This is a genomic window from Pseudomonas sp. SWRI81 (genome assembly GCF_014268545.1).
GTDB lineage: Bacteria > Pseudomonadota > Gammaproteobacteria > Pseudomonadales > Pseudomonadaceae > Aquipseudomonas > Aquipseudomonas hamedanensis.
The window spans coordinates 171,699-228,398 of record NZ_JABWQS010000002.1 but is presented as its reverse complement, the minus strand read 5'-3'; the positions used below and the strand labels follow the sequence as shown (position 1 = coordinate 228,398).

54 protein-coding genes (2 of these 54 running past the window's edge) are annotated in these 56,700 nt (G+C 60.3%); 29 read left to right on the top strand and 25 right to left on the bottom strand.

Annotation, left to right across the window (positions count from 1 at the left end; all coding sequences use genetic code 11):
• Both HU765_RS02520 and HU765_RS02515 read left to right on the top strand, forming a co-directional pair.
• Positions 1-697 carry the end of a GMC family oxidoreductase gene (locus tag HU765_RS02520; protein ID WP_186546306.1) on the top strand. It extends 1,088 nt beyond the left edge of the window, so only the last 697 of its 1,785 coding nucleotides appear in the window; the start codon falls outside the window, past its left edge; it ends in the stop codon at positions 695-697.
• A gap of 12 nt (positions 698-709) precedes the next feature.
• Positions 710-2,011 (top strand): cytochrome c, encoded by a 1,302-nt coding sequence (locus HU765_RS02515; RefSeq protein WP_186618906.1) that lies wholly within the window; start codon positions 710-712, stop codon positions 2,009-2,011.
• A gap of 72 nt (positions 2,012-2,083) precedes the next feature.
• Here HU765_RS02515 and HU765_RS02510 read toward each other — a convergent pair whose 3' ends face one another.
• A complete protein-coding gene (locus HU765_RS02510; protein ID WP_186546304.1) occupies positions 2,084-2,386 on the bottom strand; it encodes a hypothetical protein in 303 nt (100 codons plus the stop codon).
• Positions 2,387-2,615: 229 nt separating this feature from the next.
• On the opposite strand from HU765_RS02510, the gene HU765_RS02505 reads away from it, so the two are divergent.
• The 3 genes from HU765_RS02505 to HU765_RS02495 all read left to right on the top strand — a co-directional run bounded on the left by HU765_RS02505 (position 2,616) and on the right by HU765_RS02495 (position 6,257).
• Positions 2,616-3,674 (top strand): PA0069 family radical SAM protein, encoded by a 1,059-nt coding sequence (locus HU765_RS02505; protein ID WP_186546303.1) that lies wholly within the window; start codon positions 2,616-2,618, stop codon positions 3,672-3,674.
• Between the two features lie 237 nt (positions 3,675-3,911).
• Entirely contained in the window at positions 3,912-4,640 is a 729-nt protein-coding gene (locus tag HU765_RS02500) for a carbonic anhydrase (protein WP_186546302.1), read from the top strand.
• Positions 4,641-4,730: 90 nt separating this feature from the next.
• On the top strand, positions 4,731-6,257 hold the full coding sequence (locus HU765_RS02495) for a SulP family inorganic anion transporter (protein WP_186546301.1): 1,527 nt from the start codon (positions 4,731-4,733) through the stop codon (positions 6,255-6,257).
• A gap of 139 nt (positions 6,258-6,396) precedes the next feature.
• On the opposite strand, the gene HU765_RS02490 is transcribed toward HU765_RS02495, so the two are convergent.
• On the bottom strand, positions 6,397-7,047 hold the full coding sequence (locus HU765_RS02490; RefSeq protein ID WP_186546300.1) for a hypothetical protein: 651 nt from the start codon (positions 7,045-7,047) through the stop codon (positions 6,397-6,399).
• A 370-nt stretch (positions 7,048-7,417) separates the two neighbouring features.
• Here HU765_RS02490 and coxB point away from each other — a divergent pair, with 370 nt between their 5' ends.
• The 4 genes from coxB (at position 7,418) to HU765_RS02470 (ending at position 11,808) form a co-directional block, all read left to right on the top strand.
• Positions 7,418-8,545 carry a cytochrome c oxidase subunit II gene (coxB, locus tag HU765_RS02485; RefSeq protein WP_186618905.1) on the top strand — a complete coding sequence of 376 codons (1,128 nt, stop codon included), beginning with the start codon at positions 7,418-7,420 and terminating at the stop codon, positions 8,543-8,545.
• Positions 8,546-8,627: 82 nt separating this feature from the next.
• The gene (gene ctaD / locus HU765_RS02480) at positions 8,628-10,214 is read left to right on the top strand and encodes a cytochrome c oxidase subunit I (protein WP_042609004.1); all 1,587 of its coding nucleotides are present in this window, start codon (positions 8,628-8,630) and stop codon (positions 10,212-10,214) included.
• 129 nt (positions 10,215-10,343) lie between these two features.
• Positions 10,344-10,895, top strand: coding sequence for a cytochrome c oxidase assembly protein (locus HU765_RS02475; protein WP_186618904.1), 552 nt, complete (start codon positions 10,344-10,346; stop codon positions 10,893-10,895).
• 25 nt (positions 10,896-10,920) lie between these two features.
• The gene (locus tag HU765_RS02470; RefSeq protein ID WP_186618903.1) at positions 10,921-11,808 is read left to right on the top strand and encodes a cytochrome c oxidase subunit 3; all 888 of its coding nucleotides are present in this window, start codon (positions 10,921-10,923) and stop codon (positions 11,806-11,808) included.
• A gap of 93 nt (positions 11,809-11,901) precedes the next feature.
• Here HU765_RS02470 and HU765_RS02465 read toward each other — a convergent pair whose 3' ends face one another.
• Positions 11,902-12,105, bottom strand: coding sequence for a twin transmembrane helix small protein (locus tag HU765_RS02465; RefSeq protein ID WP_186618902.1), 204 nt, complete (start codon positions 12,103-12,105; stop codon positions 11,902-11,904).
• Positions 12,106-12,174: 69 nt separating this feature from the next.
• Here HU765_RS02465 and HU765_RS02460 point away from each other — a divergent pair, with 69 nt between their 5' ends.
• Genes HU765_RS02460 through HU765_RS02440 form a run of 5 tightly spaced genes read left to right on the top strand, consistent with a single transcriptional unit; the run spans position 12,175 to position 16,083 of the window.
• Positions 12,175-12,915, top strand: coding sequence for an SURF1 family protein (locus HU765_RS02460; RefSeq protein ID WP_186618901.1), 741 nt, complete (start codon positions 12,175-12,177; stop codon positions 12,913-12,915).
• Positions 12,881-13,474, top strand: coding sequence for a hypothetical protein (locus HU765_RS02455; RefSeq protein WP_186618900.1), 594 nt, complete (start codon positions 12,881-12,883; stop codon positions 13,472-13,474). Before HU765_RS02460 ends, HU765_RS02455 begins: the two co-directional genes overlap by 35 nt.
• 10 nt (positions 13,475-13,484) lie before the next feature.
• Entirely contained in the window at positions 13,485-14,564 is a 1,080-nt protein-coding gene (locus HU765_RS02450) for a COX15/CtaA family protein (RefSeq protein ID WP_186618899.1), read from the top strand.
• Complete coding sequence (gene cyoE, locus HU765_RS02445; protein ID WP_186618898.1) at positions 14,552-15,451, top strand: heme o synthase; 900 nt, start codon at positions 14,552-14,554, stop codon at positions 15,449-15,451. The genes HU765_RS02450 and cyoE overlap by 13 nt, the downstream gene beginning before the upstream one ends.
• Positions 15,448-16,083 (top strand): SCO family protein, encoded by a 636-nt coding sequence (locus HU765_RS02440; RefSeq protein WP_186618897.1) that lies wholly within the window; start codon positions 15,448-15,450, stop codon positions 16,081-16,083. The genes cyoE and HU765_RS02440 overlap by 4 nt, the downstream gene beginning before the upstream one ends.
• A 222-nt stretch (positions 16,084-16,305) precedes the next feature.
• Here the strand turns inward: HU765_RS02440 and HU765_RS02435 are convergent, their stop codons facing one another.
• From HU765_RS02435 to HU765_RS02425, 3 genes are all read right to left on the bottom strand, one after another.
• On the bottom strand, positions 16,306-17,076 hold the full coding sequence (locus tag HU765_RS02435) for a MetQ/NlpA family ABC transporter substrate-binding protein (RefSeq protein ID WP_186618896.1): 771 nt from the start codon (positions 17,074-17,076) through the stop codon (positions 16,306-16,308).
• A 64-nt stretch (positions 17,077-17,140) separates the two neighbouring features.
• On the bottom strand, positions 17,141-17,851 hold the full coding sequence (locus HU765_RS02430; protein WP_186618936.1) for a methionine ABC transporter permease: 711 nt from the start codon (positions 17,849-17,851) through the stop codon (positions 17,141-17,143).
• A 5-nt stretch (positions 17,852-17,856) separates the two neighbouring features.
• Complete coding sequence (locus tag HU765_RS02425) at positions 17,857-18,864, bottom strand: ATP-binding cassette domain-containing protein (RefSeq protein ID WP_186618895.1); 1,008 nt, start codon at positions 18,862-18,864, stop codon at positions 17,857-17,859.
• Positions 18,865-19,126: 262 nt separating this feature from the next.
• On the opposite strand from HU765_RS02425, the gene katE reads away from it, so the two are divergent.
• Positions 19,127-21,268: a catalase HPII gene (gene katE / locus HU765_RS02420; RefSeq protein ID WP_186618894.1), complete on the top strand. Its 2,142-nt coding sequence runs from the start codon at positions 19,127-19,129 to the stop codon at positions 21,266-21,268.
• Positions 21,269-21,384: 116 nt separating this feature from the next.
• Here katE and HU765_RS02415 read toward each other — a convergent pair whose 3' ends face one another.
• Genes HU765_RS02415 through HU765_RS02400 form a run of 4 tightly spaced genes read right to left on the bottom strand, consistent with a single transcriptional unit; the run spans position 21,385 to position 24,184 of the window.
• Complete coding sequence (locus HU765_RS02415) at positions 21,385-22,098, bottom strand: PA5502 family lipoprotein (protein WP_186618893.1); 714 nt, start codon at positions 22,096-22,098, stop codon at positions 21,385-21,387.
• Positions 22,099-22,135: 37 nt separating this feature from the next.
• Positions 22,136-22,924 (bottom strand): zinc ABC transporter permease subunit ZnuB, encoded by a 789-nt coding sequence (gene znuB, locus HU765_RS02410; RefSeq protein ID WP_186618892.1) that lies wholly within the window; start codon positions 22,922-22,924, stop codon positions 22,136-22,138.
• A complete protein-coding gene (gene znuC, locus HU765_RS02405) occupies positions 22,917-23,702 on the bottom strand; it encodes a zinc ABC transporter ATP-binding protein ZnuC (RefSeq protein ID WP_186546285.1) in 786 nt (261 codons plus the stop codon). The genes znuB and znuC overlap by 8 nt, the downstream gene beginning before the upstream one ends.
• Positions 23,702-24,184 carry a Fur family transcriptional regulator gene (locus tag HU765_RS02400; RefSeq protein ID WP_186546284.1) on the bottom strand — a complete coding sequence of 161 codons (483 nt, stop codon included), beginning with the start codon at positions 24,182-24,184 and terminating at the stop codon, positions 23,702-23,704. The genes znuC and HU765_RS02400 overlap by 1 nt, the downstream gene beginning before the upstream one ends.
• Positions 24,185-24,250: 66 nt before the next feature.
• Here HU765_RS02400 and znuA point away from each other — a divergent pair, with 66 nt between their 5' ends.
• Positions 24,251-25,180: a zinc ABC transporter substrate-binding protein ZnuA gene (znuA, locus tag HU765_RS02395; RefSeq protein ID WP_186618891.1), complete on the top strand. Its 930-nt coding sequence runs from the start codon at positions 24,251-24,253 to the stop codon at positions 25,178-25,180.
• A gap of 101 nt (positions 25,181-25,281) precedes the next feature.
• Here znuA and HU765_RS02390 read toward each other — a convergent pair whose 3' ends face one another.
• Complete coding sequence (locus HU765_RS02390) at positions 25,282-26,235, bottom strand: homoserine kinase (RefSeq protein WP_186618890.1); 954 nt, start codon at positions 26,233-26,235, stop codon at positions 25,282-25,284.
• 54 nt (positions 26,236-26,289) lie between these two features.
• A complete protein-coding gene (locus HU765_RS02385) occupies positions 26,290-26,580 on the bottom strand; it encodes a DUF2782 domain-containing protein (protein ID WP_039757137.1) in 291 nt (96 codons plus the stop codon).
• 74 nt (positions 26,581-26,654) lie between these two features.
• Here HU765_RS02385 and polA point away from each other — a divergent pair, with 74 nt between their 5' ends.
• Positions 26,655-29,456, top strand: a complete 2,802-nt coding sequence (polA, locus tag HU765_RS02380) for a DNA polymerase I (protein WP_186618889.1) — start codon at positions 26,655-26,657, stop codon at positions 29,454-29,456.
• A 409-nt stretch (positions 29,457-29,865) separates the two neighbouring features.
• On the opposite strand, the gene yihA is transcribed toward polA, so the two are convergent.
• The gene (gene yihA / locus HU765_RS02375; RefSeq protein ID WP_186618888.1) at positions 29,866-30,510 is read right to left on the bottom strand and encodes a ribosome biogenesis GTP-binding protein YihA/YsxC; all 645 of its coding nucleotides are present in this window, start codon (positions 30,508-30,510) and stop codon (positions 29,866-29,868) included.
• A gap of 191 nt (positions 30,511-30,701) precedes the next feature.
• Here yihA and HU765_RS02370 point away from each other — a divergent pair, with 191 nt between their 5' ends.
• From HU765_RS02370 to HU765_RS02340, 7 genes are all read left to right on the top strand, one after another.
• On the top strand, positions 30,702-31,007 hold the full coding sequence (locus HU765_RS02370; protein ID WP_186618887.1) for a c-type cytochrome: 306 nt from the start codon (positions 30,702-30,704) through the stop codon (positions 31,005-31,007).
• 30 nt (positions 31,008-31,037) lie between these two features.
• Positions 31,038-31,649 (top strand): c-type cytochrome, encoded by a 612-nt coding sequence (locus tag HU765_RS02365; protein ID WP_186546278.1) that lies wholly within the window; start codon positions 31,038-31,040, stop codon positions 31,647-31,649.
• A 198-nt stretch (positions 31,650-31,847) separates the two neighbouring features.
• Positions 31,848-32,489 (top strand): thiol:disulfide interchange protein DsbA/DsbL, encoded by a 642-nt coding sequence (locus HU765_RS02360; protein ID WP_186618886.1) that lies wholly within the window; start codon positions 31,848-31,850, stop codon positions 32,487-32,489.
• Between the two features lie 14 nt (positions 32,490-32,503).
• Complete coding sequence (locus HU765_RS02355) at positions 32,504-33,382, top strand: endonuclease/exonuclease/phosphatase family protein (RefSeq protein ID WP_186546276.1); 879 nt, start codon at positions 32,504-32,506, stop codon at positions 33,380-33,382.
• The gene (locus tag HU765_RS02350) at positions 33,379-35,433 is read left to right on the top strand and encodes a diguanylate cyclase (RefSeq protein WP_186618885.1); all 2,055 of its coding nucleotides are present in this window, start codon (positions 33,379-33,381) and stop codon (positions 35,431-35,433) included. Before HU765_RS02355 ends, HU765_RS02350 begins: the two co-directional genes overlap by 4 nt.
• 101 nt (positions 35,434-35,534) lie before the next feature.
• Positions 35,535-36,317, top strand: a complete 783-nt coding sequence (locus tag HU765_RS02345) for an N-acetylmuramoyl-L-alanine amidase (RefSeq protein ID WP_186618884.1) — start codon at positions 35,535-35,537, stop codon at positions 36,315-36,317.
• Between the two features lie 73 nt (positions 36,318-36,390).
• Positions 36,391-38,007: an EAL domain-containing protein gene (locus HU765_RS02340; RefSeq protein ID WP_186618883.1), complete on the top strand. Its 1,617-nt coding sequence runs from the start codon at positions 36,391-36,393 to the stop codon at positions 38,005-38,007.
• Here the strand turns inward: HU765_RS02340 and HU765_RS02335 are convergent.
• Both HU765_RS02335 and algB read right to left on the bottom strand, forming a co-directional pair.
• Positions 38,004-39,791 carry an ATP-binding protein gene (locus tag HU765_RS02335; protein WP_186546272.1) on the bottom strand — a complete coding sequence of 596 codons (1,788 nt, stop codon included), beginning with the start codon at positions 39,789-39,791 and terminating at the stop codon, positions 38,004-38,006. The genes HU765_RS02340 and HU765_RS02335 overlap by 4 nt on opposite strands.
• Positions 39,792-39,801: 10 nt before the next feature.
• On the bottom strand, positions 39,802-41,148 hold the full coding sequence (gene algB, locus HU765_RS02330) for a sigma-54-dependent response regulator transcription factor AlgB (RefSeq protein WP_186546271.1): 1,347 nt from the start codon (positions 41,146-41,148) through the stop codon (positions 39,802-39,804).
• A gap of 427 nt (positions 41,149-41,575) precedes the next feature.
• Between algB and HU765_RS02325 the strand changes: the two genes are divergently transcribed.
• From HU765_RS02325 to HU765_RS02305, 5 genes are all read left to right on the top strand, one after another.
• Positions 41,576-41,860: a hypothetical protein gene (locus HU765_RS02325; RefSeq protein ID WP_186618882.1), complete on the top strand. Its 285-nt coding sequence runs from the start codon at positions 41,576-41,578 to the stop codon at positions 41,858-41,860.
• A 75-nt stretch (positions 41,861-41,935) separates the two neighbouring features.
• Entirely contained in the window at positions 41,936-42,100 is a 165-nt protein-coding gene (locus HU765_RS02320) for a DUF1328 domain-containing protein (protein ID WP_003177151.1), read from the top strand.
• Positions 42,101-42,102: 2 nt separating this feature from the next.
• The gene (locus HU765_RS02315) at positions 42,103-42,567 is read left to right on the top strand and encodes an inhibitor of vertebrate lysozyme family protein (protein WP_186618881.1); all 465 of its coding nucleotides are present in this window, start codon (positions 42,103-42,105) and stop codon (positions 42,565-42,567) included.
• 711 nt (positions 42,568-43,278) lie between these two features.
• A complete protein-coding gene (gene gltP / locus HU765_RS02310; RefSeq protein ID WP_186618880.1) occupies positions 43,279-44,610 on the top strand; it encodes a glutamate/aspartate:proton symporter GltP in 1,332 nt (443 codons plus the stop codon).
• A 198-nt stretch (positions 44,611-44,808) separates the two neighbouring features.
• The gene (locus tag HU765_RS02305; protein WP_186618879.1) at positions 44,809-46,038 is read left to right on the top strand and encodes a spore maturation protein; all 1,230 of its coding nucleotides are present in this window, start codon (positions 44,809-44,811) and stop codon (positions 46,036-46,038) included.
• 116 nt (positions 46,039-46,154) lie between these two features.
• Here the strand turns inward: HU765_RS02305 and HU765_RS02300 are convergent, their stop codons facing one another.
• The 10 genes from HU765_RS02300 to HU765_RS02255 form a co-directional block, all read right to left on the bottom strand.
• A complete protein-coding gene (locus HU765_RS02300) occupies positions 46,155-46,781 on the bottom strand; it encodes an ABC-type transport auxiliary lipoprotein family protein (protein WP_186618878.1) in 627 nt (208 codons plus the stop codon).
• Positions 46,778-47,716: an MlaD family protein gene (locus tag HU765_RS02295; protein ID WP_186546265.1), complete on the bottom strand. Its 939-nt coding sequence runs from the start codon at positions 47,714-47,716 to the stop codon at positions 46,778-46,780. Before HU765_RS02295 ends, HU765_RS02300 begins: the two co-directional genes overlap by 4 nt.
• 1 nt (position 47,717) lies before the next feature.
• Complete coding sequence (locus HU765_RS02290; RefSeq protein WP_186618877.1) at positions 47,718-48,521, bottom strand: ATP-binding cassette domain-containing protein; 804 nt, start codon at positions 48,519-48,521, stop codon at positions 47,718-47,720.
• The gene (locus HU765_RS02285) at positions 48,518-49,666 is read right to left on the bottom strand and encodes an ABC transporter permease (protein ID WP_186618876.1); all 1,149 of its coding nucleotides are present in this window, start codon (positions 49,664-49,666) and stop codon (positions 48,518-48,520) included. The genes HU765_RS02290 and HU765_RS02285 overlap by 4 nt, the downstream gene beginning before the upstream one ends.
• A 54-nt stretch (positions 49,667-49,720) precedes the next feature.
• Positions 49,721-50,749 carry a DUF5924 family protein gene (locus HU765_RS02280; RefSeq protein WP_186618875.1) on the bottom strand — a complete coding sequence of 343 codons (1,029 nt, stop codon included), beginning with the start codon at positions 50,747-50,749 and terminating at the stop codon, positions 49,721-49,723.
• A 191-nt stretch (positions 50,750-50,940) separates the two neighbouring features.
• Entirely contained in the window at positions 50,941-52,329 is a 1,389-nt protein-coding gene (locus tag HU765_RS02275; RefSeq protein ID WP_186618874.1) for an insulinase family protein, read from the bottom strand.
• A gap of 169 nt (positions 52,330-52,498) precedes the next feature.
• On the bottom strand, positions 52,499-54,157 hold the full coding sequence (locus HU765_RS02270; RefSeq protein WP_186618873.1) for a Na/Pi cotransporter family protein: 1,659 nt from the start codon (positions 54,155-54,157) through the stop codon (positions 52,499-52,501).
• Between the two features lie 297 nt (positions 54,158-54,454).
• On the bottom strand, positions 54,455-54,706 hold the full coding sequence (locus tag HU765_RS02265; protein WP_186618872.1) for a hypothetical protein: 252 nt from the start codon (positions 54,704-54,706) through the stop codon (positions 54,455-54,457).
• Positions 54,707-55,129: 423 nt separating this feature from the next.
• The gene (locus HU765_RS02260) at positions 55,130-55,765 is read right to left on the bottom strand and encodes a hypothetical protein (RefSeq protein WP_346727507.1); all 636 of its coding nucleotides are present in this window, start codon (positions 55,763-55,765) and stop codon (positions 55,130-55,132) included.
• Positions 55,762-56,700: the 3' portion of a hypothetical protein gene (locus HU765_RS02255; RefSeq protein WP_186618871.1), read on the bottom strand. 219 nt of this gene lie beyond the right edge of the window; only the last 939 of its 1,158 coding nucleotides appear in the window; its start codon lies beyond the right edge, outside the window; its stop codon occupies positions 55,762-55,764. Before HU765_RS02255 ends, HU765_RS02260 begins: the two co-directional genes overlap by 4 nt.

The following is a 56,700-nucleotide window of genomic DNA, read 5'->3' as shown; positions in this document are numbered from 1 at the left end:
CCACACCAACAACTTCATCGGCGCCGGCGGTAACGGCGTGGCGGTGGACGACTTCAACGCGGACAACTTCGACCACGGCCCGCACGGCTTCGTCGGCGGCTCACCGATGTGGGTCAACCAGGCCGGCAGCCGACCGATCGCCGGTACGTCGAACCCGCCAGGCACTCCGGCCTGGGGTAGCGCGTGGAAACGTGCGACTGCCGATTACTACACCCATCAGGTGTCGATGGACGCCCACGGCGCGCATCAGTCTTACCGTGGCAACTACCTCGATCTCGATCCGGTGTACCGCGATGCCTACGGCCTTCCGTTGCTGCGGATGACGTTTGACTGGCAGGAAAACGACATCAAGATGAACCGCTTCATGGTCGAAAAAATGGGCAAGATCGCCGAGGCCATGGGCCCGAAAGCCATCGCGGTGATTGGCAAGAAAGTCGGCGACCATTTCAACACCGCGTCGTACCAGACCACCCACCTCAACGGTGGCGCGATCATGGGCACCGATCCGAAGACCAGCGCGCTGAACCGCTATCTGCAGAGCTGGGACGTGCACAACGTGTTCGTTCCGGGGGCATCGGCGTTCCCGCAGGGGCTGGGTTACAACCCGACCGGTCTGGTCGCGGCATTGACCTACTGGTCGGCGAAAGCCATCCGCGAGCAGTACCTGAAAAACCCCGGCCCGCTGGTTCAGGCTTAAGGAGCGATGACCATGAAAAACTTCGTTATCGCGACCCTGGTCCTGCTCGGCAGCGCCTCCGTTCTTGCAGCTGAAGCTGATCAAAATCTGATCAAACAAGGCGAATACCTGGCCCGCGCTGGTGACTGCGTGGCCTGCCATACGGCCAAGGGCGGCAAACCGTTCGCCGGCGGGCTGCCGATGGAAACGCCGATCGGCACGATTTACTCAACCAACATCACTCCGGATAAAACCGGGGTGGGTGATTACAGCTTCGAGGATTTTGACCAGGCGGTGCGCCATGGTGTCGCCAAAAACGGTAGTACGTTGTACCCGGCGATGCCGTATCCGTCCTATGCCCGTGTCAGCGAAAGCGACATGAAAGCGCTGTATGCGTATTTCATGCGCGGCGTCGAACCGGTGGCGCAGGACAACAAGGCCAGCGACATTCCGTGGCCGCTGAGCATGCGCTGGCCGCTGATGGGCTGGCGCTGGCTGTTTGCGCCAAAGGTCGAGGACTACAAGGCGACAAGTGACGATGCGGTGATCAATCGCGGCGCTTATCTGGTCGAAGGCCTCGGCCATTGCGGCGCCTGCCATACCCCGCGCGCACTGACCATGCAGGAAAAATCCCTGAGTGCGGCGGACGGCAGCGAATTCCTCGCCGGCAGTGCGCCGCTCGAAGGCTGGATCGCCAAAAGCCTGCGCGGTGATCACAAGGATGGCCTCGGCAGCTGGAGCGAGGAGCAACTGGTGCAGTTTCTCAAAACCGGACGCAGTGACCGCAGCGCGGTGTTCGGCGGCATGAGCGATGTGGTCACTCACAGCATGCAGTACATGACCGATGCCGACCTGACCGCGATTGCTCGTTATCTCAAATCGCTGCCGGCCAGTGATCCAGCGGATCAGCCGCATCAGTACGATGCGAAAGCGGCGAACGCTTTGTGGAACGGGGATGACAGCCAACCCGGCGCCTCGGTGTACATCGACAACTGCGCGGCCTGCCACCGCACCGACGGCCATGGCTACACCCGGGTGTTCCCGGCGTTGGCGGGCAACCCGGTGCTGCAAACGGAAGACCCGACTTCGCTGATCCACATTGTGCTCAAGGGCGGAACCTTGCCGGCGACACACGCCGCGCCATCGACCTTCACCATGCCCGGTTTCGCCTGGCGCCTGTCGGACCAGGAAGTGGCGGATGTGGTGAGTTTTATACGGGGCAGCTGGGGTAACAAGGGAGCGTCGGTAAGCGCTGATGAAGTCAGCCATTTACGCGCCAGCGATATGAGCAGCACGTCCAACGATGATCTTGGTCAAGTGACCCAGAGCAAATAAAAAACTGCCCGCCTATATAAGGCGGGCAGTTTTTCATGCATTTCAAATTTCAACTTTGAGCATTTAACAATGTCATGGATTCATGATATTGACGTAAGCCTTGGCCAATGCCAGCAACTTGTTCTTGTCATCCGCATCAATATCACCGTCGCCATCGATATCCTTGTCATTACGCACATCGAAAGTTTTTCCTCCATCATAAGAGGCGGCAATAATAATTCGCGAATCCAGCAGGGACTCGGTCGGAACCGCATTGCGCGCGTCCCAGCCGGCTTGCTTCAGCGCGAATTGTATCGACACCAGTACTTCGTCTGGGTCGACCGGAGTTGGGCCGAGTTTTTGCAGAAAGATGCCACGCTGGTTGAAGCTGGACATTATTAATTCCTTTTAAATAGAGTTATAAGAGTTGCAACACGGCGAATACTAACGGGATAAACAGCACGCCTGATACTTAAAAGGTGTGTCTTCGGATTGCGATAATAGTTGGAATAGTTGGCAACTTTCGCGTTAATAATTTTATGGATAGACCTGAGCGCCCAACGGCAGTAGCTATCATTTGAAGCACAGGATACTGTATGCACATACAGCCAACAGGATGCCTGCGATGTCAATCTCCCCGCCCCTTCGTGGTCGCGGCACCGCGACCAACCCGCACAACCGCTTCGCCCCCAGCCGTTCGGTGGCCGAGGACGATGGCTGGTATCAGGAAGTGCCGGACACGCAAAACACCGAGGTGATCATCGAAAAGGCCAAATCGATCATCACCCGCAACACCTCGCCAGACCTGCCCTTCGACCGCTCGATCAATCCCTACCGCGGCTGCGAGCACGGCTGCATCTATTGCTACGCGCGACCCAGCCATGCCTATTGGGACATGTCGCCAGGCCTCGACTTCGAAACGAAGCTGATCGCCAAAACCAACGCGGCCCAAGTGCTGGAAGAGCAGTTGGGCAAAAAAGGCTATCAATGCGCGCCGATCAACCTCGGCTCCAACACCGATCCTTATCAGCCGATCGAGCGCGAGCACAAAATCACTCGCCAGACCCTGGAGGTGCTGCTGCGCTATCGCCACCCGGTGACCATCGTCACCAAGGGCTCGCTGATTCTGCGCGATCTCGACTTGCTGACTGAACTGGCGCAACAACGGCTGGTGGCGGTGATGATCAGCCTGACCACCCTGGACGACGAGCTCAAGCGCATCCTCGAACCGCGCGCTGCTGCGCCCAAGGCGCGCTTGCGCGCAATCCGGGTGATGCGCGAAGCGGGCATTCCCGTCGGGGTGCTGTGTTCGCCGATGATTCCGATGATCAACGACAGCGAGATCGAAAGCCTGCTGACCGAGGCCCACGCGGCGGGCGCGCAGAGTGCCGCCTACATGATGTTGCGCCTACCCCTGGAGGTGGCGCCGCTTTTCGAAGAGTGGTTGCAGGCGCACTATCCGCAACGCGCCGCGCATGTGCTGAGTCTGATTCGCCAGAGTCGTGGCGGCGAGCTCTACGACAGCCGTTTCGGTGCACGAATGCGCGGTGAAGGGCCATTTGCCGACCTGCTCGCCCAGCGCTTTGCCAAGGCAATAAAAAAGCTCGGCTTGAACAAGCGTGATGGCTATAACCTCGATTGCACAGCCTTTTGTCCGCCGGGTCGCCAGATGTCGTTGATTTAGCGACAATTGACGCAGGGTCGAAGGGTTGGAATCCTTCCGTCGAAACGCCCGGTCACGCTTTTTGTGACCTGGAACACACGTTCTAGAGCGTTTGATTCAGTTTCAGTTAAGTTTCGGCGGCTACCTTGTTCATCGAGTGACTGACGGGTCGGGATGACCCGGATGGTTTAAACAGCCACTGGCTTCATACCGGAATACCGGGGCAAGACTCCCTGAATCCGCACAAGAGGATGAATCATGAGTGACAAGGATAAACAGTCGTTGGCTGCGTCGGGGCAAACCCCGGAAGCGGAATCCGCCGATGCAGCGCTGCGACAGATCGTTGACGGCTTTTTGCGTTTTCACCACGAAGTTTTTCCGCAACAGGAAGAACTCTTCAAAAAGCTCGCCACCGCCCAGGCACCCAAGGCCATGTTCATCACCTGCGCCGACTCGCGCATCGTTCCCGAGCTGATCACCCAGAGCTCGCCGGGCGACCTGTTCGTGACCCGCAACGTCGGTAACGTCGTACCGCCTTACGGTCAGATGAACGGCGGCGTTTCCACCGCCATCGAGTACGCGGTCCTGGCGCTGGGCGTGCAGCACATCATCATCTGCGGCCACTCCGATTGCGGCGCGATGCGTGCGGTACTCAATCCGGACAGCCTGGAAAAGATGCCCACGGTCAAAGCCTGGCTGCGCCACGCCGAAGTCGCGAAAACCATGGTGCACGACAACTGTCACTGCGCCGACGAAAAAGAAAGCATGCCGATCCTCACCGAGGAAAACGTCATCGCCCAATTGCAGCACTTGCGTACCCATCCTTCGGTAGCCTCGCGCATGGCGAACGGTCATCTGTTCATCCATGGCTGGGTCTACAACATCGAAACCAGCGAAATCAAAGCTTACGACGCGGACCAGGGACGTTTCCTGCCACTCGACGGCAGTCATCCGATTCCTGTGGCGACGCCCAAAGCGCGCTTCTAAATCTTCCCAACAATCTGTGTGGTATGACGCCGGCCGCTGACTCAGCGGCCCGGCATCCCCACGCCTGAAGAAAACTTCGGGAGAATCGCCATGCGTGCGGCTCAATTGAAAGCTGTGTTGCCACGGGAGCTGCTTGCTTCCGTGGTTGTGTTTCTGGTCGCCCTGCCGCTGTGCATGGGCATCGCCATTGCCTCGGGGCTGCCGCCGGCCAAGGGTTTGATCACCGGCATCATCGGCGGTCTGGTGGTGGGCTGGCTGGCCGGCTCGCCGCTGCAGGTCAGCGGGCCGGCGGCAGGGCTGGCGGTGTTGGTCTTTGAGCTGGTACGCCAGCACGGTATCGAAATGCTCGGGCCGATTTTGCTGCTCGCCGGCTTCCTGCAACTGGTCGCCGGACGCCTGAAGCTCGGCTGCTGGTTCCGGGTCACGGCGCCAGCGGTGGTCTACGGCATGCTGGCGGGGATCGGCGTGTTGATTGTGCTTTCCCAAGTCCATGTGATGCTCGACGCCTCGCCGAAGCCTTCCGGACTGGATAACCTCACGGCGTTCCCAGGCGCGGTGGCGCAGGCCTTGCCGTCATTTGGCTGGCAGGCCGGTTTGCTCGGTCTGTCGACGATTGCGGTGATGTGGCTGTGGGAAAAATTCCGCCCGCATAAGCTGCGCTTCATTCCCGGCGCGTTGCTGGGTGTAGGCCTGGCGACGGGAGCCAGTCTGATGCTGGCGTTGCAGGTCAAGCGCGTCGAGGTGCCGGCGAATCTGGCCGAAGCGATTGATTGGCTGAAGCCGGCCGATTTGCTCAGCCTCGCCGACCCGACGCTGCTGATCGCGGCGTTTGCCGTAGCGTTTATCGCCAGCGCCGAAACCCTGTTATCGGCTGCGGCTGTGGACCGTATGCACAGCGGCGTGCGTTCGGATTTCGACCGCGAACTGTCGGCCCAGGGTGTCGGCAACATGCTCTGCGGCCTGGTCGGTGCGCTGCCGATGACCGGGGTGATCGTGCGCAGCTCGGCCAACGTTCAGGCCGGTGCGACCACGCGTTACTCGACAATTTTCCATGGCCTGTGGCTGCTGGCGTTCGTGCTGTTGCTGTCGAGCGTGCTGCAAAGCATTCCGGTGGCGAGCCTGGCGGGTGTGCTGGTGTATACCGGGTTCAAACTGGTCGACCTGAAAGCCTTCCGCGGCCTGAGTCGTTACGGACGCATGCCGATGTTCACCTACGCCGCCACGGCGCTGGCGATCATCTTCACCGACCTGCTGACCGGCGTGCTGATCGGTTTCGGCCTGACCTTGGTGAAGCTGGCGTTCAAGGCCTCGCGCCTGAAGATCAGCCTGATCGACCTGCCGCAGGACGGCGAGATGGAATTGCGTCTGGTCGGCGCGGGGACATTCCTTAAAGTGCCAGCGCTGACTCAGGTGCTGAACTCGATTCCACACGGCACGACGGTGCATGTGCCGCTCAACAACTTGAGCTACATCGACCATTCGTGTCTGGAGTTGCTGGAAGAGTGGGGCCGGGCGAATGCGGCGAAGGGTTCGAAGCTGTTGATCGAATCCCGCGGGTTGAAGCGCAGGCTTGAGGGCAGAGTGCGGACCAATACCGGGATTGGTGCGGCCGGCTAGAAATTCTGGCTACGCGCAAAACCCTGTGGGAGGGGGCTTGCTCCCGAAAGCGGTGGTTCAGTCAACATTGATAGTGACTGAGACATCGCCTTCGGGAGCAAGCCCCCTCCCACATTGGCTTCCCGCAAAGTCCCGGGGGTCAGGCGGCTGGCTGATCCAGCTCCAGTCCCACACCCAAGCGGCGACTCATGCACGGCCAGCGCTTCCACGCCGCGCCAGTGTCCGGGCTGCTGAGTTTCTCGCGGTAGGCTTCTACCGATTCCAGAGCAAAACTTTCGTCGTTGAGCATCTCGTCGAAGGCGTGATGCACGACTTCATCCAGCTGGTTGGCAAATTCTTCACCGATCAATTGGTGAGCAATCAGGTTGGCGACCGTCATGTCCAGCGGGATCAGCGGCTGGCCGAAATGCTTGATGTACAGGTCGTTGACCTCTTCGACAAACCGGTGCGCCAGATAGGCTTCGTCCAGCAGGCTGTCCAGACCGACATGCCCGGCCATGATTGCCGGCGGCTGGAGAAAATACTGCTCGGCGATTTTCAGTACCGGTTTGATCTGCGATTCGATTCCCGCTTCCCTGGCCACTTCATTGGCTGCGTCCAGCAGGTCTGGCACTTCATCGATGTAGGCGGCGACAAATCGCGTCAGCACGCCTTGGGCGTCGGCTTCCGGCAACTGGATCGCCGGGTGTAGATGGGGCAGCTTGCTTTCCAGCTGACGGGTCAGCAGGCCGGTGTCTTTTTCGTGCTGTTGGGCTTTTTGGATCTGCTCGCGCAATGCGGCGGTGTTCATGAAAACTCCAGGAAACAAGGCAATGAAATAGGGAAGACATAACTTAGCTGGCTTACGAAAAACGCTAAGACGCATTTGTCATAATTATTTCATCCTTGATGCACCTGCGTTATATCCATTTGCCACCACTCGTCTGCATCCTTCTCCATTCGTGCCCTTGAATGCAAGTCCCGGCTGTTTCCGATCATTTACGTCTTCGGGTTGCAATTCCCGGTCGCTGTCTATACTCGCCAATGAATGGAGTTAGCTGATGACGCCCGACTGCACCTGCAGCAAGGCCCGGCGATTCAAGTTCGTAGTCTGATGCAGCCGCTCCCTTGCCGCAGGCGATACGCCGGCGGGATAACAAGAACGATAAGGGGAACCCGCAATGATGCGACATCCACATGTCTGGATGGGCCTCCTGTTGTGGTCGATTTTCAGCCAGGCCAATGCGGCCTGGACTGTGAATATGGCGCCTGGAGCGACTGAAATCAGTCACGCAGTATTCGACCTGCACATGACCATTTTCTGGATCTGTGTGGTGATCGGGATCATCGTCTTCGGCGCCATGTTCTGGTCGATGATGGTGCACCGCCGTTCCACCGGGCAGGTCGCGGCAAAATTCCACGAAAGCACCGGCGTCGAGATCATGTGGACCGTGGTGCCGCTGCTGATTCTGGTGGCCATGGCCGTTCCCGCCACCGCCACGCTGATCAAGATGTACGACACCAGCGAAGCGGACATCGATATCCAGATCACCGGTTATCAGTGGAAGTGGCATTACAAATACCTGGGTCAGGACGTCGAGTTCTTCAGCAACCTGGCCACCCCCGCCGATCAGATTCACAACAAGGAAGCCAAGGGCGAGCATTACCTGCTCGAAGTCGACAAGCCATTGGTGCTGCCGATCGGCGCCAAGGTGCGCTTCCTCGTCACCTCCGCAGACGTCATCCACTCATGGTGGGTGCCGGCGTTCGCAGTCAAACGCGATGCGATTCCCGGATTCGTCAACGAAGCCTGGACGCGCATCGACAAACCCGGTCTTTACCGCGGCCAGTGCGCCGAGTTGTGCGGCAAGGACCATGGCTTCATGCCGATCGTGGTCGAGGTCAAGGAGCAGGCCGACTACGAAGCCTGGCTCGCCGAGCGCAAGGCCGAGGCGGCGCAGCTCAAAGAGCTGACCAGCAAGGAATGGACCCTCGACGAGCTCAAGGAGCGCGGCGACAAGGTCTATCACACCGCTTGCGTGGCCTGTCACCAGGCCGAAGGCCAGGGCCTGCCGCCGATGTTCCCGGCACTCAAGGGCTCGAAAATCGCCACCGGCCCGGTCAAGGATCACCTGAGTATCGTCTTCCACGGCAAGCCCGGCACCGCCATGGCGGCGTTCGGCAAGCAATTGTCGGAAGTCGATATCGCCGCGGTCGTGACGTACGAACGTAACGCCTGGGGCAACAACAAGGGCGACATGGTCACGCCAAAACAAGTGCTGGAGCTGAAACAGGCGGAAAGCCAATGAGCCGGTCAATTGCGTACTGCGTGAACCCGTCGGGGCCAGACGCCCCGGCCCACCCCGTCCACTCATTTGAAGGAGACCGGCCATGAGTGCTGTCATCGATGACCACGGTCACGCCGACCACGCCCACGGCCCTGCCAAAGGCCTGATGCGCTGGGTGTTGACCACCAACCACAAGGACATCGGCACCCTGTACCTGTGGTTTGCGTTCTGCATGTTCCTGCTCGGCGGCTCGTTCGCCATGGTCATTCGTGCCGAGTTGTTCCAGCCCGGCCTGCAGATCGTGCAACCGGAATTCTTCAACCAGATGACCACCATGCACGGCTTGGTGATGGTCTTCGGCGCGGTCATGCCGGCGTTCGTCGGCCTCGCCAACTGGATGATTCCGCTGATGGTCGGCGCGCCGGACATGGCCCTGCCGCGGATGAACAACTTCAGTTTCTGGCTGCTGCCGGCGGCGTTTCTGCTGCTGGTGTCGACCCTGTTCACGCCGGGTGGCGGGCCGAATTTCGGCTGGACCTTCTACGCACCACTGTCGACAACTTACGCACCCGAGAGCGTGACGTTTTTCATCTTTGCCATTCACCTGATGGGCATCAGTTCGATCATGGGCGCGATCAACGTGGTCGCGACCATCCTCAACCTGCGCGCGCCCGGCATGACCCTGATGAAAATGCCGCTGTTCGTCTGGACCTGGCTGATCACCGCATTCCTGCTGATCGCGGTGATGCCGGTGCTGGCCGGGTGCGTGACGATGATGCTGATGGACATTCACTTCGGCACCAGTTTCTTCAGCGCGGCCGGCGGTGGTGATCCGGTGCTGTTCCAGCATGTGTTCTGGTTCTTCGGCCACCCCGAGGTGTACATCATGATCCTGCCGGCGTTCGGCGCGGTGAGCCAGATCATCCCGACCTTCGCGCGCAAGCCGCTGTTCGGCTACACCTCGATGGTCTACGCCACGGCGAGCATCGCCTTCCTGTCGTTCATCGTCTGGGCGCACCACATGTTTGTGGTCGGCATTCCGCTGGTGGGCGAGTTGTTCTTCATGTACGCGACCATGCTCATCGCGGTGCCGACCGGGGTGAAAGTGTTCAACTGGGCCAGCACCATGTGGCAAGGCTCGATGACCTTCGAGACGCCGATGCTGTTTGCCGTCGCGTTCGTCATCTTGTTTTCCATCGGAGGCTTCTCCGGATTGATGCTGGCGATCGCCCCGGCGGATTTCCAGTATCAGGACACCTACTTCGTCGTCGCGCACTTCCATTACGTGCTGGTGCCGGGGGCGATCTTCGGAATTTTCGCCTCGGCGTACTACTGGCTGCCGAAATGGACCGGGCACATGTACGACGAAACCCTCGGCAAACTGCATTTCTGGCTGTCGTTCGTCGGCATGAACCTGACCTTCTTCCCGATGCACTTCGTGGGTCTTGCGGGGATGCCGCGGCGGATTCCGGACTACAACCTGCAGTTCGCCGACTTCAACATGGTCTCGTCGATCGGCGCGTTCATGTTCGGCGCCACGCAGATTTTCTTCCTGTTTATCGTGATCAAGACCATCCGCGGCGGCGAGCCGGCCCCGGCCAAGCCGTGGGATGGCGCCGAAGGCCTGGAGTGGAGCGTGCCGTCGCCGGCGCCGTATCACACCTTCACCACGCCGCCGGAAGTGAAATGAAACGCCTGGCCTCTGTGGGAGGGGGCTTGCTCCCGAATGCCATTTTTCATTCAACAGTTGAGTTGACTGATCCGACGCATTCGCGAGCAAGCCCGCTCCCACAGGGGTTCTCGATTGGGGATTGGAACCATGGCTGACTCGATCTCGCTGAAGAAACTGGTCACGCGCCTGCTGCTCGTCGTGGTGGCGATGTTTGTCTTCGGTTTCGCCCTGGTGCCGATCTACGACGTGATGTGCAAAGCCTTCGGCATTAACGGCAAGACCGGTGGCCAGTACGCCGGTGAGCAAGTGGTCGACACCTCGCGCCAGGTGCGCGTGCAGTTTTTGTCGACCAACACCGCCGACATGCCGTGGGATTTCTATCCCAAGCACGACGAACTGACCGCCAATCCCGGTGCCATCAACGAGATGGTGTTTATCGCGCGCAACCCCACCGACAAACCGATGAGCGCACAAGCGGTGCCAAGTATCGCGCCGAGCAACGCGGCGGCGTATTTCCACAAGACCGAATGTTTCTGCTTTACCCAGCAGGTGCTGCAGCCCGGTGAACAGATCGAAATGCCCGTGCGTTTCATCGTTGACCGCGACATGCCCAAGGAAGTGAAGCACCTGACGCTGTCCTACACGCTGTTCGATATCACCGCCCGACATCCGCCGGTGGCCGTTAGCACTGGCGGTTGAGCGTGCCCGATAAGGAGAACAATAAATGGCAACTCATGAGCACTATTACGTCCCGGCCCAGAGCAAATGGCCGATCATCGCCACGGTCGGAATGTTCGTCACCGTGTACGGCCTCGCGACCTGGTTCAACGATCTGAAGGCGGCGCGTCCGGATTCCCACGGCCCGCTGATCTTTTTCGTCGGTGGGCTGCTGCTGGCGTACATGCTGTTCGGCTGGTTCGGTGCGGTGATCAAGGAAAGTCGCGCGGGGCTGTATAGCCCGCAACTGGATCGCTCGTTCCGTTGGGGCATGAGCTGGTTCATCTTTTCCGAAGTGATGTTCTTCGTCGCCTTCTTCGGCGCGCTGTTCTATATCCGCGTCGTTTCCGCGCCTGGGCTGGCCGGCGAAGGCAGCAAGGGCCTTTCGGAGATGCTCTGGCCGAACTTCGAATATGTCTGGCCGCTGCTGAACAACCCGGACCCGAAACTGTTTCCGCCGCCCAAGGACGTCATCAGCCCGTGGGGCTTGCCGCTGCTCAACACCATTTTGCTGGTCAGCTCCAGCGTGACCATCACCATCGCCCACCATGCGCTGAAGAAAGGTCATCGCGGCGCACTGAAACTCTGGCTGGCGATCACCGTGCTGCTGGGCGTCGCGTTTCTTGGCTTCCAGGCTGAGGAATACATCCACGCCTACAAGGAACTTGGACTGACCCTCGGCTCGGGCATCTACGGCGCAACGTTCTTCATGCTCACCGGGTTTCACGGCGCCCACGTGACCATCGGCACGATCATTTTGTTCGTGATGCTGATGCGCATCATGAAAGGCCATTTCGACAACGAGCACCAGTTCGGTTTCGAAGCGGCGAGCTGGTATTGGCACTTCGTCGACGTGGTGTGGATCGGCTTGTTCTTCTTCGTCTACATACTCTGAAGCGGCAAGCCTCTAGCTGCAAGCTACAAGCTTTAAGTCAAAGCAGTACGGCTTCTAACTTGCAGCTTGCCGCTTGAAGCTTGCCGCTCGCGTCTACCACGGCACGTGGGAGACCAACTGGCCGCTGTAGAAACCCCAGGCCATCAGGCCGACGGTGACGGCGGCCAGTGCCACCCGAACACTCAAGGCGATGACCAGGCGATTTGAACTGCTGTCGTCCTTGACCAGGAAAAACAGGCCGCTGAACAGGCTGATCACCGTGGCAATCAGCATCAGGACGATCGCTGCTTTGAACATGCAAGACTCCGGGGGACAGGCGATGCATTTGAGTATAGCGATCGCGACGACTGACTTTGTGGCGCAGCCATGAAGCACTTTCGCCCGGGCGTAATACCGACGGTGGTGGTCGCGTTGTTGCTGCCGCTGATGGTTGCGCTGGGCTTCTGGCAACTGGGCCGGGGCGCAGAGAAAACCGCGCTGCTCGCCAGCTACGCCGAACGTCGCGTGGCCGAACCGATGGCCAGCAGCGAATTGCCGGGCAGTGCTGACCCGGCTTATCGCCGCGTGCAGCTACATGGCCAGTTCGATGCTGCTCATACCCTGCTGCTCGACAACCGCCAGCGTGGCGGCAAGGTTGGCGTCGAGTTGCTGCAACCGTTCCAGGATCAGCACACGGGGTTGTGGCTGCTGGTCAATCGCGGCTGGTTGCCTTGGCCGGACCGGCGCGTACCGCCGCAATTCAGCACACCCGCCGAGACACTGACGCTCGACGCCTGGGTCTACGTCGCCCCGGGCGCGACGTTCCAGTTACACGCCGACCCGGTCAGCCGTGTCTGGCCGCAAACCATTACCGCCGTCGAGCCGGCCAGACTCTGGCGAACCCTAGAACGCGACGGTTTCGCCTACGAACTGCGCGCCGAGCCCGGCCCGGTCAGCTATCAGACGGATTGGCCGGTGGTCGCGATGGGCCCGGAAAAACACCTCGGCTATGCCGTGCAATGGTTCGCCATGGCCACGGCCCTGCTCGGTCTCTACCTCTATCTTGGCTGGCACAACGCAAAGGAGAAACGCCATGGGAAGCGCCATGAATCCACCCAGCATGTCTGAAGCCAAACCCGCCCTCAGCCGTCGGCGCGGGCGCATTCAATTGCTGCTGATCGTGCTCGGCGTGGTCGGACCGATGCTGCTCGCCACCGGCATGTACAAGTTGCAGTTCTGGGTGCCGGAAGGACGCAGTTATCACGGCGAACTGATCGGCAACGGCCAGACCCGCGCCGACCTCGGCGTGCAGGCCGATGAGCAGCGCTGGCAGATTCTGGTGACAGCGCCGAAGGATTGCGCAGTCGACTGCCAGCAACTGGTGTATCTGGCGCGGCAGATCCAGATCAGCCTGGGCCGCGAAGCCGGACGCGCCAGCCACGCTCTGGCCGCCGCGCAACCGCTGAGCGCCGACTACGCCGCCAGACTCGACCGCGAATACCCGCAGTTGCAACGCTATCCGCTGGATGCCGGCGTGTTCGCCAGGACCACCGGCGACAAGGCGGCGCCGCAGCTATGGATCGTCGACCCACACGGCAATCTGGTGCTGCGCTACGAGCCGAATGTGAAAGGCAAGGATTTGCTCAACGACCTGCGTCACCTGCTGAAACTGTCGAACATCGGATAAGGGCATCGTCATGGCCAAACCTGGATTTCGCCTCGCGCTGTTTGCCACCCTGCTGGCGCTGATTGTGGTGCTGCTCGGCGCTTACACGCGCCTGACCCACGCCGGCCTCGGCTGCCCGGACTGGCCGGGCTGCTACGGTTTTATCAGCGTGCCGAAAAGCGAGGCGCAGCTGGCCCATGCCGAACTGCATTTTCCCGACGCGCCGGTAGAAGCGCACAAGGGCTGGAACGAGATGATCCACCGCTACTTCGCCGGCAGCCTTGGCTTGTTGATTTCGGTGCTGGCCGGACGCGCCTGGGTCAACCGCCGCCACCCGGGGCAACCGGTGAAGCTGCCTCTGTTTGTGCTGGCGGTGGTCATCGCCCAGGCGATGTTCGGCATGTGGACGGTGACGCTCAAGCTCTGGCCGCAAGTGGTTACCGGGCATTTGCTGGGCGGTTTTGCCACGTTGAGTCTGCTGTTTTTGCTGACGCTGAGGTTGTCCGGCGTGCTGCCGGCACTGAGCGTGCCCAAGCGCTTGCAGTATTGGGCGACTGCGGGGCTGTTATTGGTGATCGGCCAGATTGCGCTGGGTGGCTGGGTCAGTTCCAACTACGCAGCGGTGGCCTGCATCGATTTTCCAACCTGTCACGGACAATGGCTGCCGCCCGCAGACTTCGCCAACGGCTTTCACCTGACTCAGCACATCGGCCCGAATTATCTCGGCGGACAGCTGGATAGCGATGCGCGCACGGCGATTCATCTGACCCATCGGATCGGCGCATTGCTGGTGACGTTGGTGCTGCTCGGTCTGGCCTGGCAGTTAAAAGTCGTCGGCATGACCCGTCTGGCCGCTCTACTGTTGATCGCCCTCGCCGCGCAGATCACCCTCGGAATCAGCAACGTGTTGTTTCATCTGCCGCTGCCGATAGCCGTTGCCCATAACGCAGGCGGCGCGGCGTTGTTACTGACGCTGGTGCTGGTCAACTATCATGCGCGCACCAGTCTGCTCCAGGTGGCGCAACCGACGCTGGCGCGCTGGCGCTTCAGCCCGAATAAACCTGCCGTCGCGCCCATTGCATTAAAAGGAGAAACGCCATGGCGAGTCTGATCGGCGAACGTCCCGCGCAAGCGCTGTGGCGCGATTATCTGGAACTGACCAAGCCCAAAGTCGTGGTGCTGATGCTGATCACCTCGCTGGTCGGCATGTTCCTCGCGACCCGCGCCGGAGTGCCCTGGACGGTGCTGATGTTCGGCAACCTGGGAATCGCGTTGTGTGCCGGCGGTGCGGCGGCGGTGAATCACGTAGTGGACCGGCGCATTGACGCGGTGATGGCGCGCACCCACAAGCGACCGTTGGCCGAGGGCCGGGTGTCGCCAGCGGCGGCGCTGACTTTCGCCCTGGTGCTGGCGCTGCTCGGCCAGGCCTTGCTGCTGACCTTCACCAATCAGCTGACCGCGTGGCTGACCCTCGCTTCGCTGCTGGGCTACGCGGTGATCTACACCGGTTTCCTCAAACGCGCGACGCCACAGAATATTGTCATAGGCGGTCTCGCCGGTGCCGCCCCGCCGCTGCTCGGCTGGACCGCCGCCACCGGTCACGTCAGCGCCGAACCGCTGTTGCTGGTGCTGATCATCTTCGCCTGGACCCCGCCGCACTTCTGGGCGCTGGCGATTCATCGCAAGGAGGAATACGCCAAGGCCGACATCCCGATGCTGCCGGTCACCCACGGCGAGCACTACACCAAAGTGCACATTCTGCTGTACACCTTCACGCTGCTGGCGGTGAGCATGTTGCCCTACGTGATTCACATGAGCGGCGTGCTGTATCTGATCTGCGCGCTCGCCCTGGGCGCAAGGTTTCTGCAATGGGCCGTGGTGCTGTACCGTGGCACTCGGCCGCACGCGGCGATCAACACCTTCAAGTACTCTATTTATTACTTGTTCCTGTTGTTCATCGCCCTGCTCGTAGACCACTACTTACTGTTGAACCTATGACTCGAACCCAGAAAACCGTCTTCATCCTCGTGGCCGTGATCGCGCTGATCCTGGGCCTGACCGTCAACAAAGTGCTGAGCGGCAAAGGCCAGGGCGACCCCACCGCGCTGATCGATGCCGGGATCATCCTGCTGCCGCAAAGCCGCAACCTGCCGGACGTGACGATGACCGACCAGGACGGCAAACCGGTGGCCATCGATGAGCTGAAAGGCAAATGGAGTCTGTTGTTCTTTGGCTATACCTTCTGCCCGGACATCTGCCCGACCACTCTCGCGCAACTGCGCCAGATCAAGAGTGAGCTGCCCAAGGACGCGGTGGACAAATTACAGGTCGTGCTGGTCAGCGTGGACCCGAACCGCGATACGCCAAAACAGTTGAAGCAGTATCTGGGCTATTTCGATCCGCAGTTCATCGGCCTGACGCCGGCCTCGATTGAAGAACTGCAAAAAGTCGCCAATGCGGTGAGCATCCCGTTTATTCCGGCCGATACCAGCAAACCGAATTACACAGTCGATCACAGCGGCAACCTTGCGGTGATCGGCCCGGACGGCACGCAGCGCGGGTTTATTCGCGCGCCGCTGAACAATGCCAAACTGGTTGCGCAGCTTCCCGTCATGCTTAACCGTAAGTAAGAACACCGCAGATTCATTGTAGGAGTGAGCCTGCTCGCGATGGCGTCGGTATATCCAATATTGATGAGACGGGCACACCGCGATCGCGAGCAGGCTCACTCCTACAGGGGGCTATATTCGAGGCATCGTGATCGTTCCCACGCTCTGCGTGGGAACGATCAACGTAGACACAAAAAAGGGGGTCGCTCATGGCGTCCCCCTTTTTCATTGCAGCAAGCCGAATCAAAACGCCGGCAACACCGCGCCTTTGTACTTCTCGGTGATGAATTGCTTCACTTCCGGGCTGTGCAGTGCAGCAGCCAGCTTCTTCATCGCATCGCTGTCCTTGTTGTCCGCGCGGGACACCAGGATGTTGACGTAAGGCGAGTCGTTGCCTTCGATCACCAGCGCATCCTTGGACGGATCGAGCTTGGCTTCCAACGCGTAGTTGGTGTTGATCAGCGCCAGATCGACCTGGGTCAGCACGCGCGGGATGGTCGCGGCTTCCAGTTCACGGAATTTCAAGTCTTTCGGGTTGGTCGCGATGTCTTTGATGGTCGACAGAATGTTGGTCGGGTCCTTCAGGGTGATCACGCCAGCCTTGGCCAGCAGCAACAGCGCACGGCCGCCGTTGGTGGCATCGTTGGGAATGACCACGTTGGCGCCGCTTGGCAGCTCTTCGATTTTCTTGACCTTGCTCGAGTAGGCGCCCAGCGGCTCCAGATGCACGCCGGTCACAGCGACGAGGCTGGTGCCCTTGGCCTTGTTGAATTCATCCAGGTACGGCTGGTGCTGGAAGAAGTTGGCGTCCAGGCGCTTTTCGGCGACCTGTACGTTCGGCTGAATGTAATCGGTGAAGACCTTGACCTTCAGATCCACGCCTTCCTTGGCCAGGGCTGGCTTGACGAATTCGAGGATTTCCGCGTGCGGCACCGGGGTGGCGGCAACGGTCAGGGTTTCGGCATGGGCCGAAAACGCAGCAACGGCAGCGAAAGCAGCAATCAGTTTTTTCATTCAGCTAACTCCTTTTGATGGCGCCCGCCAGCGAAGGCCGGCGCCTCTTGATGACAACAAACCGTTATTTGCGCGAGAAATGCACGACCAGTCGGTCGCCAACCATTTGCAACACCTGCACCAGAACCAACAGTAGCACCACGGTGACAATCATCACGTCGGTCTGGAAACGCTGGTAACCGAAACGGATCGCCAGGTCACCCAGACCACCGGCACCCACCACACCGGCCATCGCCGTGTAGGACACCAGTGTAATCGCCGTCACCGTAATCGCTGCGAAAATGCCCGGACGTGCTTCCGGCAGCAAGGCGTTCATGATGATCTGCCGCGTGGTCGCGCCCATCGACTGGGTCGCTTCGATGATGCCGCGATCGACTTCACGCAACGCGGTTTCCACCAGCCGCGCGAAGAACGGGGTCGCCCCCACTACCAGCGGCGGAATCGCACCGGCCACGCCCAGCGACGTACCGGTGATCAGCACGGTGAACGGAATCATCACGATCAGCAGAATAATGAACGGCAGCGAACGCAGAATGTTCACCGCCAGCGACATGAACGCGTAGAGGACACGGTTTTCCAGCAACTGACGCGGGCTGCAAAGGAACAGCAGCACACCCAGCGGCAGGCCGAGCAACACGGTGAACAGCAGCGAACCGCCGAGCATCAGCATCGTGTCGTTAGTGGCCAGGCCGATTTCGAGCCAGTCGATGTTCTGGAAGAACAGTTTGATCGCCGCGACTGCGGCGTCGTAATGCTTGATTGCAGCGTCGAACATTTCCATTAACGCAGGACCTCCATGTGAACGTCAGCGGCGGTGAAGCGGGCGAACGCCGCTTCCATGTCGCCACCGGTGACGGCGAGGGTCAATTGCCCGTACGGAATGTCTTTGATGCGGTCGATGCGACCGGCGAGGATGCTGTAGTCGACGCCGGTTTCCCGGGCAACAGTGCCGAGCAACGGCGCGTAGGTTGCGTCGCCCTGGAAGGTCAGGCGCACGATGCGCCCGGGCACGTGAGCGAAATCGTCGCGTTGCTCGTCCTCGTCGATCTGCTCGCTTTCCTGGACGAAACGCTTGGTGGTCGGGTGTTGTGGATGCAGGAACACATCGGCCACCGGCCCCTGCTCGACGATCACGCCGGCATCCATCACAGCCACCTGATCGCAGACGCGACGGATCACGTCCATCTCGTGGGTGATCAGGACGATGGTCAGTTTCAGCTCACGGTTAATCTCGGCCAGCAATTGCAGGACCGACGCGGTGGTCTGCGGGTCAAGGGCGCTGGTGGCTTCGTCGCACAGCAGAATCTTCGGCTTGGTCGCCAGGGCGCGGGCGATGCCGACGCGCTGCTTCTGGCCGCCGGACAATTGCGCCGGGTACTTCTTCGCGTGGTCAGACAGACCGACCCGCGCCAGCAACTCGTCGACGCGCTGAAAGATTTCAGTGCTCGACAGCTCACCGGCCAGGGTCAGCGGCAACGCCACGTTGTCGGCAACGGTCTTGGAGGCGAGCAGGTTGAAGTGCTGGAAGATCATCCCGACCTGCTGGCGGAAACGGCGCAAGCCGTTGGCGTCCAGCGCGGTGACTTCTTCGCCGTCGACGATGATCTTGCCGCCGCTGGCGTTTTCCAGGCGATTGATCAGACGCAGCAGGGTACTTTTGCCCGCACCGGAATGGCCGATCAGGCCGAACACCTGGCCGTTCTCGATAGAGAGACTGGTCGGGTGCAGCGCGGGAATATCCTTACCGGCGACGCGGTAAGTCTTGTGGACGTTTTGAAACTCGATCACGTAGCGAACCTTGTGGGGCGCGTTAGAAAAGGATCAGCGGTTAGCCGGGCGCGCATTTTAGCCTGTCCGTATAGAGGTTCTTAGCATTTATTTCGCAATTAACCTTCGATTTGGCAATAACGCGATCAAAGGTCATATAAACGGAACGGCTGAAACGCTCATCAGTCACTAAGTAAGCGACTTGAAACCCTGGGTGCCGTGCCCGGGAATCACTCAAGGGTCTGCGGAAGGCATCCGGGGCCAAACGAGGAGTTTACGTCTGATGAGCATCAAAAAGCCTGCACCTGATAAAAGCGAGATGGCCGGGACCGATACCCCGGATCGCGCCAACACCAACGCCAAACTCGACAGCCTGGAAAAATTCCGCTCCGACGCTACAGGCCAGGCGCTGCGTACCAATCAGGGCGTGAAGATCGCGGACAACCAGAACACCCTCAAGGCCGGTCCGCGCGGGCCATCGCTGCTCGAAGATTTCATCATGCGCGAGAAAATCACGCACTTTGACCATGAGCGGATTCCAGAGCGCATCGTCCATGCGCGCGGCACTGGCGCGCACGGCTTCTTTCAGAGCTACGAGAACCATGCAGCACTGACCAAGGCGGGCTTCCTACAGGACCCGGGCAAGAAAACCCCGGTCTTCGTGCGTTTTTCCACGGTGCAGGGGCCACGCGGTTCCGGCGATACCGTGCGTGACGTACGCGGTTTTGCGGTGAAATTCTTCACCGACGAGGGCAACTTCGACCTGGTCGGCAACAACATGCCGGTGTTCTTCATTCAGGACGCGATCAAGTTTCCTGACTTCGTACACGCGGTGAAGCCCGAGCCGCACAACGAAATCCCGACCGGCGGCTCGGCTCACGACACCTTCTGGGACTTCGTCTCGCTGGTGCCGGAATCGGCGCACATGGTGATCTGGGCGATGTCCGACCGGGCCATCCCGAAAAGCCTGCGCAGCATGCAGGGTTTCGGCGTCCACACCTTCCGCCTGATCAACGCCGAGGGCAAATCGCGCTTCGTCAAATTCCACTGGCGCCCGACGGCGGGTACTTGCTCGCTGGTATGGGACGAAGCGCAAAAGCTCGCCGGTAAAGACACCGATTACCACCGTCGCGACCTGTGGGAAGCGATCGAGATGGGCGACTACCCGGAGTGGGAACTGGGCGTGCAGATCGTTGAAGAGGAAAACGAACACGACTTCGATTTCGACATTCTCGACCCGACCAAGATCATTCCCGAAGAAATCGTACCGATTACGCCACTGGGCAAAATGACCCTCAACCGCAACCCGGACAATTTCTTTGCCGAAGTCGAGCAGGTCGCTTTCTGCCCGGGCCACATCGTACCCGGCATCGACTTCTCCAACGACCCGTTGCTGCAAGGCCGGCTATTTTCCTACACCGACACGCAAATCAGCCGACTCGGCGGGCCGAATTTTCATGAATTGCCGATCAACCGTCCGGTGGCGCCGTTCCATAACGGCCAGCGCGATGCGCAACATCGCACGACGATCGACAAGGGCCGCGCCTCTTATGAGCCCAACTCGATTGACGGCGGCTGGCCGAAAGAAACCCCACCGGCGGCACAGGACGGTGGCTTCGAGAGCTACCCGGAGCGCATCGACGCGGCGAAGATCCGCCAGCGCAGCGAGTCGTTCAGCGATCACTTCTCCCAGGCCCGGCTGTTCTTCAACAGCATGAGCGAGCATGAGAAAGAACACATCATCGCCGCTTACAGCTTCGAGCTGGGCAAGGTCGAGCGTGAATTTATCCGCGCGCGCGAAGTGAACGAAATCCTCGCCAACATCGACCTGACCCTGGCCAAGCGTGTTGCGCAAAACCTCGGTTTGCCGGCGCCGGTCAAAGGCACGGTCGAGGTGCGCAAGACTGCGCTGGAACGCTCTCCGGCGTTGAGTCAGGCCAACCTGCTGCCCGGCAATATCAAGACGCGCAAAGTGGCGATTCTCGCCGCCAATGGCGTGGACGGTGCGGCCATCGATGCGATGAAGAAAGCGCTGGAAGCCGAAGGTGCCCACGCAAAACTGCTCGGCCCGACCTCGGCGCCGGTAAAAACCGCAGACGGCAAGGCATTGGCGGTGGATGCATCGATGGAAGGCATGCCCTCAATCGCGTTTGACGCGGTGTTCGTGCCGGGGGGCGCGGCGTCGATCACCGCATTGAGCGGTGATGGTGTGGCGTTGCATTACCTGCTCGAGGCGTACAAACACCTGAAAGCGATTGCGCTGCACGGTGAGGCCAAGCAATTGCAGGACTTGCTGAAGCTGGACGCGGATGCGGGGTTGCTGCAGGGCAAGGATGTGGGTGCGCTGACCAAGCCGTTCTTTGCCGCGATTGGCGAGCATCGGGTGTGGGCGCGGGAGCCGAAGGCCAAAGCGATTCCGGCTTGATTATCGGCTGACAGGAAGGACGCTATCGCGAGCAGGCTCACTCCTACAATGGATCTCGGTTTGACACACAACCCCTGAGACCCCCTGTAGGAGTGAGCCTGCTCGCGATGCTTTTTTCAGGGTTTACGCGGACTCAGAACCATCTGCGCCGGCACTGTGCGCAAAATCTGCTTCTCGATCTGCAGATCAAAATCCGGATCAAGCTTTTTCACGCGCTTGCTCAGCAACGTTGCCAACCACGGATAATCCGCCGTGCGCGGTGCCTGGATGCTGACAGCGCACTCGTAGTTCACGACATCGGCGGCGATCGCATCGAGTTGGCGCTGAAGCTTGTGAATATCACCGATGTTCAAGGCAACCGTGGTGCTTTCGGCAGTCGGGTCGATCACCTTGGCTTTTGGCTTGGCTTCGGCGGCCAGCAAGGCAGCTTCGGCCTTCTCCAGCTCGGCTTTGCGCGCCTCGGTGATGGCGCCGTTGACGCCGCCGGTCAGTGCCGGAGCCGTGGGCATCAAGGCACGGGCACGGCTCAGCGCGGTCGCGGCAGCGTTGACATCGCCTTTTTGCAGGACGATCTGGCTGCGACGCAAATACGCCTCGGCCAGTTGTCGCTGGTATTGCTCCAGGGACTGGTCGTTGGGGGCTGCGGCCTGCAACGCGGCCAACTGGTCTTCGGCGGTGGCCAGTTCGCTGCTGGCCAGGCTTTGCTCCAGCTGTGCGATGGCCGTAGCTCGCGCATCGGGGACTTCAGCCACCGGCGGCGTGCTTTGGCAGGCGCCCAGCAGCACTGAAAATGCGACAAGGAGCAGATAACGGGAGGCGAACGGCTTCATTCCTGCGACTCTCTAATTGCGCAAAAAGCGAGCAAGTCTACACCCCTCGACGGGGCAGAACAAAACTCAGCAGAAACAATGCGGCCGCTGTCACAACGATTGACGGTCCGGCCGGGGTGTCCTTGAACCACGACAATGCCAGCCCGCCACACACCGCGAGCATGCCCAGCAGGCTGGCGCCCAGCGCCATCTGCTCCGGGGAGCGGGCGTGACGCTGTGCCGCAGCGGCCGGGATGATCAGCAACGAGGTGATCAGCAACACACCGACGATTTTCATCGCCACCGCGATCACCACCGCAATCAACAGCATCAGCGCCAGGCGCAAAGCCGCCACCGGCAGGCCTTCGACCCTGGCCAGTTCTTCGTGCACGGTGACCGCCAGCAGCGGCCGCCACAGGGTCACCAGCAACACCAGCACTGCCGCCGTGCCGCCGAGAATCCACATGAGATCGGTCGGACTGATCGCCAGCAGGTCGCCGAACAGATAGGCCATCAGGTCGATCCGCACTTCATGCATGAAGCTTAGTACCACCAGGCCAAGAGAGAGCGTGCTCGGCGCAAGAATTCCCAACAGCGTGTCGGAGGCCAGTGGCTGGCGTTGTTGCAGGGTCACCAATAGCACCGCCAGCAGCAGGCAACCGACCGTCACCGCGACGGTGGGACTGACATCGAGCAAGAAGCCCAGCGCCACGCCAAGCAATGCGGCATGGGACAAGGTGTCGCCGAAGTAGGCCATGCGCCGCCAGACCACAAACGAACCCAACGGCCCGGCCACCATTGCCAGCGCCAGACCTGCAAGCAGGGCGTACAACAGAAAATCAGCCATGCTTGCAGTGGTCTCCATGAACGTGAGGCTGCCCGGCAACCGGGCCTTTGACCACCGAACCGTGCAGGTCATGGGCGTGGTCGTGATGGTGGTGATAGATCGCCAGGCTCGGCGCGTTCTTGCCGAACAACTCGACAAACGCAGGGTCGCCGCTGACTTGCTCGGGGTGCCCGGAGCAGCAGACATGGCGATTGAGGCAGACCACCTGATCGGTGGTGCTCATCACCAGATGCAAATCGTGCGAGACCATCAGCACGCCGCAACCGTGGCGATCGCGCAGACGGGTGATCAAGCTGTACAGTTCGGCCTGGCCGGCGACATCAACGCCCTGCACCGGCTCGTCGAGCACCAGCAGTTCCGGCTCGCGCAGCAGCGCCCGGGCCAGCAGCACGCGCTGCATTTCGCCGCCGGACACACTCTGCACCGGACTGTCGATAACGTGTTCGGCGCCGACTTCCTTCAGCGCAGCCAATGCACGCGTACGGTCAACGCCCGGCACCAGACGCAGGAAACGCAGGACCGAGAGCGGCAAGGTCGGATCGACATGCAGCTTTTGCGGCATGTAGCCGACGCGCAGCTTCGGCTTGCGCCAGACGCTGCCGCTGTCCGGTTTCAACAGCCCGAGTACAGCGCGCACCAGGGTGGTTTTGCCGGCGCCGTTGGGGCCGATCAGGGTGACGATCTGCCCCGGCTCGACGCTCAGCTCGATGTTGTCCAGCACGGTCTGTCCGGCAAACGTGACGGCGACCTGGTCCAGACGAATCAACGCGTTGCTCATCAAGCCCCCTGGCACCCGGAGCACAGGCCGACGACTTCGACGGTCTGTGCCTCGACAATGAACCCGACCTCTTTGGCGCTATTGATGATCGCGTCGCTGATCACTTTTTGCTCAAGCTCAATGGCCGCATGGCACTCGCGGCAGATCAGGAACTGACCCTGATGCGCGTGTTCCGGGTGGACACAGCCAACAAAGGCGTTCAGCGACGAGATGCGGTGGACCAGGCCATTTTCCAGCAGGAAGTCCAGCGCGCGGTACACGGTTGGCGGCGCGGCGCGGCGGCCATCCTGCTCGCTGAGTACGGCAAGAATGTCATAGGCGCCCAGCGGCTTGTGACTCTGCCACACCAATTCCAGCACCCGGCGGCGCAACGCGGTCAGGCGCAAGCCTTTCTGGGCGCACAAAGCATCGGCCTCGGACAAAGCGCTATGTACGCAATGTGAGTGGTCGTGGGGACGGCTGGCGATCGGTGTAATAGGCATGGGCGGCGACGAGATTTGATAGAGACGTTATTATGTTACCCGTTCTCGCCTCCTTGAGTGGTCATCGTGTCCCGACTTTTTTCTGTTTTTGTAGCTTTTGTTGCCAGTTTTCTGCTGATCGGCTCGGCTCAGGCCGAGGTCAAAGTCCTCACCAGCATCAAGCCGTTGCAGTTGATTGCCGCTGCCGTGCAGGACGGCGTGGCGATTCCCGAGGTGCTGCTGCCGCCAGGTGCCTCGCCGCATAATTACGCGCTGCGCCCATCCGACGTACGGAAAGTGCAGTCAGTCGATCTGCTTTACTGGATCGGTCCGGACATGGAGGGCTTCCTGCCGCGCGTGCTCAGCGGTCGCACCTTGCCGAGCATCGCCGTGCAGGATCTGCCAGGGCTCAAACTGCGTCATTTCGGCGAGGACAACCACTCTCACGCCGAAGAGGCCGACGAGGCCGACGAACATGATCACGACCATCGCCCCGGCTCGCTGGACGCGCACTTGTGGCTGTCACCGATCAACGCTCGGGTGATTGCCGACAGGATGGCCGCCGACCTGAGCGCCGCCGACCCGGCCAACGCCGAGCGCTATCAGCGCAATGCCAAGGCTTTCGATGAGCGCCTGGATGCGCTGGATCAGCGTTTGAAGAAGCGCCTGGCCAACGTTGAAGGCAAGCCGTACTTCGTTTTCCACGAAGCCTTCGACTACTTTGAAGACGCTTATGGGTTGAACCACGCCGGGGTATTCGCCGTGGCCGCCGAGGTGCAGCCAGGGGCGCAGCACGTCGCGGCGATGCGCAAGCGCTTGCAGGAAGTGGGCAAGACGTGTGTATTCAGCGAACCGCCGTTGCGCCCGCGTTTGGCGGAAACGCTGGTGGCCGGTTTGCCGGTGAAACTGGCCGAGCTGGATGCGTTGGGTGGCTATACACCGGCGACGGCTCAGGGTTATGAGCAGGTGCTGGAGAAACTCGGCAACGATCTGGCCGGGTGCCTGGAGTCGCTGTAATCCCAGCATCGGCGTTGACCCATTCGCGAGCAAGCCCGCTCCCACATTGGATTTGTGAACGACACAGACCTAATGTGGGAGCGGGCTTGCTCGCGAAGCTTTTAAAGGGCGAAGGGCAACGGTGTATCGACCCTCTGCCGTTGCGCCAACCGCTGTTCGAATTCCCTCGGATCGTGAATCAACACGTCCTGCCCGGCGAACTGCTCAGCCGCGATCAAGCGTGACAGCCAGAACCGCACACACGCGACGCGCAACATCGTCGGCCACAACTCAGCCTCCGCCGCCGTAAACGGCCGCAGCGCCGCGTAAGCTCCGAGGAACGCCCGCGCGCGCGGGCCATCGATCACGCCCTCCTCATCCGAGCACCAGTCGTTCAAGGCGATCGCCACGTCATACAGCATCGGCCCCGAGCAAGCGTTGTAGAAGTCGATCAGCCCGGTCAGGTGCGTGCCTTCAAACATTGCGTTGTCACGGAACAGATCGGCGTGAATATTGGCCCGTGGCAGCGCGAGAATCCTGTCCTTTTGTGCGGTAATTTCATCCAAAGCCTTTTGCAGCAAGGCCTGCGGCTCATCGCTCAGGTGTGACAGGAACTCGCCACCCTCCTCCAGCATCCAGTCCAGGCCACGATCGGTCTTGCGCTTGATCATGCGCTCGCCCTGGGTCGCCAGGTGCAGGTGCGCCTGCAATTCACCGACCTGCGCGCAATGCTGGGCATTGGCGATCTTGATGTGTTTGCCGGACAGCCGCGGCTGCAGCAGCGCCGGTTTGCCTTTGAGTTCACGCAGCGCCACGCCGTCAGTGGTGCGCAGGGCGTAAGGCACCGGCAGATCGGCTTGGTGCAGCACGTCGAGCAGGTCGATGAAGAACGGCATCTCCTGCACCGGGCCGCGTTCGACCAGTGTCAGGACAAATTCGCCCTGCTCCAGGCTGATAAAGAAATTGGTGTTTTCGCTGCCGGCGGCGATCCCCTGGAAATCAAGCAGGCGGCCGAGCCCGTAAGGGGCGAGAAAGGTTTCCAGCTCGGGCCGAGCCAGGGGAGTGAACACAGACATGTCTTAACTGCCAGTACGGGCGCCGCAACATGCGGCGCCGAGTGAATTAAAAACTTACTTCCATTCGAAAATCTTCCATGACGGGATCAGCATATCCGGCTGATCCGAGCGGATGAAGTTGGCATCCGTCCCATCGGCGCGCACCAGAAAGTACGGCGGCGCGCCCTTGGGCGTGACTTTGATCGCATACAGGAAACCGTTCTGGCGGTACTCCTGAATGGTCTTGTCGCCTTCCGTGCGGATGGTGACCTCGGGGTCGCCGCCCGGCGCATCATCCGCCGCCATCGCGGCCAGTGGTGAGACAGCGATCAACCCGACCAGCAGCAAGCGATTTAACGTACGCATGATAACCTTGTCCCTTTGTCGTCAACGGTCCCGCTATTCTAGCGCCGGACCCGCCGAAAAGGTTGATCCTGCTCATGAGCCAAGCCCCCCTCGTCCTGGTGGACGGTTCGTCTTACCTGTACCGCGCCTTTCACGCGCTGCCACCGCTGACCACGTCCAAAGGCCTGCCGACCGGCGCGGTCAAAGGTGTGTTGAACATGCTCAAGAGTCTGCGCAAGCAGTACCCGGACAGCCCGTTTGCCGTGGTGTTCGACGCCAAGGGCGGGACGTTTCGCGATGAGATGTACGCCGAATACAAAGCCAACCGCCCGAGCATGCCCGATGACATGCGTGTGCAGATCGAGCCGCTGCACCAGAGCGTGATCGCCCTCGGCTTCCCGCTGCTGTGCGTGGACGGCGTCGAGGCCGACGACGTGATCGGCACCCTCGCCCGCAGCAGCGCGGCGGCGGATCGCCCGGTGATCATCTCCACCGGCGACAAGGACATGGCGCAACTGGTCGACGGCCACATTACCTTGGTCAACACCATGTCCGGTAGCTCGATGGATGTGGAGGGCGTGAAGGAGAAATTCGGCGTCGCACCGGAGCAGATCATCGATTATCTGGCGCTGATGGGCGATTCCTCCGACAACATTCCGGGCGTGCCGGGCATTGGCCCGAAGACCGCATCCGGCCTGCTGGTTGGCGTCAATGGTGGTCTGACCGAGCTGTACGCCAACCTCGACATCGTGCCGAGCCTGCCGATTCGCGGCGCTAAAACCCTGCCGGCCAAGCTCGAAGAGCACAAAGAGATGGCTTTCCTCTCCTATCAACTGGCAACCATCAAAATCGACGTGCCGCTGGACATCGGTCTCGATGATTTGCAGATGGGTCCGGAAGATCCGGCCAAACTCTACGAGCTGTACTCCCTGCTGGAATTCAAGAGCTGGTTGAACGACCTTGATCGTGACGCCAAGCGCCTGGAACTGAGCGCGGCTGCCGAGCCTGCGCCGGCCGCCGATCTGTTCAGCACGCCAGAAGCCGAAGCGCCTGCCCCCGCTCAAGCCGCGTACGAAACCATCCTCGATCAGGCACGCTTCGACGCCTGGCTGGAAAAACTGCGTAACGCCAGACTCTTCGCCTTCGACACCGAAACCACCGGCATCGACGCACAGCAGGCGCAACTGGTCGGTCTGTCGTTCGCCGTGCAGGCCAACGAAGCCGCCTACATCCCGCTGACCCACTCCTACATTGGTGTGCCTGAGCAACTGGATCGCGACACCGTGCTGCGCGCGCTCAAACCGATTCTCGAAGACCGGAACAAACTCAAGGTCGGCCAGCACGCCAAGTTCGACATGAATATTCTGGCCAACTGCGCCATCGGCGGCGATCAGAACGACGGCATCACCGTGCGCGGCATCGCCTTCGATACGATGCTTGAATCCTATGTGCTCAACTCCACCGCGACCCGTCACGACATGGACAGCCTCGCGCAGAAATACCTCGACCACACCACGGTGAGTTTCCAGGACATCGCCGGCAAAGGCGCCAAGCAGCTCACGTTCGACCAGATAGCCCTGGAACAGGCCGGGCCGTATGCCGCCGAAGACGCCGATATCACCCTGCGTCTGCACCAGACCCTGTTTGACAAGCTCAGCGCCATCCCGAGCCTGGCCAGCGTGCTGACCGACATCGAGATTCCGCTGGTGCCGGTGCTGGCTCGTATTGAACGCCAGGGCGCGCTCGTCGATGCCGAACTGCTGGGCATCCAGAGCATCGAGCTGGGCAACAAGATGGTCGCGCTGGAGCGTGAAGCGTTCGAGATCGCCGGAGAAGAATTCAACCTCGGCTCGCCCAAGCAACTGGGGGTGATTCTCTACGAAAAGCTCGGCCTGCCGGTGCTGAAGAAAACCGCCAAGGGCCAGCCATCCACCGCCGAAGAAGTGCTGGCGAAGCTTGCCGAGGACGATCACCGCTTGCCGAAGGTGCTGATGGAGCACCGCTCGATGAGCAAGTTGAAAAGCACCTACACCGACCGCCTGCCGGAGCAGATCAACCCGCGCACCGGGCGCATCCACACCTCGTATCATCAAGCCGTCGCCTCGACCGGGCGCCTGTCCTCCAGCGATCCGAACCTGCAGAACATTCCGGTGCGCACCGCTGAAGGCCGACGTATTCGTCAGGCTTTCATCGCCCCCAAGGGCTACAAACTGCTGGCGGCGGACTATTCGCAGATCGAACTGCGGATCATGGCGCATCTGTCCAAAGACGAAGGTTTGATGAACGCCTTCCGCCACAACCTCGACGTGCACACCGCCACCGCGGCGGAAGTGTTCAAGGTCGAGCTCGACCAAGTGACCTCCGACCAGCGCCGCAGCGCCAAGGCGATCAACTTCGGGCTGATCTACGGCATGGGTGCGCAGAAGCTCGGCAAGGACATCGGCGTCGACACCAAGACCGCCAAGGCTTACATCGACACTTATTTCGCCCGTTATCCGGGGGTTCGCGAGTACATGGACCGCACCCGCGCGCAAGCGGCGGATCAGGGTTACGTCGAGACGTTCTTCGGTCGCCGCCTGTACTTGCCGGAGATCAATTCGAACAAGCCACAGGAACGCGCCGCTGCTGAACGCACAGCGATCAATGCGCCGATGCAGGGCACGGCGGCCGACATCATCAAGAAAGCCATGGTGGCTGTGGATAACTGGCTGGCGACCTCCGGGCTGGATGCCCGGGTGATCCTGCAGGTCCACGATGAACTGGTACTGGAGGTTCGCGAAGATCTGGTCGAGCAGGTCAGTGCCGAAATCCGCGTGCACATGAGCGAGGCGGCGAAGCTGGATGTGCCGTTGCTGGTCGAAGTGGGCGTGGGCAACAACTGGGATGAGGCTCACTAAGCCCTTTGAGGCCCCTGTTGCCGCGACATCGCGGCGCGGCAACCGGGGTAAAATCAGCTTAGTCCGAAACGCGCTTGAACTTATTCCAAAGCTTTTCGAAAAAAATCTGAACTAATCTGCCAACCGAACACTCAGAGGTACTGAATGGCTGGTGAAGCCCTTCGATGCTCCTATGTTGTGTTAAGTGTTGGCAGATATCTGAACCCCGCCCTAGCGGTTCGGAACTTGAACCCCGGAATTCTCCCTCCCCAATGAATCCCGGGGCTTTTTTTGCCAAAAATTTGTCTGTAGCGCGCTCATGCTGCGTTGAAAGCACAGCTCAAATGCTCATTTAGATCCCCTAAACTCCGCTTTTCACTGTGCTTTCGCCTTGCCTGAGCACACTACAAACAAATTTCCATATCCCGATTTACTCGGCTGCCGCCTCGGCGCCTTTGTCTGCCAGTTCCATCCAGTTGGCCAATACGGTGTAGGCCTCTTCCAGGCCCATGCGTTTTGGCGCGGAGAACAGCTGGATGGTGATCGAGTCGCCCCAGCCTTTGCGGATTTCCGACTGTACTTTCAGCAGCGTATTTTTTGCGGCGCCATAGGTCAGCTTGTCAGCCTTGGTCAGCAGGATGTGCATCGGCATGCCGGCAGCCACGGCCCAATCGAGCATCAGCAGGTCGAAGTCGGTCATTGGATGGCGGATGTCCATCATCAGAATCAGACCTTTCAAACTCTCGCGGCCACCAAGGTAAGCCTCGAGGTGACGCTGCCAGTGCATCTTCAGTGGGATCGGTACTTTTGCGTAACCGTAGCCCGGCAGGTCGACCAGACGCCGATCATCGTCTAGCTTGAAGAAGTTCAACAGCTGTGTGCGACCCGGGGTTTTCGAGGTACGCGCCAGGCTGGCATGCGTCAGGGTGTTCAATGCGCTCGACTTGCCGGCGTTGGAACGACCGGCGAAAGCCACTTCGAAGCCTTCGTCGTCAGGGCATTGATCGACTTTGGCGGCACTGAGCATGAACGTGGACTGTTGGCACAGGCCGAGGATGGGATTCTTGAGTTGCATGGGATTTCCGATGTGGGCGGCGCCGGGATTGGGCGCGGAACGCGGTGTCGCTTCCGTTTCAGTGACGCCAGTATATAATGCCGCAGATTTTGTGTGTGCTTTGTCCCAGCGAAGGATGAAGTTCACGAGAGCGACAGACTTTGATTGCGCATTAGAACGCAGAACGCTCTCAACCCTGAAAAGGTCGTTTTATGACGAAATGGCTGCTGGCTGCCGGAGTCTTGATGCCGCTTTACAGCGCACAGGCTACACAGGATCCGGAAGCTGTGTACAACCGTGTTTGTGGTGCCTGTCATTCCGGCCAACTACCCATGGCGCCCGAAAGAGGCGATCAGGAAGTTTGGACGCCGAGGTTGGCGAAAGGTATGGGGACGCTGGTGCAACACGTGACCCAGGGTTTCAAGGCGATGCCGCCGCGTGGTTTGTGCATGGACTGCAGTGCCGAGGATTACCAGGCCATCATCCTGTGGATGAGCGAGAGTAAACCCGGTCCATAACTTAACCCTTAGCCGTAGTTGGATTAGCTGATGAACAAATTGATCGTGAGTCTGCTGTTGACCGTGGGAATTTCAGGCTTCGCCCATGCTGCCGGCGATGCCGCAGCAGGCCAGGCGAAAGCCGCCGTTTGCGGGGCCTGCCATGGCCCGGACGGCAACAGCATGGCACCAAACTTTCCGAAACTGGCGGGTCAGGGTGAACGCTATCTGAACAAGCAACTGCACGACATCAAGTCGGGCAAGCGCGTCGTTCTGGAAATGACCGGCCTGCTGACCAACCTGAACGATCAGGATCTGGCCGACATGTCCGCCTGGTTCGCCAGCCAGAAAGGCAGCGTCGGCGCCGCCGATCCGAAGATCGTCGCACGCGGTGAAGCGTTGTTTCGTGGCGGCAACCTGGAAAAAGGCCTGCCAGCCTGCACCGGCTGCCACTCGCCGAATGGTGCCGGCAACGCCGCCGCCGGGTTCCCGCACCTGGGTGGCCAGCACGCTCAATACATCGCCAAACAACTGACCGACTTCCGCAAGGAAGAGGCCGGACGCAGCAACGATGGCGACGCGATGACCATGCGCACCATCGCACGCAAGCTGAGCGATGAAGACATCGCTGCCGTTTCCAGTTATATCCAGGGCCTGCACTAAGGCCTTGATTCGAGTGTTGAACGCGGCGCGCAACGCCTGCCACGTTAACGCTCGATTAATCCTTCGCAGCAAGTATAAAAAGGGTGGCTTTGGCCGCCCTTTTTTGTGGCCGCTGCCGTTACACTACAGCACTCATGCCCGCCAGGATCTGTCCCGAACAACCCGCGCGAGGCGACCCAAATTGTCCAGGAGTAAAGCATGCGTAATCTGATCATCAGCGCCGCCCTCGTCGCTGCCAGCCTGTTCGGCGTGACCGCCCAGGCCGCTGAAGCCCCTGCCGCCCCTTATGTTGAACTGGCTAACCCGGTCCCGGTTGCGGTGCCTGGCAAAATCGAAGTGGTCGAGCTGTTCTGGTACGGCTGCCCGCATTGCTACGCCTTTGAACCAGTGATCAATCCGTGGGTCGAGAAACTGCCTTCGGACGTTAACTTCGTGCGTATCCCAGCCATGTTCGGCGGCCCGTGGGACGCTCACGGCCAGATGTTCCTGACTCTGGAAGCCATGGGTGTCGAGCACAAGGTTCACAACGCCGTGTTCAACGCCATTCAGAAAGAACACAAAAAGCTTACCGACAAAAACGACATGGCTGACTTCCTCGCCACTCAGGGCGTGGACAAGGACAAGTTCCTCGCCACCTTCGACTCGTTCGCCATCAAGGGCCAGATCGTCAAGGCTCGCGAGCTCGCCAAGAAGTATGAAATCACTGGCGTGCCAACCATGATCGTCAACGGTAAGTACCGCTTCGACATCGGCTCCGTCGGCGGCGCCGAACAAGCGCTGAAGCTGGCCGACCAACTGGTCGCCAAAGAGCGTGCCGCCACCAAGGCCGCTGCCAACTAAGCGCGGCAACCGCCATGCGCCGCTGGAAGTCCGAACGCATCGTTGGCCTGCATGATCCGCAGGTCAACGAGCATCACCTGGCATCTACGGGCTTGCCCGCGGATCAGCGTCTGCGCCTGCTCAGCTTCAACATCCAGGTCGGCATCAGCACCGAGCGCTATCGGCATTACCTGACCCGCAGTTGGCAGCATCTGCTGCCGCACACCGGGCGCTCGGGCAATCTGCAGAAGATCGGCGACCTGCTCGGCGACTTCGATCTCGTCGCCCTGCAGGAAGCCGATGGCGGTAGCCTGCGTTCAGGCTACGTCAATCAGGTCGAACACCTGGCCCACCTGGGCGCCTTCCCCTACTGGTATCAACAACTCAATCGCAACCTCGGGCGACTGGCCCAGCACAGCAATGGCGTGCTCAGCCGTCTGAAGCCGTGGGCAATTGAAGATCACCCGCTGCCCGGTCCGAAAGGTCGCGGCGCGATCCTGCTGCGTTTCGGCGAAGGCCCGGAAGCGTTGGTGGTGGTGATGATGCACCTGGCCCTCGGAGCGCGGACGCGCAGCCTGCAACTGGCCTACATCCGCGATTTGATCGGTGGCTATAAACACCAGGTACTGATGGGCGACATGAACACCCATGCCAGCGATCTGCTGGAACAGTCGCCGTTACGCGATCTCGGCCTGCTGGCACCGCAGGTGGAAGCGACCTTCCCCAGCTGGCGCCCACAACGTTGCCTTGATCATATTTTGCTCAGCCCCACCCTGACCCTGGAAAAGGTCGAGGTGCTGGCCCACCCCATTTCCGATCACCTGCCGGTCGCGGTGGAAATTCGTCTGCCGGGTTCGCTCATGGCCGACGCATTGCCCGCGTTGAGCCCTGCCCCTCGCGGAACCTGTGAATGAGCGACGAAGCCCAGCGCTGGAAAGAGAAGTACCTCAAAAGCATCGAACAGCAGGACAAGCTCGAACGGCGCTGGGCCGCCCGGCTCGATCTGCTGCGACGCGGACTGGTGCGCAGTACGCTGGCGGCCGAGGGCACCGACAAAGTCGTCGATCAGTGCATGAAGGAGATGCGCGAGGTAGTACGCACCGACGACATGGACGCCGGCCTCGCCGCCCTGCTGCCACGCCTGGAAAAAGCCGTGCTCGACTCCGAGCAGCGCCGTGAAACCCGGATCGATCAGGTCAGCACCGCGCTGACGGCACTGGTCACGCAGTTGCAGTCCTTGCCGCTGCCACGCGAAGTCGCCCAGCCGTTGAAGAAGTTCGCCAAGCAACTGGACAGCCGCGTCGGTTCGGCACGGGAAATGCCACTGCTGCTCAGCGAATTGAGCGGGCTGCAAGGCAAGGCGTTGGGTCACCTGGAGACGCCAACCGAACCGGGGCGTCCGGGGCTGCTACAACGACTGTTCGGCAGCCGCGACAGCGAGGAAATGCCCGCACCGACCCCAGTCGCCGTCGCATCGACGCAGGAAGCACCTGCGGCACCAGCGCCGGTCACGGTCGAGCCACAAGCGCAATCCACGCCAGTGGCCCCGGCTTCTGGCACCGAACCGCGGGGCGTAGAACCTGCGCCTGTAGATGCGGCGACTGCGCCCGTACCCGAGGCTCACGCGGAACCGGCCGTGGTGGCCTTCGTCCCGCCAACGGTGGCCACCGACGTGGCCCCTGTGGCGATTACCGACAAAGCCGCCCTGCCGGCACTCGACGCCGCCGCCGAGCCGGCTCAAACGCCCGCCACGCCGACACCTTTCAACCCCGACGAACTGATCCATCCGGGCGATCCAGCGCCGCTGATCCTCGATAGCCTGCCGCTGCCCGAACCCATCGCCCAAGCCCTGGCCGCGATCGACCCGGAGCAATCGGAACACGACATCCTGTTCGCGCTCCCGGATTCGCCGGAGCCTTCCTACAGCTCGGTAGCCAGGCACATCGAAGAAACCTTGATCGGCCTGCTGGACGACCTGACGCTGCCCGAGCGCCATCGTCCGCAAGCCGAGGCCATGCGTGACCGCCTCCAACACGGGTTGAACTGGTACGAACTGATCCCCATCCTCGACGATCTTGCGACGTTGATGCTGGCAATCACCGACAGCGGCCAGCACGAATTCGAAGCCTATCTGCAACAACTCAACGAGCGCCTCGAAGCGTTTCAGAGCAACCTGCAGGCGGCCAGTGACGGTCATGCCGACAACAGTTCGGCAGCGCGGGCCATGGACACGCAGATTCGTGAACAAGTCGACGGTCTTCAAACCAGCGTGCAGGAAGCGGCGGACCTGGACGACCTCAAGCAAGTGCTGGAGAACCACCTCGAAGGCCTGCTCGGCACCATGGACCAGCACCAGAAGCAACGCGACGCCCGCGAGCAGGAAGTGGCGGCCCGACTCAAGGGCCTGTCCGAACGCGTGGCTCACATGGAGCAGGAAGCCCAGGGCTTTCGCGAGCATCTGGAGGAACAACGCCAGAAGGCCCTGATCGACCCGCTCACCGGTTTGCCCAACCGCGCGGCGTGGAGCGAACGCCTCGAACACGAGATCCGGCAGTGGCAACAACACGGCAACACCTTGAGCCTGGCAATGCTCGACCTCGATCATTTCAAACGGATCAACGACAGCTACGGCCATCTGGCGGGTGACAAGGTTTTAAAGATCATCGCCACGGTGCTGCGCAAACGCCTGCGCGGTTCAGACTTCATTGCCCGTTTCGGCGGCGAAGAATTTGTCTTGCTGCTGCCCGCAACGCCCCCGGCGGCGGGCGCCAAACTGCTCGAAACGTTGCGCGCGGCGATTGAAGCCTGCCCGTTTCACTTCAAAGGCGAACGGGTGACGATCACGATTTCCATGGGGCTGGCATCGTTCAGGGTCGGAGAACATAGCGATATGGTGCTGAAAAGAGCCGATCAGGCGCTGTATCGTGCAAAAAACGCCGGTCGCAACCGCGTGGAACTGAGCTAAGGCAATTGTTCCATTTTGTTTAAATCCGCTGGCTGACCGACTTCGGGCAAATCCGTACGTTACACTGTTGCATTATCGTCTTCTGCGTATTGCTCTCTGCCATGAAATCCTTAGTCCTTGTTGCCTCATTACTCGTGCTGGCCGGTTGTGCCAGCGGTCCGCGTTTCGATACCAGCCATCCTTCGGCCAATTACGACAGCCGCATCCAGTTCGTGGTCGTGCATTACACCTCCACATCGCTGGAGCGCTCGCTGCAGTTGCTGACTCACGGCGACGTCAGCAGTCATTACCTGATCGGCGATGACAAGGGGGGCACCATTTACAAGCTGATGGATGAAAACCAGCGCGCCTGGCACGCCGGCGAAAGCCAATGGCAGGGCCGCACCTGGCTGAACTCCAGCTCGATCGGCATCGAAATCGTCAATCCCGGCTTCAAGGACACCCCGACCGGACGCCTCTGGTACCCGTACAGCGAAGCGCAGATTCAATCGTTGATCGTTCTGCTCAAGGACATCAGCCAGCGCAACGGCATCAGTCCTCGCCATATCATCGGTCATAGCGATATCGCGCCACTGCGCAAACTCGATCCGGGGCCGTTGTTCCCCTGGAAGCGCCTCGCGGCCGAAGGCCTTGGCCTGTGGCCCGACGAGCAAGCCGTGGCGCGCCAGCAGGCGCTGTTCAACAGCCGCGAGCTACCGGGCATCAGCTGGTTTCAGGCCCAACTGGCGCATCTGGGCTACGACACACCGCAGACCGGCGAACTGGATGTCGCCACGCGCCATGTCCTCGCCGCGTTTCAAATGCACTACCGCCCTTCGCGCTTCGACGGCACGCCGGACGCGCAAACGGCCGCGCTGTTGCTGGTACTCAACCAGACAAAATAATGACGCCCGCCCGACGGTCAGGGCGAAATTGCAATCAGCAGCTATAACTCATTGGTAAATCTTCGGATATTCCATGATGGTTGCTACCCGAGAGACACTGCGTAGCGGACTCTATCGCCCCGGCGTTCTGGCGATGATCGCGGCTGTCCTCAGTGCGGGCCTGCTCATGGCTGGCGGCACGTTCGTCGCCATGCGCCAGCTCGAATACAACGAAAGTCAGGAAATGAACGCCCAGGGCGAGCGTTTTCTCGCGCGCCTTGAACAGTTGTTCGGTCAATTGCGTGAAAGTCTCGACGATCTCGAAGCCCAGCCTCTGCGCAGTTGTGACGACGAAATGATCGCCACCCTGCAACAAGTCACCTTCAATTACCGCTTCGTCTATGAGGCGGCTTTCATGGACGCTACGCGGGTCTGTTCCAATCGCCCGCGCCAGGACGGCTTGTCGATGGTCCGCGCACCGGACATCGAGGGCCCGACCTATAGCTACTGGCTGAACACCACCACCGAACCCGATGAAAATCGTGCCGCCTTGATGCTGGGGCGTGGCAATTTCCGTGTGGCCACCTCGCGCGGCCATTTGACTGACATGGTCGATTTGTCACCCGGTAGCAGCTTGCTCGTGGTGCTTGATCACGGCACCCGGGCAATCCCGGTGCTCGGCACGGCGCTGACGTGGCCCCCCACCGCACCCTGGCCACCGCAAACCGGCGATGCGCTGCAAGTCACCCAGACCCACCTGATCTACCGCATGCCCACCGATAACCCCGAATATCAACTGATGCTGATCACACCGCGTAACGGTATGCACATTCCGCCCGGCTGGTGGTGGCTGGTGCCGGCCTGTCTGCTCGCCGGGGCGATTGTCGGGTTTCTGGTGTTGTTACTGGTGCGCCAACGTCAGTCGCTGGACGCCGAACTGCACGGCGCCATTCGCCGAGGCGAGTTGCAGGTGCTGTATCAACCGATCTTCGACCTCGACAGCCGCAATTGCGTCGGCGCCGAAGCCCTGCTGCGCTGGCGGCGCCCGGACGGCAGCCTGACCAGCCCCGACCTGTTCATACCGATGGCAGAAAATACCGGACAGATTCGCCAGATGACCGACTTCGTCCTGCAGCGCTTGCTGGAGCAACTGGGCCAACTGCTGCGGGCCAATCCGCAGCTGTACATTTCGGTGAACCTCGCGGCATGTGATGTGATGGTGCCGCGCATCGGCCAGGTGATGGCGCGGCTGCTGACGCTGCACCGCGTCGCCGCGCGGCAGATCGCCTTCGAAGTTACCGAGCGCGGCCTGATCGATGTCGTGGTGGCGCGGGAAAACCTGCAGGCCCTGCGCGATGTCGGTCATCAAGTACTGATCGACGATTTCGGCACCGGCTATTGCAGCCTCGCCTACTTGCAGACACTGCCGGTGGATTGCCTGAAGATCGATAAATCATTCATCGATGCGCTCGGCCATGACGCGGCCAGCAGCGGCGTCGCTCCGCACATCATTCACATGGCGCAGGCGCTGGACCTGAAGGTGATCGCCGAAGGCATCGAGCTGGAATCACAAGCCCGACTGCTCAGCAGCGAGGGGGTGAAATTCGGTCAGGGCTGGCTGTTCGCCCATGCACTGAGCGCGGTGCAGTTCATCGAACTGATCACCCGGGGGCGCCGGCTCGTCGGGCGCAGGATGGATGACGAAGCCTAAACCGCCAGCGCCATGTAGAACTGCGTGCCCTGCCCCGGCCGCGAATAAACGCCCATCCGCCCACCGTGCAGCTGGACGATTTCCTTGCACAGAGCCAGGCCGAGACCCGCGCCGCCCTTCTTGCGCCCGACCTGCACGAACGGCTCGAAGATCCGCCCCTGCTGGCCGTAGGGAATCCCCTCGCCGTTGTCTTCGACACTGATGATCACTCGCTCGCCGTGGCGCCGCGCCTGCAAGCGGATCTGCCCGTCGCGCGTGGTATGGCGCAAGGCATTGTCGATCAGATTGTCGAGTACCCGATCAAGCTGCGCCTGGTCGGCCTGCAAACGCGGCAACGGGCCTTGCACTTCCACTGTCAACGCAATGCCTTGCGCTGCGGCGACATCGGCAAAGCGTGATTGCGCCTGCTCCAGCAAATCGTCGATGGAACACGGCGCCAGCGTCAGCTTCTGCAGGCCGTTCTGATACCGCGAGAAGTTGAGCAAGTCATTGATCAACTGCATCAGGCGCTGCATTTCTTCGTTCACGGTATCAAGCAGGTCGGCTTCGCGAGACTCGGGGGCAAACTGCGTCCGCTCGCGGAACAGACCAAACGCCATGTGCATGCCAGTGACCGGTGTGCGCAGTTCATGGGAAGCACGCAAGACGAACTCACTGCGCACGCGCTCAAAGGCGCGTTGCTCGGTAACGTCGTGCAAGACCATCACCGCGCCGAGGATATGTCCTTGCGTGTGGCTGACCGGCGTCAGGCTGTAGGTCAGCAAGCGCGACTCGCCATCGATCTCGATATTCAAGTCTTCCGGCGCGCGCTCCAGCGTGCCGCCGCGCAACACCAGTTGCAGCTGCGCGTCGAGTTCCGGGCGCCCGAGAGCGGTCCCCAGCCCCTGCCCCAGACGATCGTCTTCCCAGCCCAACTGGCGCTGCGCCACCGGGTTGAGGTGCTCCAGATGACCCTGTCGATCGATCATCAATAAGCCGTCGTCGATACTGTCGAGCACCGCCTGCAAACGTTGCTGGCCGGCGAGCAGCTCATCCACGTTGGTTGCCTGGTGCTGGCGCAACGCCTCGGCCATCAGGCCGAAACGCCGAGATAACAGGTTCACTTCCATGGCCGATGAAATCGGCAAGGTCACATCGTAATTGCCCTGGCCGATACTGTCGGCGGCCTTGGCCAGCGCCTCGATGGGCGCACCGAAGCGTCGGGCGATGCCCTGGGCCGTCACGAAACCGATGATCAACACCGCGAGGCCCACCAGCCCGAGCAGTCCGGCGATGAGCAAGGCGCGCTCACGCGCGGCGTGTTGCACCGCGTTGATGTTGTCCAGGGCCTGCTTGTGCTCGGCGATCAAGCCACTGCGCAGAATATTGAAGCGCTCACGGAAGTCGGCACTGGCGCTGGCGTCTCTGGCCGCCTCTGCCGAGACATCGAAGGACGCGAGAAACTTGAGGTAATCGGCCTTGGCCTGCTTGAAGCCGTAGGCCAGCTCATCGCTGCCCTGTTGGGCGATACCCTGATCGAGCAACTCGAAATAATGCTGCTTGGACGCTTCAAACGCGACCGGATCGGGCTTCTGCGCGAGCATGATGATCAATTGATCGCCCAGCGTCTGCCGCAGCTTGAGGCCCAGGTCCAGGGTGATGAAATTGCTGCGCACCAACGCTTCCTGCGAACCGGCCATCTGCAACACGCTGACCAGCCCGAGCAGAAGCCCGAGCAAAGCCACCGTGATTAATGCAGAAATGCTCAGGAACAGGCGCGTGCGCAGCTTCATCGCCAGTTTCATCGCGCGGCGCTCACAGGTTGTACTGCTTGCGCTTGCGATACAGGGTCGAAGCGTCGATACCCAGGGTCTTGGCCGCCTGGTCGAGGGTGCCGGCAGTGGCGAGCACGGCGCCGATATGCGCCTTCTCCAATTCATCGAGGCTCAGCGCTGCGCCGACCCGAGGCGCATTGTTGGCCGGTTGCTCGGCCATGCCGAGGTGACTGATCTCCACGCGTTCCTGTGGGCAGATGATGCTCGCCCGCTCGACCACGTTGCGCAATTCACGAATATTGCCCGGCCAGCGATAGCCGAGCAGCGCTTCGCGGGCTTCATCGCTGAACCCCCGCGCTGGCCGCGCGTACTCTTTGACGAAACGCGCAAGAAAGCGGTCGGCCAAGGTCAGGATGTCCTCGGCGCGCTCGCGCAACGGCGGCAAGTGCAGCGTAATAACGTTCAGGCGATACAACAGGTCTTCCCGGAAACGCCCATCGCGGACCATGTCTTCAAGGTTGAGGTTGGTCGCGGCGAGAATTCGAACATCCGCCCGGCGCGTGACCGGATCGCCGACCCGCTCATATTCCTTGTCTTGAATGAAGCGCAACAACTTGGGTTGCAACGTCAAAGGAAAATCGCCGATCTCGTCGAGAAACAACGTGCCGCCGTCGGCCTGATTGACTCGCCCCAACGTGCTTTCGCTGGCGCCGGTAAAAGCGCCGCGGCTGTGGCCGAACAACTCGCTTTCCATCAATTCGGCGGTCAACGACGGGCAGTTGATGGTCACACAGGACTTCTTCTCGCGCTTGCTCCAGCCGTGAATGGCCCGGGCCAGCTCACCTTTACCGGTACCGGACTCGCCAAGAATCAGAATGTTGGCGTCAGTGCTCGCCACTTGCCGCGCCGTCTCCAGTACGACTTTCATCGCCGGGCTGTGGGAATCGAGACCGTCCTTGGGCTTGCGCATCTCGCCTTCGAGGGCTTCGAGGCGCGCCGAGAGCTGGCGCACTTCCAATTGCTTGGCGGTCGCCAGACGCAATTGATCGGGGCTGCACGGTTTGACCAGATAATCCGCGGCGCCCGCCTGAATGGCATCCACAGCGGTGTCGACCGCCGAGTGTGCGGTGACGATCACCACGCGCATCCACGGCGCCTGGATACGCATTTGCGCGAGGACGTCGAGACCGTTGTCCTCGCCCAGGCGCAAATCGAGAAAGCACAGGTCAAAGACCTGGCGTTGCAGCAATGCTTCGGCCTGTGCCGCGCTGTTGGCGGTGGCCACCGTATAGCCTTCATCTTCAAGGCAATAACGGAACGTACGCAGGATGGCGGATTCGTCGTCCACCAGCAGAATGCGGCCTTGATGCTCAGTGGCAGATTCCATTTTTCCTACGCTCCATAGTGATTAGTCTTGGGTTAGTCCCGGAAAAATCGGGCAAGTTGCATGGTTGATTCTGAACGAAGCCAGTCATGGGAGGGTAGCCCTCTCCTGCCTTTACGGCCAATCCTTTGATTTTGTTGATTTTTTAAACAAGCCGAGATTTTCACGACGCGCCTTACGTCCTGTTCTGACATCTGCATCCTGCCATCAATTCCATAACTATGAATTCTCCTACGAAATAATCGTGCATTGCGCACGACCGCAGATGAGCCATCGTGCAGGATGCGTCGTAGCCTTTTTCTATATCAATCATAACTTGTTGATTTTATTGCGTTTTTTTCAATTAAAAAACTGGCATGCAGACTGCAATACCTCTGGTAGCCCGGGCAGACATGAACTGCCCCAACCGAATAAGAGTGAGGAACCCAGGATGACTCGCCAACGTGCCGCCCAACTGCGTATTTCGCCACTGCACATTCAGCAAGCTCTGTTTGGCGCACTTGCCCTGTTGATCACCCTGATTGCCTGTCAGCAGTACCTGCGCTGGGAACACAGCCAGCAGCCTGAGCCGCTGATCTCGGTCCAGCACACGACGCAAACGCACTTCAGTGCGGTCAGCAACAGCCAGGCTGAGAGCGCCTCGATGCGCATGATGGATGTCGACCAGGCGCAGCCACTGGACGAGCTACCACGGCAGGAACGCTGGGTGTTCTGAACGATTGAATGAATGAATTCGGCGCCAGACGCCGGAAACGCAAGATCCCTAAATAGAGAAGTAAGGAGAATCACCATGTTGAGTTGGGCAATCACATTTCTGATCATTGCCATCATCGCTGCAGTTCTGGGCTTCGGTGGTATCGCGGGCACCGCCACGGGTATCGCCAAGATTCTCTTTGTCGTGTTCCTGGTGATGTTCATCGCTTCCTTCTTCTTTGGCCGTCGCGGCCGAGGTTAACGATGAGTGCGTTAAAGACATTGGCAGCCGCCCTGCTCCTGGGCGGCAGTGCCATGGCGATGGCGGCCAACGACGGCCAGACCCGGGTCAACGAATTGCTCGCCGCAGACGAGCAGTACCGCGAAACCTGGGAAAGCGTGATCAAAAAGGAAGAGCGTGTACCGGAGTGGGTGATCAACCTGTCGGGTACCTCCGAGCAACAGATGCATGCCGTCACTGAAGATGGCGACAAATATCTGGTCGGCCCGCTCTGCGAAAATCAGGACAAGTGCCTGAACCATCGCTTGATCGTCGCCTTCAGCTTCGACAAGGACGACGCTTACGCCATGCTGGTCGATGTGCCCGAAGGCCTGCCGCAGGACAAGTCGCCGACGCGACACGCCACCTACCGCTTCTTCGGCAAACCCGACCAGGGCATGCAGGATCTGTTGATGGAAACCCTCAAGAAAGATCCGAAGTGGTATTGAATTGATTCGCACATGAAGGCAGCAGCCCTGCTGCTTTCCACTGCCCGACCCACCCCAGGGTCGAGGCATGACCAGGGGGCCGGGACGCTCTGACTGTTGCAAGGTCGGAGTGACCTACGGGTACAGGGAGTGCCTGCGCGAGGGCCGGGTCAGGGTCAGTAAAAGCTGCAACGCAGGTTCGCCAGCCCATCGCGGCTCGACGGACTTGCGCTGAGCTTCCCATTCAGCAAAACGTTGATCCAGAGCGCCCAGCTCAGCGTTGGAACCGACAATACTGCGCGGGAAAACATTTCGTGGTGTTTCCTGGCGACCGTATATCGACAAAAAGACCGTCCAAACAGTAAGACTTCTAGTCTCCCTACGTAGGCATTTTCCGAGATTTTTCGTCGATTTTTTTCGCTCAAAAAATAATCAATCTACGCTGCGATGGCCGGTTCACGGCACTTTTGCCGGCTGAAATGTCACAATCGAACCGATTGGGACGTCAGTTTCATTTAAAAAAGCTCATGCCGATTCGGCATAGGGTAGGCGTTTACGGCATTAGACGGCGCAACCTTGCATCGGAATAGTTGCGCCTTTTTTCGCCTGCCGAAGAGCCGTAAATACGCGCTTCGGGGCACCTTATACGGAGGCAGATGCACAGACTTTTCCGCTGATGAGCGTTCCAGTTCCTGCATGTGCCTGAGTCAAACGCAAGTAAGGGTAAAGATAATGAAGAAGGCAAAGCTTAGCCTCGCCTGGCAGATCCTCATCGGTCTGGTATTGGGGATTGCAATTGGTGCGTTGCTCAACCACTTCAGTGCCGAGAAGGCCTGGTGGATCAGCAACGTCCTGCAACCGGCAGGCGATATCTTTATCCGTCTGATCAAGATGATCGTGATTCCGATCGTCATCTCTTCCCTGATCGTCGGCATTGCCGGCGTCGGCGACGCCAAGAAGCTGGGGCGGATCGGCCTGAAGACGATCATCTACTTCGAAATTGTGACGACCATTGCGATCGTCGTCGGTCTGGTGCTGGCCAACGTGTTCCACCCGGGCACCGGCATCGACATGAGCACCCTGGGCACGGTCGATATCTCGAAGTACCAGGCGACCGCCGCCGAAGTGCAGCATGAGCATGCGTTCATCGAGACCATCCTCAACCTGATCCCGTCGAACATCTTCGCGGCCATGGCCCGCGGCGAAATGCTGCCGATCATCTTCTTCTCGGTGCTGTTCGGTCTCGGTCTGTCGAGCCTGCAGTCGGACCTGCGCGAGCCGCTGGTGAAGATGTTCCAGGGCGTCTCGGAAAGCATGTTCAAAGTCACCCACATGATCATGAACTACGCCCCGATCGGCGTGTTTGCACTGATCGCGGTGACCGTCGCCAACTTCGGTTTCGCCTCGCTGGTGCCGCTGGCGAAACTGGTGATTCTGGTTTACGTCGCCATCGCCTTCTTCGCCTTCGTGGTGCTGGGCCTGATCGCCAAACTGTTCGGTTTCTCGGTGATCAAGCTGATGCGCATCTTCAAGGATGAGCTGGTGCTGGCCTACTCCACCGCTTCTTCGGAAACCGTGCTGCCGCGGGTCATCGAGAAGATGGAAGCCTACGGCGCGCCGAAAGCCATTTGCAGCTTCGTGGTGCCGACCGGTTACTCGTTCAACCTCGACGGTTCGACCCTGTACCAGTCGATTGCCGCCATCTTCATCGCTCAGCTGTACGGCATCGACTTGTCGATCAGCCAGCAATTGCTGCTGGTGCTGACGCTGATGGTCACCTCCAAAGGCATCGCCGGCGTACCGGGCGTGTCCTTCGTCGTGCTGCTGGCGACGCTGGGCAGTGTCGGTATTCCGCTCGAAGGCCTGGCGTTCATCGCCGGTGTCGACCGCGTCATGGACATGGCCCGTACCGCACTGAACGTGATCGGCAACGCCCTGGCAGTGCTGGTCATCGCACGCTGGGAAGGTATGTACGACGACGCCAAGGGCCAGCGCTACTGGAACTCCCTGCCGCACTGGCGCAGCAAGGAAAAACTGCCGGCGGGTGAAATCTCCAAGAACTGATACAAAACCTTGTAGGAGTGAGCCTGCTCGCGATAGCGGTGTGCCAGACAACAGAGATGTTGAATGTGCTGCCCTCATCGCGAGCAGGCTCACTCCTACAGGGGACCGAGTCGAACATACAAACCCCGGAGCAATCCGGGGTTTGTCGTTTCTGGCGACCCCGCTATCATTCGCCGCATTCTTCGGGGGATTTGACTGATGCTTAATGGCCTGTGGCTTGGCTTCTTCATCGTGGCAGCCGTGTCGGCGCTGGCTCAGTGGCTGATTGGCGGCAACGCCGGAATTTTCGCGGCAATGGTGGAAAGCATTTTTGCCATGGCCAAGCTGTCGGTCGAAGTCATGGTGCTGCTGTTCGGCACCCTCACCCTGTGGCTGGGCTTTCTGCGCATCGCCGAGAAGGCCGGGATCGTCGAATGGCTGGCGAAAGTCCTTGGGCCGCTGTTCCTGCGGCTGATGCCGGAAGTGCCGGCCGGCCACCCTGCCCTTGGCCTGATCACCCTGAACTTCGCCGCCAACGGCCTGGGCCTGGACAACGCCGCCACGCCGATCGGCCTGAAAGCCATGAAGGCGCTGCAAGAGCTCAATCCCAGCGCCACCATCGCCAGCAACGCGCAAATCCTGTTTCTGGTGCTCAACGCCTCCTCCCTGACTCTGCTGCCGGTGACCATCTTCATGTACCGCGCGCAGCAAGGTGCGCCGGATCCCACCCTGGTGTTCCTGCCGATTCTGCTGGCAACCAGTTGCTCGACGATCGTCGGCTTTCTCTCAGTGGCGTTCATGCAGCGCCTGCGCATCTGGGACCCGGTGGTGCTGGCCTATCTGGTGCCCGGTGCGCTGATTCTCGGCGGTTTCATGGCCCTGCTCGGCACCCTTTCGGCCACCGCTCTGGCGGGATTGTCGTCGATCCTCGGCAATCTCACGCTGTTCGGGCTGATCATGCTGTTTTTGATCATCGGCGCTTTACGCAAAGTGAAGGTCTATGAGGCGTTCGTCGAGGGCGCGAAAGAAGGCTTCGACGTGGCGAAGAATCTGTTGCCGTATCTGGTGGCGATGCTCTGCGCGGTTGGCGTGTTGCGTGCGTCAGGTGCGCTGGATTTCGGCCTGGACGGTATTCGTCATCTGGTCGAATGGGCTGGCTGGGACACGCGCTTCGTTGATGCGCTGCCGACGGCGATGGTCAAACCGTTTTCCGGCAGCGCGGCGCGGGCGATGCTGATCGAAACCATGAAGACTTCGGGCGTCGACAGCTTCCCGGCGCTGGTCGCGGCGACGATTCAGGGCAGCACCGAGACGACGTTCTATGTGCTGGCGGTGTATTTCGGTGCGGTGGGGATTCAGCGCGCGAGACATGCGGTGGGCTGTGCGTTGCTGGCGGAGTTTGCCGGGGTCGTGGGTGCTATCGCCGTCTGCTACTGGTTCTTCGGCTGATCATAGATCCATTGTAGGAGTGAGCCTGCTCGCGATAGCGGTGTAGCAGTCACCGATGATGGCGACTGACACACCGCTATCGCGAGCAGGCTCACTCCTACAGGGGTCGTGGTGTGTCAGCGGGGTTGTGGAGCTAATTTCTGGCCTTGTTCGACGGCCCAGGCCACGACTTTCGCAGTAAGCCGATCACTGGCCTGGCCAAACCCGGCCACCACCGCCGGGACCTGCACATCGTTCAGCGGCTGGCGCTCTTCAAAGCGGCGGCTGGCGAGGATTCGTTGGTCATAACCGCGCACCAGCAATGCGTCGACCCGCACCACGACGCCGGCCTGCGTGCCCTGATACTCCGTCTGAAACGCCTGCAAGCTGCCGCCCAGTTCCAGATCCGCCTGGAAGTTGCTGTCATCAGTGCTCAGCAACGTCACCCGACCATCACGCGCAAAGCCGTCGAGCAAGCGGTTACGCAGCAACACCGGCGCCGGATCGCTCCAGCGCGAGCCCTTGTAGCTGCTGATCATGTCGCCCTGGGGGATCACCGCAATACTCGGCCGATTCAATGCTTCGCTCGCCTGCCATTTATTCAAGCGCAGCGACCACGACTGAGCCGCCGCCGGGCTGGCCGAGGCGGGCACCTGCGCGGCGGGCAAGCGGTAGACATCCGAAGGCTCCGACTGGGGCAAAATCGAGCACGCGCCGATCAGGCTCAAGCCAGCGACGAGCAGGGCGATTCGAGTCAGTTTCATGGGGTGAATTCCTTGTTCTTGTCGCTGCCCAGCAGGTAACCGCTGGGGTTGGCCTCGAGGCGTTGGGAAATGGCGCGCAGCGAGGTCAGCGTCTCGCGCAGCTCGCGAATCGCCGGGGCCAGGCCGTTGAGGCCCTGCATGCCGTTATCCAGCGAATTCTGGTTTTTGCTGAGCAAGCCGTTGATGGTCACGCTGCTTTGCTCCAGCGACTTCATCGCCTGTTCGGCACTGCCCAAGGCCTGTTTGCCCTGATCGTTGAGCAAGCCATTGGCGTTGCGCATCAGCAGCGAGGTCTGTTCGAGCATGCTGCCGGCCTGTTTGCCGACAGTCGCCAATTGCTGCATGGCCTGTTTGATGTCGCCGCGCTGGTCGTTGATCGTCCCGGTGGTTTGCTCGAGATGGGCGAGGGTGCTGCTGACGCGTTCGACGTTCTCGGCGGAAAACATCTGGTTGGCGTTGTGCAGCAGCGCGCTGATGCCCGTCATCAAGTCGCTACTGTCGTTGAGCAGGCGCGAAATAGGCGAGGGCGAGGCGATGAGGGTCGGCAACTGGCCGTCGTGACCGCGCAGTTTCGGACTCTCGGGCGTGCCGCCGCTGAGCTGGATGATCGAGGTGCCGGTGATGCCAGTCAGCGCCAGTTTGGCCTGGGTGTCTTCCTTGACCGGCGTGTCGCCAGCGAGGCGAATCCGCGCCAGGACTCGCCGTGGATCCTGCGGGTCGAGGCGCAAGCTGACCACGTCACCGACCTTGATCCCGCTGTACTGCACCGAACTGCCCTTGGAGAGACCGCTAACCGCCTCGTTGAAGACCACTTCGTAATCCTTGAACTCGGTGTCGACGCTGGATTTGGCCAGAAACAGGCCGAAGAGCAGGGCGCCCGCCACGACGATTACCGTGAACAGGCCGATCAACACATGATGGGCTCGGGTTTCCATGTCAGACCTCGTTGAGCAGTTTGGCGGCGTCCAGCGCCGAGCGGCCGCGCGGGCCGTGGAAGTATTCATGAATCCAGGCGTCGTCGGTTTCCGAGACGACGTCGATGGGGCCGGCGACCAGCACCTTCTTCTGCGCCAGCACCGCCACGCGATCAGTGATGGTATAGAGCGTGTCGAGGTCGTGGGTCACCAGAAATACGCTCAGGCCCAGCGCGTCACGCAGGGTCAGGATCAATTGATCGAACTGCGCAGCGCCAATCGGATCGAGTCCGGCGGTGGGTTCGTCGAGAAACAGGATGTCCGGATCCAGCGCCAGGGCCCGCGCCAGTGCCGCGCGCTTGATCATGCCGCCGGACAGCGACGCCGGGTATTTATCCGCCGCAGACAGCGGCAGCCCGGCCAGTGCCAGTTTTACCGCCGCCAAGTGCTCGGCGTCATGGCGGCTGAGGCCGGCGTGTTCGATAAGGGGCAGGGCGACGTTCTCGGTCACGGTCAGCGAAGAGAACAGCGCGCCTTTCTGGAACAGCACGCCGAAGCGCCGTTCGATCAGCGAACGTTCATGTTCAGCCAGGCTCGGCAGGTTCTGGCCGAAGACTTTGACGATGCCTTCGCTGGGCCGGTTCAGCCCGACAATGCTGCGCAGCAGCACCGATTTACCAGTGCCGGAGCCGCCGACCACGGCGAGAATTTCGCCTTTGTACACGTCCAGATCAAGGTTCTCGTGCACGCTCTGGCTGCCGAAGCGATTGCACAGGTCACGGACTTCAATCACCGCCTCGGAGGGCGCGCGGGGTAAACGACTCACCAGCCCATCTCCATGAAGAACAACGCGGCCACCGCGTCGAGCACGATCACCACGAAAATCGACTGGACCACGCTGGACGTGGTGTGAGCGCCAACCGATTCGGCGCTGCCGCTGACCTTGAAGCCTTCCAGGCAGCCAATCGCCGCGATCAGGAAGGCGAAGATCGGTGCCTTCACCAGACCCACCAGAAAATGCTGAACACCGATGTCCGATTGCAGCAGCGAGAGGAACATCGCCGGCGAAATATCCAGCGACACCGCGCAGACCACGCCGCCGCCAACAATCCCCGAGAGCATCGCCAGAAACGTCAGCATCGGCAGCGCCACCAGGAGCGCCAGCACGCGCGGCACCACCAGCAATTCGATCGGGTCGAGGCCGAGGGTGCGGATCGCGTCGATTTCTTCGTTGGCCTTCATCGAGCCGATTTGCGCGGTGAAAGCACTGGCGGTGCGCCCGGCCATCAGGATCGCGGTGAGCAGCACGCCAAATTCACGCAGGAACGAAAAGCCGACCAGATCCACGGTAAAAATCGTCGCACCGAAACTGGCCAACACCGTCGCACCGAGAAAGGCCACCACGGCGCCGACCAGAAAGGTCAGCAGCGCCACGATGGGCGCGGCGTCAAGGCCGGTCTGCTCGATGTGCGCAATCATCGGCGTAATGCGCCAGCGTTTGGGCCGGAGCAGGCCACGGGCGATGACTTCCAGAATCAGCCCGACGAAGCCGAGCAACTGCATCGTGTCTTTCCACACCGTATCCACCGCACGGCCGATGCGCGTCAGCAACTGCACGCTGACGCTGATTTCCGCTTCCTTGATCGGCACGCAGAAATCGTTCAGTGAGCAATACACTGTTTGCAGCAGCGCGCGGTCAGCGGTGGACAGGGTGCAATCAGGGTGTTCGGCGGACTTGCCCAGGCGCTCGGCACCGAGCAATTCGACCAGCAACGAGGCGCCGGCGGTATCGAGGGCGCCCAGGCCATTGAGATCGATCGAGGTATTGCCGTCGTATTCGCCGTGCAGCTGTTCGCTCAGGCGTTTGAGCGCGGCGTAATGGGCGAGTGTCCAGTCGCCGGTGACCCGCAGGCGGGCGGGGCTGAGCGAGGTGTCCAGGTGGGCACTGCCGGGCGTTGGGCTGCTGGTCATAAGCTCCGTGCTTATACGGCTGTTACAAGAACCTACGTAATAGCACGAACCGGATTACTTTTCTTTGGCCGGTGTGCTGTTCGTGATGGCGAAGCGCAGCACGCCGATCAACTGGCCGTCCTCGGTCAGCACCCGCACCTGCCACTTGCCCGCCGGGTTGCCGGGGAAGTTCTGCTTGTGCGTCCACGCCCGGTAGCCTTCCTTGCGGCCGCCATGGATATCGAGGGCGATGCGATCGACCTCTTTGCCGTTGAATTGCCAGACGTGATAAATCCGCTCGTCGAGGCCACGCGGTGCGTTGATCGCGGTGTAGGCATAGAGCCCGCCGTTGCGGATCTGCTCGGCGCTGACGGTATCCAGGCTGGCGCCAGGGGTGCGGTCCTGCAGTTGCGTGCTGATCGCCACGTCAGTCATCCACAGCGTCGCCGGCGGCACCCACGAACGCAGCGCCCAACCGACGCCGCCGATGCCGACGGTGATAAACAAAATGGCCAGGGCGTTACGCACGGTACGGATCGGGAAGATCGACGCCAGGCTCGGGAACGACAGCAGCACGGCAATCCCCAGCGCCCATTTGAAACTCTGCGCGGTGGTCAGGTGCATGATCACCGGCAGCGCCGTGAGCAGGGCGGCGAACAGGGTCAGGGTGTGCAGCGCCAGAAACGCCCAGCGCCGTGGCGCCAGCCATTTGTAATAGAGCGGATCGACGATGGAGATCAGCGCGGCGACGCTGAGCAGGCCGGTGAAGATCAACTGGCCGCTGTTCCACGTCGTGGTGATAAAGAAAAACGGCAGAACGAAAAACAGGCTTTCCTGATGGATCATCTGCGTCGCGTAACGCAGCAACGGCTGGGGAATTTCGCGTTTGAAGATCCGCGTGAACAACCCGGTCAGGGTGTTTTCCAGCATCAGCCAGATCCAGCTCAGCAGCATGATCACGGTGATCCAGCTCGCCAGCCCCTGTTGGCGATCGACCAGAATGAAACTGCCGACCCCGGAGATAAAACCACCCGCCGCAATGACCCCGGGATAGCGCTTCATCAGTTCGAGAAGGCGCTGGATCAGGAGGGTAATTTTCGACATGGGGGCGATTCACGACAAGGTAGGGAAATACTCCGACAGAGTAGCGTCCGCCGGGCGTTGTGGCGAGTTGCGGTCGCGGAAACCAACACATACCTCCTGTAGGAGTGAGCCTGCTCGCGATAGCGGTCTCATTTTCAAAACTGATATCGACTGACACACCGCTATCGCGAGCAGGCTCACTCCTACAGGGGTTAGTGTTCGGCGGGTTTTCGGCGGTGAAGGCGCCAGCCGATAAGGATCAGCAGCAACACCCCGACGCCACCCGCCACCAGCCACAGCACCTGATCATCACTGATCAACGGCTTTTCGATCCTGAAATACCCCGGCTGCAACAGCAGCTCGCGCATGGCCTTGTTCGCTTCTTCCAGCGTCACGCCTTGCAGCTCCCGCGCCGGGTTGGCGAAGCGGCCGTCCTCGTAGTCGTTCAGCGCACTCCAGTAAAAATCCGCCAGGGCGCTGTTGCCTTGCACGGCCCAGGCCTGGTGGGCGATGGCGGCTTGTTTGATGCGGGCGAAGGTGGTCGGGTCGAGGCCGTTTTTCAGCAGGTCGGCCTTGAGATCCTCGAGCACCTGGATGGCTTCGTCGACGTCATCGCGATCCAGGTCGGCATTGAGGCTCATGAAGCCGACGCCGCCAAACACTTCGCGCTCGGCCCACGGCCCGTAAGACAACCCATGGTTGAGGCGAATCTGCCGGTACAGCGCCCAGTCGAGGTAATCCTTGAGAATATCGAACGTCTCGTCGTGCTGATCGTCCAGCACCGGCTCTGGCACCAGCCAGTGCAGCTTGGCGCCATCGCCCATGAAACCACGGGTGAGGGTGCGCTCATGCGCGGCGCTGACGCGCAGGTCCGGCAGCGGACGATGTTCGCTCGGCTCGACGGCTTGCAACGCGCCCCAGGTGCGCTCCAGATACGCCGGCAGCAACTTGTCGAGCTCGCCGACGACGATCAGCGTCATGTTGTTCGGCGCGTACCAGGCCTGGCGCACTTTCTCCAGTTGCGCTTGGGTCAGGTGGCCGACTTCGGCGCGCTGCGGGCATTTCAGGCCCAGCTCGACCGCCAGTTGATTGCTCGCGGAGTGGCCCAGGTCCTGACGATCGAGGAAGCGGCGCAGGCGCGTGTAATGGCCGCCGTCCTCACGCTCGACCACGCGTTTGGCGGCGTTGATCGCGTTGTCGTCGATGCGTGTCTGGGTCAACAGCGCGAGCAGCAGGTCGAGGACCTTGCGCTGGTTTTTCGCCGGAGCCTCGATAACAAACGTGGTGTCGGCGTTACTGGTGAACGCGTTCCAGTCGCCACCCAGCGCCTGCATGCGTTCTTCCAGGCCGCCTTCGCCCGTGGCGTCGATGCCGCTGAACAGCAAGTGTTCGAGCAAATGCGGCAGCTCTTTGTCTGCGCAATCGAAGTCATCGAGACCGACGCCGACCACCAGACGAATCGCCACGTGGCCGCGCTCGGTGCCGGGTTTGAGCAGCAACTGCAAACCGTTGGGCAACGCATAGCCTTCGACCTGAAAACGATCCAGGGCAAAAGCGGGCAGGGAACCGAGCAACAGACAGGCGAACAACAGGCAACGCATAACAGGCTTCCATACGGCTGATTTGGAGATCCGTGTCGTCAGTCAGACCGCTATCGCGAGCAGGCTCACTCCTACATTTGAAATACGCTCCCCTGTAGGAGTGAGCCTGCTCGCGATAGCGGTCTCAAGGGCTGAATCACTGTAACTGACTGACCCCAGCCCCAGACGTTCAAGGCGAATGCGTAATGTCGGCGATATCATCCAAGGCCAGCGCCCCGGTGTCCGCCGTTTCCAGCACCACATAGGCACTGCCGCAAAACAGCGAGTTCAGACGTTTCATATCGGCAATCAACTCCAGGTGCAGCGAACTGGTCTCAATACTCTGCACGATCTTGCGTTGCAAACGGCTGACGTGGGCATGGGCCAAGCGTCGTTCTTGTGCGCGAAAGCGACGTTTCTCGCGCAGCAACTGCCGGGCACTCTCCTTGTCGCCACTGAGAAACACCGACAGCCCCAGCCGCAGATTGGCGATCAGTTGCTGCTGCAGCCCGGCCAGATCTTCCAGGCCTTCCTCAGAGAACGAACGCCGTTGCGAGGTTTTCTGCTGCTGGATTTTGCGCAACATGCGCTCAATCAAATCAGCACCCAGTTTCAGGTTGATCGCCAGTTCGATGATCTCGGCCCAGCGCCGGCTGTCCTGTTCGCCGAGGTCCTCGCGCGGCATCTGCGCCAGGTAGAGCTTGATTGCGCTGTACAGCGACTCGATGTCGTCCGTCATCCGGCGAATTTCCTGAGTCACTGCCGTTTGCTTGCCGCGCAGGACATCAAGGCTGGCGTCGAGCATGTTGTCGAGCAGATCGCCCATGCGCAGGGTTTCTCGCGCGGCGTTGGCCAGCGCCAGACTCGGTGTCGACAGCGCCGTCGCATCGAGGTGACGGGGCTTGGCCGTGCCATTGACCTCCGGGCGCTCCGGCAACAGCCAGGCACACAGCCGCGCCATCGGCCCGACGCTTGGCAGCAGAATCAGGCAGCGCGCGGTGTTGTACAGCAGGTGAAAGCCGATGACCATTTCCTGCGGGCTGAAATCGAGGCTGTCGATCCAGTGCACCAGTGGATCAAGCACCGGGATGATCAGCAGCAGGCCGATCAGTTTGTACAACAGGCTGCCCAGCGCCACCTGGCGGCCGGCGGCGTTCTGCATGCTGGTGCTCATGAACGCAAGTATGCCGCTGCCGATGTTGGCGCCGATCACCAGACCGATCGCCACCGGTAAGCTGATCACCGCAGCGCCGGCCAGCGTGGCGGTGAGCAGCACGGCGGCGAGACTGGAGTAGGAAATCATCGCGAACAACGCGCCGACCAGGGCGTCGAGCAGAATGTCGCCGGTCAGCGAGGCGAAGATCACCTTCACCCCTTGCGCATGGGTAATCGGCGCGGCGGCCTCGACGATCAATTGCAGCGCGAGAATGATCAGCCCCAGGCCGATCGACACCCGGCCCATCTGCCCGAGCCGCGTCTGCTTGCGCGAGAGAAAGAAAATCACCCCGAGGAAAATCAGCAGCGGCGACAGCCACGACAGATCGAAAGTCAGCACGCGCGCCATCAGCGCCGTACCGACGTCGGCGCCGAGCATGGTCGCCAGTGCCGGGGTCAGCGCCATCAGGCCCTGGCCGACAAACGAGGTGACGAGCATGGCGGTGGCGTTGCTGCTTTGCACCATCGCCGTGACCAGAATGCCGGCGACAAACGCCAGCCATTTCTTCGACATGTTCTGGCCGATCACATGTCGCAGGTTAGTGCCGTAGACCCGCAAAATGCCGGTTCGGACGATGTGCGTACCCCAGATCAGCAGGGCGACGGCGGAGAGCAGATTGAGCAGGGTGAGCATGCAGACCCCCTGTAGTAGCAGCGCCCCAGAGGGGCAAGTGGACGGCACCGCGCGGTTTCTACGTGTTGGATACTTAAGCTGTAGTTGGCGAACGGTCTCGGCGCCAGCATTGCACAGCTAAAGCGCGGATTGAAACAAAAGTGTCATGGAAACAGCTTCGTCCGATCTTTGAACGCAGCGCAAACAAATGTAGGAGTGAGCCTGCTCGCGATAGGGCCATCAGCTCCAACATCATCGTTGACTGACAGACCGCTATCGCGAGCAGGCTCACTCCTACAGGTTTGTGGCTTTGCAGGATCAATCGCTGAAGTGGTCTCTGCTCAGGCCAACGTCAATTAAATACCTGGCCGTCTTCACATCCCGCTCATCACATCGCGCATAGCACTTGATGTGCATCAGCAGGCTGTATTTGTGTGGAACCAGAAGAATGACCCCATCCGCCTGATCAAAAAGCTTCGCTTGTAGCTGTCGCCTTTCATCATCGCTCTGCACTTTGATCCAATCATTTCCCTCAACGGGTTCAGGAGTCCAGTTGGCGTTCCTGAACATCGTTTGAAGCTCCTCCAAGAGGCAGTTGTCTTATCGAAGGGAAGCGATTCAACCATTGGCGACGTCGTTATGCCGTCTACTTTTCCCTTGGTGTAGCCCACCGCGCCGTAGATTGTTTTGGGCAAGGTAAAGCCATGCTCGGGATCATCAAAAGTAATCACGACCGGGCTGCTTATCCAAGTCGAGTCGACCTTGGGAGGGTCACTTGGATATATGGCTGTTTTCCGTTCAACAGGGAAACTGGAGTCTTTGACGACTTCGGCGTATGGCTTGCCAATACGAACAACCAGAAAATCCATTGGAAAGTGAAAAGACGTCAGGCACACGAACAACAAGCAGAACATTGCTGTGCGCCAGTATCGACTGTGCCCCCCGTAGCAATTTTTCACTTGCGACTTCGGTTATGAGCCGTATAGCGCTTGCTCATTCGCTGTAGTAATCCTTTCCTACGCTGACATCGATCAGATACTTAGCTGTCTCCGGATCGCGCTCATTACAGCGGGCGTAACATTTGACGTTGAGCGCGAGACTGTACTTATGAGGGATCAAGAGCACTGCCACCTTGACGTGATCAAACAACTCGACCTGAAGCGCCTTTCGACTGGTTTCATCAGCCGTATTCACCCAAGGATTTGTCTCACTGTTCCACTCTACCCATCCGGCGCTTTTAAGATGGCTCTGAAGTTGATCAAGCACCGCCATGAGTTGGTCGAAGGGCAACGTTTCGAGCATCGGAGAGGTCGTCATATTCGAAACCTTTCCCTCGTCAAATCCGATTGAGGCGAATTTGGTGGCAGGCAACGTAAAGCCGTGCTCCGGGTCATCGAAATGGATAATAACTGGTGAGGAAATCCAGGCTGAGCTCGGATGCCGAGGATTTCCAGGGTAAGTCACAGTGTGAGCTGCCACGCTAAATGTGGAATCGGCAACTGTCGCATCGTAAGTTTTTCCGATATGAACTCGCAGGGTGTCCGTACCCCAAGTGGAATACGCGATTCCCGCCCCAATTAAAGCAGCAGCGAGAATTATCACGAAGCGCTTTCTCGACAGCTGGATCACTGCACTCCCCCACCCTTAGAAATTTCTGTTATGGACTGCGTGAGTTTTGCTCGTGAAGCAGGGTCTTTGAGCAATGCATCGAACTGACTAGCCGCTCGGATGACGAACTCCATCCGTTGATCTTTGTCAGCCAAATTAGCCAGTGGGTTGCTACCAAATGCGACTTTTCTTTCGTCCGGAGCTTTGCATTGACTTGCAAGGGTCAACTGAATTTCCTCAGCCGCTCCTGACATAATTCCGGTAACCACGGATACCGCGTTGCCTGCGTGTGTCCCGCGCATCAGGTAGGAAAAGTGTGCATCGTCGTACATCGCTGGCTGCAAAATATTGATTTGTTCGTGCTGAGCCATGAACTCAACACTTTTGGAAATCCTTCCTTCATCAATGGCTTTGAACGTGTCACTGACTTGCGATTGCACCAGCCCAAATTCAACTTTACTGGAAATAGGCCACAGCACTTCGTTTTTAAGTTTATTGCGCAGCGGGAGACACGCTTGCATCTCTTTGAATCCCCGCACCATAAAAAACCGGTGCAACGGATAAACGTCCAGAAACAGCGATGTATTACCCAGCGCCAACATCTCATACACATAGTCCAGCTGTTGCTGAACCACTGAACGTGGGTTATCGCCGAAGGTGATGTCCTCGGTCGGCATCGGATTGGCCGCCCGAGCCTTTTCCAGCTCCTGTTCCGCCTCGGGATTGGTCCTGCTGAATTTGAAGCCGAAACCTTCGAACAGCGTTTCAGATGGTGCGGTTCGGAGCTTTTCCTGTGCCGCCTTCTGTGCAGCGATGGCGGTTTGCAGTTTAGTGGCGTGGATCAGCCCACACCCCACCTGCTTCGAAGCAAACGCCGCCAACCCTGCCCACTGAAAACGGTTATCCGCCAACCACAACTGCGCGTACGCGGCGTTGATCTTACGGTTGCGAGCCTG

What these genes read in the sequence shown, in the direction of transcription:
- HU765_RS02430 (WP_186618936.1), bottom strand. Translation starts at nt 17,851, where the DNA reads ATGTTCGACGCTGCAATCAAGCATTACGACGCCGCAGTCGCGGCGATC.
- HU765_RS02300 (WP_186618878.1), bottom strand. Translation starts at nt 46,781, where the DNA reads ATGAAACTGACTCGAATCGCCCTGCTCGTCGCTGGCTTGAGCCTGATC.
- HU765_RS02345 (WP_186618884.1), top strand. Translation starts at nt 35,535, where the DNA reads ATGAAATCCTTAGTCCTTGTTGCCTCATTACTCGTGCTGGCCGGTTGT.
- HU765_RS02350 (WP_186618885.1), top strand. Translation starts at nt 33,379, where the DNA reads ATGAGCGACGAAGCCCAGCGCTGGAAAGAGAAGTACCTCAAAAGCATC.
- HU765_RS02305 (WP_186618879.1), top strand. Translation starts at nt 44,809, where the DNA reads ATGCTTAATGGCCTGTGGCTTGGCTTCTTCATCGTGGCAGCCGTGTCG.
- HU765_RS02470 (WP_186618903.1), top strand. Translation starts at nt 10,921, where the DNA reads ATGGCAACTCATGAGCACTATTACGTCCCGGCCCAGAGCAAATGGCCG.
- HU765_RS02460 (WP_186618901.1), top strand. Translation starts at nt 12,175, where the DNA reads ATGAAGCACTTTCGCCCGGGCGTAATACCGACGGTGGTGGTCGCGTTG.
- HU765_RS02415 (WP_186618893.1), bottom strand. Translation starts at nt 22,098, where the DNA reads ATGAAGCCGTTCGCCTCCCGTTATCTGCTCCTTGTCGCATTTTCAGTG.
- HU765_RS02490 (WP_186546300.1), bottom strand. Translation starts at nt 7,047, where the DNA reads ATGAACACCGCCGCATTGCGCGAGCAGATCCAAAAAGCCCAACAGCAC.
- HU765_RS02505 (WP_186546303.1), top strand. Translation starts at nt 2,616, where the DNA reads ATGTCAATCTCCCCGCCCCTTCGTGGTCGCGGCACCGCGACCAACCCG.
- HU765_RS02270 (WP_186618873.1), bottom strand. Translation starts at nt 54,157, where the DNA reads ATGCTCACCCTGCTCAATCTGCTCTCCGCCGTCGCCCTGCTGATCTGG.
- ctaD (WP_042609004.1), top strand. Translation starts at nt 8,628, where the DNA reads ATGAGTGCTGTCATCGATGACCACGGTCACGCCGACCACGCCCACGGC.
- HU765_RS02435 (WP_186618896.1), bottom strand. Translation starts at nt 17,076, where the DNA reads ATGAAAAAACTGATTGCTGCTTTCGCTGCCGTTGCTGCGTTTTCGGCC.
- polA (WP_186618889.1), top strand. Translation starts at nt 26,655, where the DNA reads ATGAGCCAAGCCCCCCTCGTCCTGGTGGACGGTTCGTCTTACCTGTAC.
- HU765_RS02285 (WP_186618876.1), bottom strand. Translation starts at nt 49,666, where the DNA reads ATGACCAGCAGCCCAACGCCCGGCAGTGCCCACCTGGACACCTCGCTC.
- katE (WP_186618894.1), top strand. Translation starts at nt 19,127, where the DNA reads ATGAGCATCAAAAAGCCTGCACCTGATAAAAGCGAGATGGCCGGGACC.
- HU765_RS02335 (WP_186546272.1), bottom strand. Translation starts at nt 39,791, where the DNA reads ATGAAACTGGCGATGAAGCTGCGCACGCGCCTGTTCCTGAGCATTTCT.
- yihA (WP_186618888.1), bottom strand. Translation starts at nt 30,510, where the DNA reads ATGCAACTCAAGAATCCCATCCTCGGCCTGTGCCAACAGTCCACGTTC.
- HU765_RS02370 (WP_186618887.1), top strand. Translation starts at nt 30,702, where the DNA reads ATGACGAAATGGCTGCTGGCTGCCGGAGTCTTGATGCCGCTTTACAGC.
- znuB (WP_186618892.1), bottom strand. Translation starts at nt 22,924, where the DNA reads ATGGCTGATTTTCTGTTGTACGCCCTGCTTGCAGGTCTGGCGCTGGCA.
- HU765_RS02440 (WP_186618897.1), top strand. Translation starts at nt 15,448, where the DNA reads ATGACTCGAACCCAGAAAACCGTCTTCATCCTCGTGGCCGTGATCGCG.
- HU765_RS02275 (WP_186618874.1), bottom strand. Translation starts at nt 52,329, where the DNA reads ATGCGTTGCCTGTTGTTCGCCTGTCTGTTGCTCGGTTCCCTGCCCGCT.
- HU765_RS02475 (WP_186618904.1), top strand. Translation starts at nt 10,344, where the DNA reads ATGGCTGACTCGATCTCGCTGAAGAAACTGGTCACGCGCCTGCTGCTC.
- HU765_RS02315 (WP_186618881.1), top strand. Translation starts at nt 42,103, where the DNA reads ATGAGTGCGTTAAAGACATTGGCAGCCGCCCTGCTCCTGGGCGGCAGT.
- HU765_RS02400 (WP_186546284.1), bottom strand. Translation starts at nt 24,184, where the DNA reads ATGCCTATTACACCGATCGCCAGCCGTCCCCACGACCACTCACATTGC.
- algB (WP_186546271.1), bottom strand. Translation starts at nt 41,148, where the DNA reads ATGGAATCTGCCACTGAGCATCAAGGCCGCATTCTGCTGGTGGACGAC.
- cyoE (WP_186618898.1), top strand. Translation starts at nt 14,552, where the DNA reads ATGGCGAGTCTGATCGGCGAACGTCCCGCGCAAGCGCTGTGGCGCGAT.
- gltP (WP_186618880.1), top strand. Translation starts at nt 43,279, where the DNA reads ATGAAGAAGGCAAAGCTTAGCCTCGCCTGGCAGATCCTCATCGGTCTG.
- HU765_RS02280 (WP_186618875.1), bottom strand. Translation starts at nt 50,749, where the DNA reads ATGTCGAAAATTACCCTCCTGATCCAGCGCCTTCTCGAACTGATGAAG.
- HU765_RS02455 (WP_186618900.1), top strand. Translation starts at nt 12,881, where the DNA reads ATGGGAAGCGCCATGAATCCACCCAGCATGTCTGAAGCCAAACCCGCC.
- HU765_RS02295 (WP_186546265.1), bottom strand. Translation starts at nt 47,716, where the DNA reads ATGGAAACCCGAGCCCATCATGTGTTGATCGGCCTGTTCACGGTAATC.
- znuC (WP_186546285.1), bottom strand. Translation starts at nt 23,702, where the DNA reads ATGAGCAACGCGTTGATTCGTCTGGACCAGGTCGCCGTCACGTTTGCC.
- HU765_RS02450 (WP_186618899.1), top strand. Translation starts at nt 13,485, where the DNA reads ATGGCCAAACCTGGATTTCGCCTCGCGCTGTTTGCCACCCTGCTGGCG.
- coxB (WP_186618905.1), top strand. Translation starts at nt 7,418, where the DNA reads ATGATGCGACATCCACATGTCTGGATGGGCCTCCTGTTGTGGTCGATT.
- HU765_RS02500 (WP_186546302.1), top strand. Translation starts at nt 3,912, where the DNA reads ATGAGTGACAAGGATAAACAGTCGTTGGCTGCGTCGGGGCAAACCCCG.
- HU765_RS02320 (WP_003177151.1), top strand. Translation starts at nt 41,936, where the DNA reads ATGTTGAGTTGGGCAATCACATTTCTGATCATTGCCATCATCGCTGCA.
- HU765_RS02390 (WP_186618890.1), bottom strand. Translation starts at nt 26,235, where the DNA reads ATGTCTGTGTTCACTCCCCTGGCTCGGCCCGAGCTGGAAACCTTTCTC.
- HU765_RS02515 (WP_186618906.1), top strand. Translation starts at nt 710, where the DNA reads ATGAAAAACTTCGTTATCGCGACCCTGGTCCTGCTCGGCAGCGCCTCC.
- HU765_RS02495 (WP_186546301.1), top strand. Translation starts at nt 4,731, where the DNA reads ATGCGTGCGGCTCAATTGAAAGCTGTGTTGCCACGGGAGCTGCTTGCT.
- HU765_RS02265 (WP_186618872.1), bottom strand. Translation starts at nt 54,706, where the DNA reads ATGTTCAGGAACGCCAACTGGACTCCTGAACCCGTTGAGGGAAATGAT.
- HU765_RS02325 (WP_186618882.1), top strand. Translation starts at nt 41,576, where the DNA reads ATGACTCGCCAACGTGCCGCCCAACTGCGTATTTCGCCACTGCACATT.
- HU765_RS02340 (WP_186618883.1), top strand. Translation starts at nt 36,391, where the DNA reads ATGATGGTTGCTACCCGAGAGACACTGCGTAGCGGACTCTATCGCCCC.
- HU765_RS02355 (WP_186546276.1), top strand. Translation starts at nt 32,504, where the DNA reads ATGCGCCGCTGGAAGTCCGAACGCATCGTTGGCCTGCATGATCCGCAG.
- HU765_RS02385 (WP_039757137.1), bottom strand. Translation starts at nt 26,580, where the DNA reads ATGCGTACGTTAAATCGCTTGCTGCTGGTCGGGTTGATCGCTGTCTCA.
- HU765_RS02360 (WP_186618886.1), top strand. Translation starts at nt 31,848, where the DNA reads ATGCGTAATCTGATCATCAGCGCCGCCCTCGTCGCTGCCAGCCTGTTC.
- HU765_RS02465 (WP_186618902.1), bottom strand. Translation starts at nt 12,105, where the DNA reads ATGTTCAAAGCAGCGATCGTCCTGATGCTGATTGCCACGGTGATCAGC.
- HU765_RS02365 (WP_186546278.1), top strand. Translation starts at nt 31,038, where the DNA reads ATGAACAAATTGATCGTGAGTCTGCTGTTGACCGTGGGAATTTCAGGC.
- HU765_RS02510 (WP_186546304.1), bottom strand. Translation starts at nt 2,386, where the DNA reads ATGTCCAGCTTCAACCAGCGTGGCATCTTTCTGCAAAAACTCGGCCCA.